We start from the raw sequence: 57,671 nt of genomic DNA on the forward strand, positions 1-57,671 counted from the left end.
GCTGGGCCGTAGGTTGTGCGAAAGCGGCACAGGAAGACATCCTCAAGGCGTACGAAGCATACGATTTCCACGAAGTGGTACAGCGTCTGATGCGCTTCTGCTCCGTTGAGATGGGTTCCTTCTACCTCGACATCATCAAAGACCGTCAGTATACCGCCAAAGCGGACAGCGTGGCGCGTCGTAGCTGCCAGACTGCGCTGTATCACATCGCTGAAGCGCTGGTGCGCTGGATGGCACCAATCCTCTCCTTCACCGCTGATGAAGTGTGGGGCTATCTGCCGGGCGAACGTGAAAAATACGTCTTTACCGGTGAGTGGTACGAAGGCCTGTTTGGTCTGGCAGACAGTGAAGCGATGAACGATGCGTTCTGGGACGAGCTGTTGAAAGTGCGTGGCGAAGTGAACAAAGTCATTGAGCAAGCGCGTGCCGATAAGAAAGTGGGTGGCTCGCTGGAAGCGGCAGTAACCTTGTATGCAGAACCGGAACTGGCGGCGAAACTGACCGCGCTGGGCGATGAATTACGATTTGTCCTGTTGACCTCCGGCGCTACCGTTGCAGACTATAACGATGCACCTGCTGATGCTCAGCAGAGCGAAGTACTCAAAGGGCTGAAAGTCGCGTTGAGTAAAGCCGAAGGTGAGAAGTGCCCACGCTGCTGGCACTACACCCAGGATGTCGGCAAGGTGGCGGAACACGCAGAAATCTGCGGCCGCTGTGTCAGCAACGTCGCCGGTGACGGTGAAAAACGTAAGTTTGCCTGATGAGTCAATCGATCTGTTCAACAGGGCTACGCTGGCTGTGGCTGGTGGTAGTCGTGCTGATTATCGATCTGGGCAGCAAATACCTGATCCTCCAGAACTTTGCTCTGGGGGATACGGTCCCGCTGTTCCCGTCGCTTAATCTGCATTATGCGCGTAACTATGGCGCGGCGTTTAGTTTCCTTGCCGATAGCGGCGGCTGGCAGCGTTGGTTCTTTGCCGGTATTGCGATTGGTATTAGCGTGATCCTGGCAGTGATGATGTATCGCTCGAAGGCCACGCAGAAGCTAAACAATATCGCTTACGCGCTGATTATTGGCGGCGCACTGGGCAACCTGTTCGACCGCCTGTGGCACGGCTTCGTTGTCGATATGATCGACTTCTACGTCGGCGACTGGCACTTCGCCACCTTCAACCTTGCCGATACTGCCATTTGTGTCGGTGCGGCACTGATTGTGCTGGAAGGTTTTTTACCTTCTAAAGCGAAAAAACAATAATAAACCCTGCCGGATGCAGCCTACTGATTGCTGCGAAATCGTAGGCCGCATCCGGCAAAAATCCTCAAAATATAAGAGCAAACCTGCATGTCTGAATCTGTACAGAGCAATAGCGCCGTCCTGGTGCATTTCACGCTAAAACTCGACGATGGCACCACCGCCGAGTCTACCCGCAACAACGGTAAACCGGCGCTGTTCCGCCTGGGTGATGCTTCTCTTTCTGAAGGGCTGGAGCAACACCTGCTGGGGCTGAAAGTGGGCGATAAAACCACCTTCTCGCTGGAGCCAGATGCGGCGTTTGGCGTGCCGTCACCGGACCTGATTCAGTACTTCTCCCGCCGTGAATTTATGGATGCAGGCGAGCCAGAAATTGGCGCAATCATGCTTTTTACCGCAATGGATGGCAGTGAGATGCCTGGCGTGATCCGCGAAATTAACGGCGACTCTATTACCGTTGATTTCAACCATCCGCTGGCCGGGCAGACCGTTCATTTTGATATTGAAGTGCTGGAAATCGATCCGGCACTGGAGGCGTAACATGCAGATCCTGTTGGCCAACCCGCGTGGTTTTTGTGCCGGGGTAGACCGCGCTATCAGCATTGTTGAAAACGCGCTGGCCATTTACGGCGCACCGATATATGTCCGTCATGAAGTGGTGCATAACCGCTATGTGGTCGATAGCCTGCGCGAGCGTGGGGCTATCTTTATTGAGCAGATTAGCGAAGTACCGGACGGCGCGATCCTGATTTTCTCCGCACACGGTGTTTCTCAGGCGGTACGTAACGAAGCGAAAAGCCGTGATTTGACGGTATTCGACGCCACCTGTCCGCTGGTGACCAAAGTGCATATGGAAGTCGCCCGCGCCAGTCGCCGTGGCGAAGAATCTATTCTCATCGGCCACGCCGGTCACCCGGAAGTGGAAGGGACAATGGGTCAGTACAGCAACCCGGAAGGGGGAATGTATCTGGTCGAATCGCCAGACGATGTGTGGAAACTGACGGTCAAAAACGAAGAGAAGCTCTCCTTTATGACCCAAACCACGCTGTCGGTGGATGACACGTCTGATGTGATCGACGCGCTGCGTAAACGCTTCCCGAAAATTGTCGGTCCGCGCAAAGATGACATCTGCTACGCCACTACTAACCGTCAGGAAGCGGTACGCGCTCTGGCAGAACAGGCGGAAGTGGTGCTGGTGGTCGGTTCGAAAAACTCCTCCAACTCCAACCGTCTGGCGGAACTGGCCCAGCGCATGGGCAAACGCGCGTTTTTGATTGACGATGCGAAAGATATCCAGGAAGAGTGGGTGAAAGAGGTTAAATGCGTCGGCGTGACTGCGGGCGCATCGGCTCCGGATATTCTGGTACAGAACGTAGTCGCACGTTTACAGCAGCTTGGCGGTGGCGAAGCCATTCCGCTGGAAGGTCGTGAAGAAAACATTGTTTTCGAAGTGCCGAAAGAGTTGCGTGTCGATATTCGTGAAGTCGATTAAGTCATTAGCAGCCTAAGTTATGCGAAAATGCCGGTCTTGTTACCGGCATTTTTTATGGAGAAAACATGCGTTTACCTATCTTCCTCGATACTGACCCCGGCATTGACGATGCCGTCGCCATTGCCGCCGCGATTTTTGCCCCCGAACTCGACCTGCAACTGATGACCACCGTCGCGGGTAATGTCTCGGTTGAGAAAACGACCCGCAACGCCCTGCAACTGCTGCATTTCTGGAATGCGGAGATTCCGCTTGCCCAGGGCGCAGCCGTACCGCTGGTACGCGCACCGCGTGATGCGGCATCTGTGCACGGTGAATCGGGAATGGCTGGCTACGACTTTGTTGAGCACAACCGAAAGCCACTCGAGATACCAGCGTTTCTGGCGATTCGTGATGCCCTGCTGCGTGCACCAGAGCCTGTTACGCTGGTAGCCATTGGCCCGTTAACCAATATTGCGCTGTTACTTTCACAATGCCCGGAATGTAAACAGTATATTCGTCGTCTGGTGATCATGGGCGGTTCTGCTGGTCGCGGCAACTGTACACCAAATGCCGAGTTTAATATCGCCGCCGATCCAGAAGCGGCTGCCTGTGTCTTCCGTAGCGGAATCGAAATTGTCATGTGCGGTCTGGATGTCACCAATCAGGCAATATTAACCCCTGACTATCTCGCTACTTTGCCGGAGTTGAATCGCACCGGAAAAATGCTCCACGCCCTGTTTAGTCACTACCGTAGCGGCAGTATGCAAAGTGGACTGCGAATGCACGATCTCTGCGCCATCGCCTGGCTGGTGCGCCCGGACTTATTCACCCTCAAGCCGTGTTTTGTGGCAGTGGAAACGCAGGGCGAATTTACCTCTGGCACGACGGTGGTTGATATCGACGGTTGCCTGGGCAAACCAGCCAATGTACAGGTGGCATTGGATCTGAATGTAAAAGGCTTCCAGCAGTGGGTAGCTGAGGTGCTGGCTCTGGTGCCGTAACCTGTCACATGTTATCGGCATGCAGTCATTCATCGACTCATGCCTTTCACTGATATCCCTCCCTGTTTATCATTAATTTCTAATTATCAGCGTTTTTGGCTGGCGGCGTAGCGATGCGCTGGTTACTCTGAAAACGGTCTATGCAAATTAACAAAAGAGAATAGCTATGCATGATGCAAACATCCGCGTTGCCATCGCGGGAGCCGAGGGGCGTATGGGCCGCCAGTTGATTCAGGCGGCGCTGGCATTAGAAGGCGTGCAGCTGGGCGCGGCGCTGGAGCGCGAAGGATCTTCTTTACTGGGCAGCGACGCCGGTGAGCTGGCGGGTGCAGGAAAAACAGGCGTTACTGTGCAAAGCAGCCTTGATGCGATAAAAGATGATTTTGATGTGTTTATCGATTTTACCCGTCCGGAAGGTACGCTGAACCATCTCGCTTTTTGTCGCCAGCATGGCAAAGGGATGGTGATCGGCACTACGGGGTTTGACGAAGCCGGTAAACAGGCGATTCGTGACGCCGCCGCCGATATTGCGATTGTCTTTGCCGCCAATTTTAGCGTTGGCGTTAACGTCATGCTTAAGCTGCTGGAGAAAGCAGCCAAAGTGATGGGTGACTACACCGATATCGAAATTATTGAAGCACATCATAGACATAAAGTTGATGCGCCGTCAGGCACCGCACTGGCAATGGGAGAGGCGATCGCCCACGCTCTGGATAAAGATCTGAAAGATTGCGCGGTCTACAGTCGTGAAGGCCATACCGGTGAACGTGTGCCTGGCACCATTGGTTTTGCCACCGTGCGTGCAGGTGACATCGTTGGTGAACATACCGCGATGTTTGCCGATATTGGCGAGCGTCTGGAGATCACCCATAAGGCGTCCAGCCGCATGACATTTGCTAACGGTGCGGTAAGATCGGCTTTGTGGTTGAGTGGTAAGGAAAGTGGTCTTTTTGATATGCGAGATGTGCTTGATCTCAATAATTTGTAACCACAAAATGTTTGTGATGATGCAAAAATAACACATTTAATTTTTTGATTATAAAGGGCTTTAATTTTTAGCCCTTTTATTTTTGGTGTTATGCTTTTAAATTTAATGCAAGTGCTGAAAATTACATGTTTTGTATTCTGTTTTTGTTGTTTTAATGTAAATTTTGACCATTTGGTCCACTTTTTTCTGCTCATTTTGATTTCATGCAATCTTCTTGCTGCGCAAGCGTTTTCCAGAACATGTTATATGATCTTTTTGCCGCTTAATGCCTGTAAAACATGCATGAGCCACAAAATAATATAAAAAATCCCGCCATTAAGTTGACTTTTAGCTCCCATATCTCCAGAATGCCGCCGTTTGCCAGAAATTCGTCGGTAAGCAGATTTGCATTGATTTACGTCATCATTGTGAATTAATATGCAAATAAAGTGAGTGAATATTCTCTGGAGGGTGTTTTGATTAAGTCAGCGCTATTGGTTCTGGAAGACGGAACCCAGTTTCACGGTCGGGCCATAGGGGCAACAGGTTCGGCGGTTGGGGAAGTCGTTTTCAATACTTCAATGACCGGTTATCAAGAAATCCTCACTGATCCTTCCTATTCTCGTCAAATCGTTACTCTTACTTATCCCCATATTGGCAATGTCGGCACTAATGACGCCGATGAAGAATCTTCTCAGGTACATGCCCAAGGTCTGGTGATTCGCGACCTGCCGCTGATTGCCAGCAACTTCCGTAATACCGAAGACCTCTCTTCTTACCTGAAGCGCCATAACATCGTGGCGATTGCCGATATCGATACCCGTAAGCTGACGCGTTTACTGCGCGAGAAAGGCGCACAGAATGGCTGCATTATTGCGGGTGACAACCCGGATGCGGCGCTGGCGTTAGAAAAAGCCCGCGCGTTCCCTGGCCTGAATGGCATGGATCTGGCAAAAGAAGTGACTACCGCAGAACCCTATAGCTGGACACAAGGGAGCTGGACGCTGACCGGCGGCCTGCCAGAAGCGAAAAAAGAAGACGAGCTGCCGTTCCACGTCGTGGCTTATGATTTTGGTGCCAAGCGCAACATCCTGCGGATGCTGGTGGATAGAGGTTGTCGCCTGACCATCGTTCCGGCACAAACTTCTGCGGAAGATGTGCTGAAAATGAATCCGGACGGCATCTTCCTCTCCAACGGTCCTGGCGACCCGGCCCCGTGCGATTACGCCATTACCGCCATCCAGAAATTCCTCGAAACCGATATTCCGGTATTCGGCATCTGCCTCGGTCATCAGCTGCTGGCGCTGGCGAGCGGTGCGAAGACTGTAAAAATGAAATTTGGTCACCACGGCGGCAACCATCCGGTTAAAGATGTTGAGAAAAATGTGGTGATGATTACCGCCCAGAACCACGGTTTTGCGGTGGATGAAGCAACATTACCTGCAAACCTGCGTGTCACACATAAATCCCTGTTCGACGGTACGTTACAGGGCATTCATCGTACCGATAAACCGGCGTTCAGCTTCCAGGGACACCCGGAAGCCAGCCCTGGTCCACACGACGCCGCGCCGTTGTTTGACCACTTTATCGAGTTAATTGAGCAGTACCGTAAAACCGCTAAGTAATCAGGAGTAAAAGAGCCATGCCAAAACGTACAGATATAAAAAGTATCCTGATTCTGGGTGCGGGCCCGATTGTTATCGGTCAGGCGTGTGAGTTTGACTACTCTGGCGCGCAAGCGTGTAAAGCCCTGCGTGAAGAGGGTTACCGCGTCATTCTGGTGAACTCCAACCCGGCGACCATCATGACCGACCCGGAAATGGCTGATGCGACCTACATCGAGCCGATTCACTGGGAAGTGGTACGCAAGATTATTGAAAAAGAGCGCCCGGACGCGGTGCTGCCAACCATGGGCGGTCAGACGGCGCTGAACTGCGCGCTGGAGCTGGAACGTCAGGGCGTGTTGGAAGAGTTCGGCGTCACCATGATTGGTGCCACTGCCGATGCGATTGATAAAGCAGAAGACCGCCGTCGTTTCGACGTAGCGATGAAGAAAATTGGTCTGGAAACCGCGCGTTCCGGTATCGCACACACGATGGAAGAAGCGCTGGCGGTTGCCGCTGACGTGGGCTTCCCGTGCATTATTCGCCCATCCTTTACCATGGGCGGTAGCGGCGGCGGTATCGCTTATAACCGCGAAGAGTTTGAAGAAATTTGCGCCCGCGGTCTGGATCTCTCTCCGACTAAAGAGCTGCTGATTGATGAGTCGCTGATCGGCTGGAAAGAGTACGAGATGGAAGTGGTGCGTGATAAAAACGACAACTGCATCATCGTCTGCTCTATCGAAAACTTTGATGCGATGGGCATCCACACCGGTGACTCCATCACTGTCGCGCCAGCCCAAACGCTGACCGACAAAGAATATCAAATCATGCGTAACGCCTCGATGGCGGTACTGCGTGAAATCGGCGTTGAAACCGGTGGTTCCAACGTCCAGTTTGCGGTGAACCCGAAAAACGGTCGCCTGATTGTTATCGAAATGAACCCACGCGTGTCTCGCTCCTCTGCGCTGGCGTCGAAAGCCACTGGTTTCCCGATTGCCAAAGTGGCGGCGAAACTGGCGGTGGGTTACACCCTCGACGAGCTGATGAACGACATCACCGGTGGGCGTACTCCGGCCTCCTTCGAGCCGTCCATCGACTATGTGGTTACTAAAATTCCTCGCTTCAACTTCGAGAAATTCGCCGGTGCTAACGACCGTCTGACCACTCAGATGAAATCGGTTGGCGAAGTGATGGCGATTGGTCGCACGCAGCAGGAATCCCTACAAAAAGCGCTGCGCGGCCTGGAAGTGGGCGCAACTGGCTTCGATCCGAAAGTGAGTCTCGACGACCCGGAAGCGCTGACTAAAATCCGCCGCGAACTGAAAGATGCTGGCGCAGAGCGTATCTGGTATATCGCTGATGCCTTCCGCGCGGGCCTGTCTGTAGACGGTGTATTTAATTTGACCAACATTGACCGCTGGTTCCTGGTACAGATTGAAGAGCTGGTGCGTCTGGAAGAGAAAGTCGCAGAAGTGGGCATCACTGGCCTGCACGCTGAATTCCTGCGCCAGCTGAAACGCAAAGGCTTTGCCGATGCGCGTCTGGCAAAACTCGCGGGCGTGCGTGAAGCAGAAATCCGCAAGCTGCGCGACCAGTATGACCTGCACCCGGTTTATAAGCGCGTGGATACCTGTGCGGCAGAGTTCGCCACCGACACCGCTTACATGTACTCCACTTATGAAGAAGAGTGCGAAGCGAATCCGTCTACCGACCGTGAAAAAATCATGGTGCTCGGCGGCGGCCCGAACCGTATCGGTCAGGGTATCGAATTCGACTACTGCTGTGTACACGCCTCGCTGGCGCTGCGCGAAGATGGTTATGAAACCATTATGGTTAACTGTAACCCGGAAACCGTCTCCACCGACTACGACACCTCCGACCGCCTCTACTTCGAGCCGGTAACTCTGGAAGACGTGCTGGAAATTGTGCGTATTGAGAAGCCGAAAGGCGTTATCGTCCAGTACGGCGGTCAGACCCCGCTGAAACTGGCGCGCGCGCTGGAAGCTGCTGGCGTACCGGTTATCGGTACCAGCCCGGATGCCATCGACCGTGCGGAAGACCGTGAACGCTTCCAGCATGCGGTTGAGCGTCTGAAACTGAAACAACCGGCGAACGCCACCGTTACCACCATCGAAATGGCGGTTGAGAAAGCGAAAGAGATTGGCTACCCGCTGGTGGTGCGTCCGTCTTACGTTCTCGGCGGTCGGGCGATGGAAATCGTCTATGACGAAGCTGACCTGCGTCGCTACTTCCAGACGGCGGTTAGCGTGTCTAACGATGCGCCAGTGTTGCTGGATCATTTCCTTGATGACGCAGTAGAAGTTGACGTGGATGCTATCTGCGACGGCGAAATGGTGCTGATTGGCGGCATCATGGAACACATTGAGCAGGCGGGCGTGCACTCCGGTGACTCCGCATGTTCGCTGCCAGCCTACACCTTAAGTCAGGAAATTCAGGATGTGATGCGCCAGCAGGTGCAGAAACTGGCCTTCGAATTGCAGGTGCGCGGCCTGATGAACGTGCAGTTTGCGGTGAAAAACAACGAAGTCTACCTGATTGAAGTTAACCCGCGTGCGGCGCGTACCGTTCCGTTCGTCTCCAAAGCCACCGGCGTACCGCTGGCAAAAGTGGCGGCGCGTGTGATGGCTGGCAAATCGCTGGCTGAGCAGGGCGTAACCAAAGAAGTTATCCCGCCGTACTACTCGGTGAAAGAAGTGGTGCTGCCGTTCAATAAATTCCCGGGCGTTGACCCGCTGTTAGGGCCAGAAATGCGCTCTACCGGGGAAGTAATGGGCGTGGGCCGCACCTTCGCTGAAGCGTTTGCCAAAGCGCAGCTGGGCAGCAACTCCACCATGAAGAAACACGGTCGTGCGCTGCTTTCCGTGCGCGAAGGCGATAAAGAACGCGTGGTGGACCTGGCGGCAAAACTGCTGAAACAGGGCTTCGAGCTGGATGCGACTCACGGCACGGCGATTGTGCTGGGCGAAGCGGGTATCAATCCGCGTCTGGTGAACAAGGTGCATGAAGGCCGTCCGCACATTCAGGACCGTATTAAGAATGGCGAATATACCTACATCATCAACACCACCTCAGGTCGTCGTGCGATTGAAGACTCCCGCGTGATCCGTCGCAGTGCGCTGCAATATAAAGTACATTACGACACCACCCTGAACGGCGGCTTTGCCACCGCGATGGCGCTGAATGCCGATGCGACCGAAAAAGTAATTTCGGTGCAGGAAATGCACGCGCAGATCAAATAATAGCGTGTCATGGCGGATATTTTTCATCCGCTAATTTGATCGAATAACTAATACGGTTCTCTGATGAGGACCGTTTTTTTTGCCCATTAAGTAAATCTTTTGGGGAATCGATATTTTTGATGACATAAGCAGGATTTAGCTCACACTTATCGACGGTGAAGTTGCATACTATCGATATATCCACAATTTTAATATGGCCTTGTTTAATTGCTGCAAAACGAGTCATAGCCAGTCTTTTAATTTGTGAAACTGGAGTTCGTATGTGTGAATGATGTGTTGAAAAACCACTCTATTTGTTAATCGCCGAATGGATGATGGCTGAAAACCGGTGGGTGATAGCAAGAGAGATCTCTATTCATTTCGATATTGAACACAGCAAGGCGGTTAATACCCTGACTTATATTCTGTCGGAAGTCACAGAAATAAGCTGCGAAGTTAAGATGATCCCTAATAAGCTGGAAGGGCGGGGATGCCAGTGCCAGCGACTGGTAAAAGTGGTTGATATCGATGAGCAAATTTACGCGCGTCTGCGCAATAACAGCCGGGATAAATTAGTCGGCGTAAGAAAGACGCCGCGTATTCCTGCCGTTCCGCTCACGGAACTTAACCGCGAGCAGAAGTGGCAGATGATGTTGTCAAAGAGTATGCGTCGTTAATGTCATTTCGTTGATACCACGCAGCCTGGTTGCCGGATGCAGTTCATGGCGCATCTTATCCGGCCTACGGTTGCTTTCCAGCCAGGTCGGATAAGGCGTTTACGCCGCATCCGGAAAGATCACCGTTTCGGCGTCACATCCGTCGTCCCCTGCAAACGGGGGCGATTTTCCTCCATTTGCCTCAGTGGCTGCGTTTCATGTAATGATGCATGACAGCGCCCGACAAGATCCTGATACTCTTTGGTATTCAACCGTTTCCAGTGTAACTCGTCGTCACTCACGCTGCGTACAGCGCGGGCTGGCGTACCCATCAACAACTGGCGTTTCTCGCCGCGAAAGCCCGCTTTGACAAAGCTCATAGCGGCAACAATGCTCTCTTCGCCAATGACCGCGCCATCCATAATCACGCTGTTCATCCCGACCAGTGCATCGCGACCAATCACACAACCATGCAGGATCGCTCCGTGCCCGATATGACCGTTTTCCCCAACGATGGTGTCAGTGTCGCAGTAGCCATGCATAATGCAGCCATCCTGAATATTGGCTCCCGCTTGCACGATCAACCGCCCGTAGTCACCACGCAGTGAGGCGAGTGGGCCGATGTAGACACCGGCTCCCACAATCACATCGCCAATCAAGACTGCGCTGGGATGGACAAACGCCGTCGGGTGAACCACCGGAATTAACCCCTCAAAGGCGTAATAGCTCACGGTTGTTAACGTCCTTTCCACACTGGATCGCGCTTCTCGGCAAACGCCAGCGGCCCTTCAATGGCATCCTCCGAATGCAGAACCGATGGATAGTGTTTCAACACGCCGCTGCGAATATAGCGATACGCTTCTTCTACCGGCATTTCACTGGTGGTGCGGTAGATCTCTTTCAGCGCCGCAATCGCCAGCGGAGCGCTGTTAACCAGCTGCTGCGCCAGTTCGCGGGCGTTATCCATCAGTTCCGCCTGGCTAACCACGCGGTTGACTACCCCCCAACGCAGCGCCTCTTCTGCGCCCATTCGTCTGCCGGTCATCACCATTTCATTGACGATGGCAGGCGGCAGGATCTTCGGCAGACGCAGCACGCCGCCGCTGTCAGGAACGATGCCCAGTTTGGCTTCCGGTAGGGCGAAGCTGGCGTTATCGGCACAAACAATAAAATCTGCCGCCAGCGCCAGTTCAAAGCCGCCGCCAAAGGCATAGCCGTTCACAGCGGCGATGACCGGTTTGTCGAGATTGAAAATTTCGGTTAATCCCGCAAAACCTCCCGGGCCAAAGTCAGCATCCGGTGCTTCGCCTTCTGCTGCCGCTTTTAAATCCCAGCCCGCGGAAAAGAATTTCTCTCCGGCACCGGTAATAATGGCGACACGTAATTGCGGATCGTCACGGAAATTTAGAAATACTTCGCCCATTTCAAAGCTGGTTTTTGCATCAATAGCATTCGCTTTTGGACGATCAAGGGTAATTTCCAGAATTGATCCATTGCGGGTCAGATGTAATGATTCACTCATTCCTTTTCTCCATTTTTGCTTTTTCAGGGACGACAACATCCCTGCAAAAAATGCATATTGTTTTAGAGCGTGATTATTAGCTGACAGGGTAGTTCCCTGCCGTTTCATTTATTTCAGATTCTTTCTAATTATTTTCCCCGAGCAATTACGTGGCAGATCTTTTCTGATCTCCAGATAAGAGGGCACTTTAAATTTCGCCATATTCTGTTCACAGAAGCAGAAGAATTCCTCTTCGCTCAATGTTTCACCTTCATTCAGTACCACAAATGCTTTGATGGCTTCATCGCGAATCGAATCTTTAATACCCACAACCACGATATCCTGAATTTTTGGATGGGTGGCGATGATATTTTCGAGCTCCACGCAGGAGACATTCTCGCCACCGCGTTTGATCATATTGCAGCGGCGATCGACGAAATAAAAAAAGCCCTCTTCGTCGCGGTATCCGGTATCGCCGGTATGTAGCCAGCCATCGGCTTCCAGCACTTTCGCAGTGGCTTTCGGGTTGAGAAAATACTCTTTGAAGATGGTTTTCCCTGGTACGCCTTTAATACAGATTTCACCGAGCTCACCAGCCGGGAGGGGACGATTGTGATCGTCGCGGATCTCCGCTTCGTAGCAAAAGCCCGCCCGACCAATCGACGGCCAGCGCCGTTTATCGCCAGGGCGATCGCCGATAATGCCCACAATGGTTTCCGTCATCCCATAAGACGTCAGCAAGCGAACGCTGAAGCGTTCACAAAACGCGTCTTTTTCCTGCTCCGACAGGTTGAGATAAAACATCACTTCCCGCAGGCAGTGTTGCCGATCGTTCGCTGAAAGCGGCTGCACCATCAACGTACGAATCATCATCGGAATACATTCGGTAATGGTGGCGCGGTAGTTCTGCACCTGTCCCCAGAAGGCGCGGGCGCTGTATTTCTCGACAAGCACAAAGGTGGCCCCGGCAGAAAACGCCGCCATCGCCGCAGTACACTGGCAGTCAATATGAAACGCAGGCATTACCGTCAGGTAGACGTCATCGTCACGCAGTGCACATTGCCAGGCGGAGTAATATCCAGCGAAGCGCAGGTTGTAATGGGTAATCACCACCCCTTTCGGTCGGGAGGTGGTGCCGGAGGTGAAGAGAATTTCCGCCGTATCGTCAGTCGATAGCGGCGGTGCATAGCACAAGGTGGCAGGTTGTTGATTTTTCAGTTGAGTAAACGAACTCACGCCATCATCAGCGGGAAGTGCCATATCTGTCAGGCAAATGTGCCGCAACTGAGAGGCATCTTCCTGCTGAATCTGTTGATACATAGGATAAAATTGCGCACTGGTCACCAGCAGGCACGCCTGGCTATTTTGCAGGATCCACGTGCTTTCTTCGCGCAACAGGCGGGCGTTAATCGGCACCATAATCGCACCAATTTTTGCCAACCCGAACCAGCAAAAGATAAATTCCGGGCAGTTGTCGAGATGTAGAGCAACCTTGTCGCCTTTGCGAATCCCCAGCGTATAAAACAGGTTTGCCGTGCGGTTAATCTCCTGATTTAACTCAAGATAACTATACCGGTTAACGACTCCGCTGCTGGATTCACAAATCAGCGCCGTTTTATGACCGTAAACGTCCGCCAGATCGTCCCACATTTGACGTAGATGTTGTCCGCCAATGATATCCATTGCACCTCTATCCATTTTGTTCGTTTGTTATTGAGCGGGCGCTAGTCAGGCAAGCTGACTGACGCCACGCGTTTAGTCCTCAACTTTGGCCAGACCTTTGCTGACCAACTCCTGAATGTCGTTTTCGCTGTAGCCGATATTTTTCAAAATGGCAGCCGTGTCCATGCCATGTGAGGGCATTCCGCGCCAGATTTGTCCGGGGTTATTTTTGAATTTAGGCATCACGTTCGGCCCTTTGCAGGTGCGACCATCCATCGTTTGCCACTGAGTGATTGATTCGCGAGCCACATACTGTGGATTGCTTTCCAGTTCCGGTACGGTCAGTACTTTGGCACAGGCGATATTCAGTTCGGCAAAGCGTTCTTTAACTTCTGCGATGGTATGTGCCGCCAGCCAGGCATCGAGTTTCTCTTCTACCAGTGGGCCGTAAGGGCATTCGATACGGTGGATAAGCTGAGTGCCTTCCGGGATTTCCGGCGTACCGAGCAGATGCGCGAGGCCAATATCTTTAAAGCACTCTTCAATTTGAGTAATGCCCACCAGTTCCATCACGATGTAGCCGTCGGCGCATTTGTACAGACCGCAACCGGCGTAGTAGGGATCTTTACCTTTGGTCATGCGCGGGCACATTTCTCCGCCGTTGAAGTAATCCATCATGAAGTACTGGCCCATACGCAGCATCACTTCATACATGGCGATGTCGATACTTTCGCCTTTACCGGTTTCACGCGCTTTATGCAGTGCTGCCAGCGCCGCCGTGGTGGCGGTCAGGCCAGAAAAGTAATCGGCGGTATACGGGAAGGCAGGCATTGGCTGGTCAACATCACCGTTCTGAATCAGGTAACCACTGAAGGCCTGGGCGATGGTGTTATAGGCCGGAAGATTGGTGTACTCCTCGGTGCCGTACTGACCAAAACCGGACAGGTGAGCGATAACCAGTTTCGGGTTGTGCTGCCACAGGACTTCATCGGTAATGCCACGACGGGCAAAGGCCGGACCTTTACTGGCTTCGATGAAGATATCGGTGGTTTCCATTAATTTCAGAAACGCTTCGCGGCCTTCATCTTTGAAAATATTTAACGACAGCGCGTGCAAATTGCGGCGGGAGAGCTGCGGGTAGTTCGGTTGAACGCGAATGGTGTCGGCCCAGGCGACGTTCTCGATCCAAATAACTTCCGCGCCCCATTCTGCGAACATTTGTCCGGCAAACGGTCCGGCGATTTCGATACCGGAGAAGACAACGCGCAATCCGGCCAGCGGTCCGAATTTCGGCATGGGTAGATGATCCATTATTAGCTCCTGAAAAATTTATGTAGCGCATGACTGCCGGATGCGGCGTAAACGCCTTATCCGGCCGACCGTCGGCCTGATAAGACGCGTCAGCGTCGCATCAGGCAGCGCACGGACTTAGCGGTATTGCTTCAGCACCGCGCGACCCAGCGTCAGGATCTGCATTTCGTCAGATCCTCCGGAGACGCGGTCTACACGCAGGTCACGCCAGAAGCGGCTGATGCGGTGGTTGCCCGCAATCCCGACACCGCCCAGCACCTGCATTGCGCTATCCACAACTTCAAATGCCGCATTGGCGCAGAAGTATTTGCACATCGCTGCATCGCCAGAGGTGATGGTGCCGTTGTCTGCTTTCCACGCTGCTTCATACAGCATGTTTTTCATGGAGTTTAATTTGATCGCCATGTGGGCGAATTTTTCCTGAATCAACTGGAAACGACCAATAGCCTCGCCAAACTGCACGCGCTGGTTGGCGTAGCGCGCCGCATCTTCAAAGGCGCACATCGCCGTACCGTAGTTGGTCAGGGCTACCAGGAAACGTTCATGGTCGAACTCTTCTTTGACGCGGTTAAATCCGTTACCTTCCCGACCGAACATGTCTTTCTCGTCCAGTTCCACGTCGTCAAAAGTGATTTCACAGCAGCTATCCATACGCAGACCGAGCTTCTCAAGTTTGGTCACTTTGATGCCCGGTTTGCTCATATCAACAAACCATTCGGTGTAGACAGGTTTGTCCGGAGAAGCCCCGTCGCGCGCCATCACCACGATGTACGGGGTGTAGGCGCTGCTGGTAATAAAACACTTACTACCATTAAGATAAATCTTACCATTTCTACGGGTATAAGTCGTTTTCAGGCTACCCACGTCGGAGCCCGCGCCCGGTTCGGTAATCGCTGAGTTCCACATCTGCTTACCGGTGCCGCGGAAAGCCATAATCTTGTCGATCTGCTCTTGTGTGCCTTCGCGCAGGAAGGTATTGAACCCGCCCGGCAACTGGTACAGCACATAGGTTGGTGCCCCCAGACGTCCCAGCTCCATCCACACGGCGGCGAGAGTAACAAAACCCGCGTCAAGACCACCGTGCTCTTCAGGAATCAGCAGACTGTCGATACCCATATCCGCCAGTGCTTTGACAAAACGTTCCGGGTAGACGCTGTCACGGTCGCACTCGGCAAAATAGGCCTCCCAGTTTTCGCTGGCCATCAGTTCGCGGATACCGGCGACAAACAGTTCCTGCTCATCATTTAAATTAAAATCCATCTTTCAACCTCTTGATATTTTGGGGGTTAATTAATCTTTCCAGTTCTGTTTCGCGTCTTTAATAAAGGAGAGCGTCACCATAATGTTGACGAAGAACAGCGGGCATCCTCCGGCGATAATGGCGGTTTGAATCGGTTTCAGGCCGCCGAGCGCCAGCAGAACAATACCGATAATGCCAACCAGAATTGACCAGCCGATACGCACCAGCAGCGGTGGTTCTTCACCATCGCGTACTTCGCGGCAAGTGGACATCGCCAGGGTATAAGAGCAGGCGTTAACCAGCGTAACGGTGGCAATAAAGCAGAGGATGAAGAAGCCCCACATGGTGGCGGTGCTGAGTGGCAGAGCGGCCCAGGTTTCGATGATGGCGCGCGCCACACCGTACTGTTCGATCAGATTTGGAATGTTGATGATGTTTTTATCTATCAACAGCAGAGTGTTACTACCGAGTACAGTCCACAGGATCCAGGTTGACGCTGTCAGCCCCAGCACCATGCCGAAGCACAGTTCACGCACGGTACGACCACGGGAGATGCGGGCGAGGAAGATGCTCATCTGGATAGCGTAAATCACCCACCATGCCCAGTAGAACACGGTCCAGCCCTGCGGGAAGCCGCCTTTAGCGATGGGATCGGTATAGAACAACATGCGCGGCAGATACATCAGCAACATCCCCACCGAATCGGTGAAGTAGTTCATGATGAAGCTGGCACCGCTGACGATGAACACCCAACCCAGCATCAGGAAGCTCAGGTAACTACGCACGTCACTGGCGATACGTACCCCTTTTTGCAGACCGCAAGCGACGCAAATGGCGTTGAGGATAATCCAGCAGGTAATGATGATAGCGTCCAGTTGCAGGGTATGCGGAATGCCAAACAACCATTGCATACACTCGGTCACCAGCGGCGTGGCAAGGCCCAGACTGGTACCCATCGCGAAGATCAAGGCGACGAGATAGAAGTTGTCGACGATAGTGCCGAACAACCCTTTGGCGTGTTTTTCACCTACCAGCGGCACCAGGGTGGAGCTGGGGCGAATCACTTCCATTTTGCGGACAAAGAAGAAGTAAGCGAAGGCGACTGAAAGGAAGCTGTAAGTGGCCCACGGCAGAGGTCCCCAGTGGAACAAGCTGTAAGCCAGCCCCAACTCTTTCGCGCCTGTTGAGTTCGGTTCTAAGCCAAACGGCGGGGTGGAGATGTAGTAGTAGATCTCAATCGATCCCCAGAACAGTACGGCAGCAGACGTACAGGAGGCGAACATCATAAAGATCCAACTGGCGGTACTAAATTCTGGTGGTTCGTTACCTAAACGCTTTTTGGCATACGGGCCAAACACCAGCCAGAACCAGCCGAAAAGCATCACCACCATATACCATTCAAATGCCCATCCCCATACATTGGTGACGTAACTGAATACAGCATTAATAACGACATTCGCCGCATCCAGATCTCTGACTGTAAGCCAACAAAGTATGCCGACGATTATTAACGGCGGAAAGAAAACCTTCGGTTCTATTCCCGTTTTTCTCTTTTCATTCTTCATGAGTTAATTCCACTGTGAAAACGAACATTTATTTTGCGTTCCCGTTTGTTTTATTTTTGTTAACATTTAATATAATTATTATTAACCTCGTGGACGCGTTAATGGCTAACTCATAATGGGTATTCAATAAGCTGCATTCTGTGATTGTTATCACATTTTTGTTTCGGGTGAATAGAGGGCATTTTTTCGTTAATTTTGATTATTAATCAGTTTGTTATGTTCTGTTGTGAGTAAAAAAATAGCATCTGACTTTCAATATTGGTGATCCATAAAACAATATTGAAAATTTCTTTTTTCTACGCCATGTTTTCAATATTGGTGAGGAGCTTAACAATATTGAAAGTTGGATTTATCTGCGTGTGACATTTTCAATATTGGTGATTAAAGTTTTATTTCCAAATTAAAGGGCGTGATATCTGTAATTAACACCACCGATATGAACGACGTTTCCTTCATGATTTCTGGAGATGCAATGAAGATTATTACTTGCTATAAGTGCGTGCCTGATGAACAGGATATTGCGGTCAATAATGCTGATGGTTCGTTAGACTTCAGCAAAGCCGATGCCAAAATAAGCCAATACGATCTCAACGCTATTGAAGCGGCTTGCCAGCTAAAGCAACAGGCAGCAGAGGCGCAGGTGACGGCCTTAAGTGTGGGCGGTAAAGCCCTGACCAACGCCAAAGGGCGTAAAGATGTGCTATCGCGCGGTCCGGATGAACTGATTGTGGTGATTGATGACCAGTTCGAGCAGGCACTGCCGCAACAAACGGCGAGCGTACTGGCTGCAGCCGCTCAGAAAGCAGGCTTTGATTTGATCCTCTGTGGCGATGGTTCTTCCGACCTTTATGCCCAGCAGGTTGGTTTGCTGGTAGGCGAAATCCTTAATATTCCGGCAGTTAACGGCGTCAGCAAAATTATCTCCCTGACTGCAGATACCCTCACCGTTGAGCGCGAACTGGAAGATGAAACAGAAACCTTAAGCATTCCGCTGCCTGCGGTTGTTGCTGTTTCCACTGATATCAACTCCCCACAAATTCCTTCGATGAAAGCCATTCTCGGCGCGGCGAAAAAGCCAGTCCAGGTATGGTCGGCGGCGGATATCGGTTTTAACGCAGAGGCAGCCTGGTCAGAACAACAGGTTGCCGCGCCGAAACAGCGCGAGCGTCAGCGCATCGTGATTGAAGGCGACGGCGAAGAACAGATCGCCGCATTTGCTGAAAATCTTCGCAAAGTCATTTAATTACAGGGGATGCTATGAACACGTTTTCTCAAGTCTGGGTATTCAGCGATACCCCTTCTCGTCTGCCGGAACTGATGAACGGTGCGCAGGCTTTAGCTAATCAAATCAACACGTTCGTCCTCAATGATGCCGACGGCGCACAGGCAATCCAGCTCGGTGCTAATCATGTCTGGAAATTAAGCGGCAAACCGGACGAGCGGATGATCGAAGATTACGCCGGTGTCATGGCTGACACTATTCGCCAGCACGGCGCAGACGGTCTGGTGCTGTTGCCAAACACCCGTCGCGGCAAATTACTGGCGGCGAAACTGGGTTACCGCCTTAACGCGGCGGTGTCTAACGATGCCAGCGCTGTTAGCGTGCAGGACGGTAAAGCGACAGTGAAACACATGGTTTACGGCGGTCTGGCGATTGGCGAAGAACGCATTGCCACGCCGTATGCGGTTCTGACCATCAGCAGCGGCACGTTCGATGTGGCTCAGCCAGACGCGTCACGCACTGGCGAAACGCACACCGTGGAGTGGCAGGCTCCGGCTGTGGCGATTACCCGCACGGCAACCCAGGCGCGTCAGAGCAACAGCGTCGATCTCGACAAAGCCCGCCTGGTGGTCAGCGTTGGTCGCGGTATTGGCAGCAAAGAGAACATTGCGCTGGCAGAACAGCTTTGCAAGGCGATAGGTGCGGAGTTGGCCTGTTCTCGTCCGGTGGCGGAAAACGAAAAATGGATGGAGCACGAACGCTATGTCGGTATCTCCAACCTGATGCTGAAACCTGAACTGTACCTGGCGGTGGGGATCTCCGGGCAGATCCAGCACATGGTTGGCGCTAATGCGTCGCAAACCATTTTCGCCATCAACAAAGATAAAAATGCGCCGATCTTCCAGTACGCGGATTACGGCATTGTTGGCGACGCCGTGAAGATCCTTCCGGCACTGACCGCAGCTTTAGCGCGTTGATCCACTCTGGCAGGGCTGCATTTTGGCCCTGCCGCTGACAGGGAGCTCTTATGTCCGAAGATATCTTTGACGCCATCATCGTCGGTGCAGGGCTTGCCGGTTCGGTTGCCGCACTAGTGCTCGCCCGCGAAGGTGCGCAAGTGTTAGTTATCGAGCGAGGCAATTCCGCAGGTGCCAAGAACGTCACCGGCGGGCGTCTCTATGCCCACAGTCTGGAACACATTATTCCTGGTTTCGCTGACTCCGCCCCCGTAGAACGCCTGATCACCCATGAAAAACTCGCGTTTATGACGGAAAAGTCAGCGATGACTATGGACTACTGCAATGGCGACGAAACCTCGCCATCCCAGCGTTCTTACTCCGTTTTGCGCAGTAAATTTGATGCCTGGCTGATGGAGCAGGCTGAAGAAGCGGGCGCGCAGTTAATTACCGGGATCCGCGTCGATAACCTCGTACAGCGCGATGGCAAAGTCGTCGGTGTAGAAGCCGATGGCGATGTGATTGAAGCGAAAACGGTGATCCTTGCTGATGGGGTGAATTCCATCCTTGCCGAAAAGCTGGGGATGGCAAAACGCGTTAAACCGACGGATGTGGCGGTTGGCGTAAAGGAACTGATCGAGTTACCGAAGTCGGTTATCGAAGACCGTTTTCAGTTGCAGGGTAATCAGGGCGCGGCTTGCCTGTTTGCGGGATCACCCACCGATGGCCTGATGGGCGGTGGCTTCCTTTATACCAATGAAAATACCCTGTCGCTGGGGCTGGTTTGTGGTTTGCATCATCTGCATGACGCAAAAAAATCGGTGCCGCAAATGCTGGAAGATTTCAAACAACATCCGGCCGTTGCACCGCTGATCGCGGGCGGCAAGCTGGTGGAATATTCCGCTCACGTAGTGCCGGAAGCAGGTATCAACATGCTGCCGGAGTTGGTTGGTGACGGCGTATTGATTGCCGGTGATGCTGCCGGAATGTGTATGAACCTCGGTTTTACCATTCGCGGTATGGATCTGGCGATTGCCGCCGGGGAAGCAGCAGCAAAAACTGTGCTTTCAGCGATGAAAAGCGACGATTTCAGTAAGCAAAAACTCGCGGAATATCGTCAGCATCTTGAGAGTGGCCCGCTGCGCGATATGCGCATGTACCAGAAACTACCGGCGTTCCTTGATAACCCACGCATGTTTAGCGGCTACCCGGAACTGGCGGTGGGCGTGGCGCGTGACCTGTTCACCATTGACGGCAGTGCGCCGGAACTGATGCGCAAGAAAATCCTCCGCCACGGCAAGAAAGTGGGCTTAATCAATCTGATCAAGGATGGCATGAAAGGAGTGACCGTTTTATGACTTCTCCCGTCAATGTGGACGTCAAACTGGGCGTCAATAAATTCAATGTCGATGAAGAGCATCCGCACATCGTTGTGAAGGCCGATGCAGATAAACAGGCCCTGGAGCTGCTGGTGAAAGCGTGCCCCGCAGGTCTGTACAAGAAGCAGGATGACGGCAGTGTGCGCTTCGATTACGCCGGATGTCTGGAGTGCGGCACCTGTCGCATTCTGGGGCTGGGGTCGGCGCTGGAACAGTGGGAATACCCGCGCGGCACCTTTGGTGTGGAGTTCCGTTACGGCTGATGTTGGTTTGATACGTAACGCCGTACTGACTCTCATTGCAAAAAAACAGGAATAACCCATGCAACCGTCCAGAAACTTTGACGATCTTAAATTCTCTTCTATTCACCGCCGCATTTTGCTGTGGGGAAGCGGTGGTCCGTTTCTGGATGGTTATGTACTGGTAATGATTGGCGTGGCGCTGGAGCAACTGACTCCGGCGCTGAAACTGGACGCTGACTGGATTGGCTTGCTGGGCGCGGGAACGCTCGCCGGGCTGTTCGTTGGCACATCGCTGTTTGGCTATATCTCCGATAAAGTCGGACGGCGCAAAATGTTCCTCATCGATATCATCGCCATCGGCGTGATATCGGTGGCGACGATGTTTGTCTCATCCCCCGTCGAACTGTTAGTGATGCGGGTACTCATCGGCATTGTCATCGGTGCAGATTATCCCATCGCCACTTCGATGATCACTGAGTTCTCCAGTACCCGTCAGCGGGCGTTTTCCATCAGCTTTATTGCCGCGATGTGGTATGTCGGCGCGACCTGCGCCGATCTGGTCGGTTACTGGCTTTATGATGTGGAAGGTGGTTGGCGCTGGATGCTGGGTAGCGCAGCGATCCCCTGTTTGTTGATTTTGATTGGTCGATTCGAACTGCCTGAATCTCCCCGCTGGTTGTTACGCAAAGGGCGAGTAAAAGAGTGCGAAGAGATGATGATCAAACTGTTTGGCGAACCGGTGGCTTTCGATGAAGAGCAGCCGCAGCAAACCCGTTTTCGCGATCTGTTTAATCGCCGCCATTTTCCTTTTGTTCTGTTTGTTGCCGCCATCTGGACCTGCCAGGTGATCCCGATGTTCGCCATCTACACCTTTGGCCCGCAAATCGTTGGTTTGTTGGGATTGGGTGTTGGCAAAAATGCGGCACTGGGGAACGTGGTGATTAGCCTGTTCTTTATGCTCGGCTGTATTCCACCGATGCTGTGGCTAAACACTGCCGGACGGCGTCCATTGTTGATTGGCAGCTTTGCCATGATGACGCTGGCGCTGGCGGTTTTGGGGCTGATCCCGGATATGGGGATCTGGCTGGTAGTGATGGCATTTGCGGTGTATGCCTTTTTCTCTGGCGGGCCGGGTAATTTGCAGTGGCTCTATCCTAATGAACTCTTCCCGACGGATATCCGCGCCTCTGCCGTGGGCGTGATTATGTCCTTAAGCCGTATTGGCACTATTGTTTCGACCTGGGCACTGCCGATCTTTATCAATAATTACGGTATCAGTAACACGATGCTAATGGGGGCGGGTATCTCGCTGTTTGGCTTGTTGATTTCCGTAGCGTTTGCCCCGGAGACTCGAGGGATGTCACTGGCGCAGACCAGCAATATGACGATCCGCGGGCAGAGAATGGGGTAATTTGTTCAGATTTCTCTCTTTTCTGAATCAATATTATTGACTATAAGCCGCGTGAATATATGACTACACTTTGTGGGAAAACAAAGGCGTAATCACGCGGGCTACCTATGATTCTTATAATTTATGCGCATCCGTATCCGCATCATTCCCATGCGAATAAACGGATGCTTGAACAGGCAAGGACGCTGGAAGGCGTCGAAATTCGCTCTCTTTATCAACTCTATCCTGACTTCAATATCGATATTGCCGCCGAGCAGGAGGCGCTGTCTCGCGCCGATCTGATCGTCTGGCAGCACCCGATGCAGTGGTACAGCATTCCTCCGCTTCTTAAACTTTGGATCGATAAAGTCTTCTCGCACGGCTGGGCTTACGGTCACGGCGGCACGGCGCTGCATGGCAAACATTTACTGTGGGCGGTGACGACCGGCGGTGGGGAAAGCCATTTTGAGATTGGTGCGCATCCGGGCTTTGATGTGCTGTCACAGCCGCTACAGGCGACGGCAATCTACTGCGGGCTGAACTGGCTGCCACCGTTTGCCATGCACTGCACCTTTATTTGTGACGACGAAACCCTCGAAGGGCAGGCGCGGCACTATAAGCAACGTCTGCTGGAATGGCAGGAGGCACATCATGGATAGCCATACGCTTATTCAGGCGCTGATTTATCTCGGTTCGGCGGCGCTGATTGTTCCCATTGCGGTACGTCTCGGTCTGGGATCGGTACTTGGCTACCTGATCGCCGGCTGCATTATTGGCCCGTGGGGGCTGCGACTGGTGACCGATGCCGAATCTATTCTGCACTTTGCCGAGATTGGCGTGGTGCTGATGCTGTTTATTATCGGCCTCGAACTCGATCCACAAAGGCTGTGGAAGCTGCGTGCGGCGGTGTTCGGCGGCGGCGCATTGCAGATGGTGATTTGCGGCGGCCTGCTGGGGCTGTTCTGTATGTTGCTTGGGCTGCGCTGGCAGGTCGCGGAATTGATCGGCATGACGCTGGCGCTCTCCTCTACGGCGATTGCCATGCAGGCGATGAATGAACGCAATCTGATGGTGACGCAAATGGGTCGCAGTGCCTTTGCGGTGCTGCTGTTCCAGGATATCGCGGCGATCCCGCTGGTGGCAATGATCCCGCTACTGGCGGCGAGCAGTGCCTCGACGACGATGGGCGCATTTGCTCTCTCGGCGTTAAAAGTGGCGGGTGCGCTGGTGCTGGTGGTATTGCTGGGGCGCTATGTCACGCGTCCGGCACTGCGTTTTGTTGCCCGCTCTGGCTTGCGGGAAGTGTTTAGTGCCGTGGCGTTATTCCTCGTGTTTGGCTTTGGTTTGCTGCTGGAAGAGGTCGGCTTGTCGATGGCGATGGGCGCGTTTCTGGCGGGCGTACTGCTGGCAAGCTCGGAATACCGTCATGCGCTGGAAAGCGATATCGAACCATTTAAAGGTTTGCTGCTGGGGCTGTTTTTCATCGGCGTTGGCATGTCGATAGACTTTGGCACGCTGCTTGAAAATCCGTTGCGCATTGTCATTTTGCTGCTCGGTTTCCTCATCATCAAAATCGCCATGCTGTGGCTGATTGCCCGGCCGTTGCAGGTGCCAAATAAACAGCGTCGCTGGTTTGCGGTGCTATTAGGGCAGGGTAGTGAGTTTGCCTTTGTAGTATTTGGTGCGGCGCAGATGGCGAATGTGCTGGAGCCGGAGTGGGCGAAATCGCTGACCCTGGCGGTGGCGCTGTCGATGGCGGCAACGCCGATTCTGCTGGTGATCCTCAATCGCCTTGAGCAATCTTCTAGTGAAGAGGCGCGTGAAGCCGATGAGATCGACGAAGAACAGCCGCGGGTAATCATCGCCGGATTCGGTCGTTTTGGGCAGATCACCGGACGTTTACTGCTCTCCAGCGGGGTGAAAATGGTGGTGCTCGATCACGATCCGGACCATATCGAAACCTTGCGTAAATTTGGTATGAAAGTGTTTTATGGCGATGCCACGCGGATGGATTTACTGGAATCTGCCGGAGCGGCGAAAGCGGAAGTGCTGATTAACGCTATCGACGATCCGCAAACCAACCTGCAACTGACGGAGATGGTGAAAGAACATTTCCCGCATTTGCAGATTATTGCCCGCGCCCGCGATGTCGACCACTACATTCGTTTGCGTCAGGCAGGCGTTGAAAAGCCGGAGCGTGAAACCTTTGAAGGTGCGCTGAAAACCGGGCGTCTGGCACTGGAAAGTTTAGGTCTGGGGCCGTATGAAGCGCGAGAACGCGCCGATGTGTTCCGCCGCTTTAATATTCAGATGGTGGAAGAGATGGCAATGGTTGAGAACGACACCAAAGCCCGCGCGGCGGTCTATAAACGCACCAGCGCGATGTTAAGTGAGATCATTACCGAGGACCGCGAACATCTGTCATTAATTCAACGACATGGCTGGCAGGGAACCGAAGAAGGTAAACATACCGGCAACATGGCGGATGAACCGGAAACGAAACCCTCATCCTAATAAAGAGTGACGTAAATCACACTTTACAGCTAACTAATTGTTTTTATTTCATTGTAATGCGGCGAGTCCAGTGGGAGAGCGTGGACTCGCCAGCAGAATATAAAATTTTCCTCAACATCATCCTCGCACCAGTCGACGACGGTTTACGCTTTACGTATAGTGGCGACAATTTTTTTTATCGGGAAATCTCAATGATCAGTCTGATTGCGGCGTTAGCGGTAGATCGTGTTATCGGCATGGAAAACGCCATGCCGTGGAACCTGCCTGCCGATCTCGCCTGGTTTAAACGCAACACTTTAAATAAACCCGTGATTATGGGCCGCCATACCTGGGAATCCATCGGTCGTCCGTTGCCAGGACGCAAAAATATTATCCTCAGCAGTCAACCGGGTACGGACGATCGCGTAACGTGGGTGAAGTCGGTGGATGAAGCCATTGCGGCGTGTGGTGACGTACCAGAAATCATGGTGATTGGCGGCGGTCGCGTTTATGAGCAGTTCCTGCCGAAAGCGCAAAAACTGTATCTGACGCATATCGACGCGGAAGTGGAAGGCGACACCCATTTCCCGGATTACGAGCCGGATGACTGGGAATCGGTATTCAGTGAATTCCACGATGCCGATGCGCAGAACTCTCACAGCTATTGCTTTGAGATTCTGGAGCGGCGGTAATTTTGTATATTAGAATTCCGGCATCACTGATACGTGCAGATATCCGTGTTTACTAGACGTATAAATTGTACAGGAGCACGATATCATGACTGCAAAACGTACCACACAAAGTGTGACCGTCACCGTCGACCGTGAGTTAGTCAATCGCGCTCGTGATGCAGGCTTAAATATGAGCGCCACCCTTACGGTTGCGCTCAATGCTGAACTTAAAAAACATGCAGCAATACGTTGGCGTGAAGAGAACGCAGAAGCTATCGCTGCGTTAAATCAATTGGCTGATGAAACCGGATGTTTCTCTGATGAGTACCGGAGCTTCTAGCGATGCAATTTACGGTATACCGCAGTCGCGGCAGGAACGCCGCGTTTCCCTTTGTTATCGATGTTACCAGCGACATTATTGGTGAGATTAATCGCCGTATTGTTATTCCATTAACACCTATTGAACGATTTATCCGTATTCGCCCTCCAGAACGGCTTAACACAATCCTTTTACTGGTAGACGGCTCATGACGCATGAGACTGCAACTGTTCCAGTTAACGCGCTGGGAACGAAATTTTGCGATGCCAGCGCGCACCGAACGTTGATTAAAGGAGCATTAGATTTTATGCTCGACGGGATTTAAGACGCGGCCGCCTCTCCCTCACCCATATCTGCCGGTTCGACGGCTGGACAAAATACTGTTTATCTTCCCAGCGCAGGCAGGTTAATGTACCACCCCAGCAGCAGCCAGTATCCAGCGCGTAAATACCTTCCGGCGTACCTTTGCCTTCCAGCGATGCCCAGTGACCAAAGGCGATGCTGTACTCTTCAGCGACAGGGCCAGGAATCGCAAACCACGGTTTCAGTGGGGCAGGGGCCTCTTCCGGCGATTCTTTGCTGTACATATCCAGTTGACCGTTCGGGAAGCAAAAACGCATACGGGTAAAGGCGTTGGTGATAAACCGCAGTCTTCCCAGCCCCCGCAATTCCGGTGACCAGTTATTTGGCATATCGCCGTACATGGCATCAAGGAAGAAGGGGTAGGAGTCGCTCGACAGCACCGCTTCTACATCGCGCGCGCACTCTTTGGCGGTCTGTAGATCCCACTGTGGCGTGATCCCGGCGTGGGCCATCACCAGCTTTTTCTCTTCGTCGATTTGCAGCAGAGGCTGGCGACGCAGCCAGTTAAGCAGCTCGTCGGCATCCGGCGCTTCCAGCAGCGGTGTCAGGCGATCTTTCGGTTTATTGCGGCTGATCCCGGCAAATACCGCCAGCAGATGCAGATCGTGATTGCCCAGCACCAGACGTACGCTGTCGCCTAAGGATTTCACATAGCGCAGAACATCCAGCGAACCCGGGCCGCGCGCGACCAGATCGCCCGTCAGCCAGAGGGTATCTTTCCCAGGGGTAAATTCTACTTTATGCAGCAATGCGATCAGTTCATCGTAACAACCATGAACGTCGCCAATAAGGTATGTCGCCATATTCTTTTAATGAATGAGTGTGGGAACGGCGAGTCGGAATACGGGAATGTCGATGCTGAAAGGGACGCCATTTTCATCGATCATTTCGTAGTGACCCTGCATGGTGCCCAGCGGGGTTTCAATGATTGCACCGCTGGTGTACTGGTACTCTTCGCCAGGTGCGATAAGTGGCTGGACGCCAACCACTCCTTCGCCCTGGACTTCGGTTTCACGGCCATTGCCATTGGTGATCAGCCAGTAACGCCCCAACAACTGCACTGGCGCTCGCCCCAGATTGCGTATGGTTACGGTATAAGCAAAAACGTAACGTTCATTATCAGGTGAAGATTGTGCCTCAATGTAGACGCTTTGAACCTGAATACACACTCGGGGCGAATTGATCATCGTTAACTCTCCTGCAAAGGCGCGTTCTCCGCCAGATAGTTCGCCATCTGGCAATATTGCGCGACAGAGATATTTTCCGCTCGCATCGCCGGGTCGATCCCCATTCCCGTTAACACCTCGACGCTAAACAGGTTGCCGAGGCTGTTACGAATGGTTTTACGACGCTGGTTAAAGGCTTCGGTGGTGATGCGGCTCAACACGCGAACATCTTTAACCGGGTGAGGCATCGTTGCATGAGGAACCAGGCGCACGACGGCGGAATCCACTTTGGGTGGTGGTGTAAAGGCTGACGGCGGTACTTCCAGCACCGGGATCACGTTGCAATAGTATTGCGCCATGACGCTTAATCGACCATACGCCTTGCTGTTCGGTCCTGCAACCAGACGATTCACCACCTCTTTTTGCAACATAAAGTGCATGTCGGCAATGGCATCAGTATAGCTAAACAGATGGAACATCAACGGCGTGGAGATGTTATAAGGCAGGTTGCCGAAAACACGCAGCGGCTGACCCATTTTCTCGGCCAGTTCACCAAAGTTAAAGGTCATCGCATCCTGCTGATAAATAGTCAGTTTCGGGCCTAAGAATGGATGCGTTTGCAGACGTGCCGCCAGATCGCGGTCAAGTTCGATGACCGTGAGCTTATCCAGACGTTCGCCGACCGGTTCGGTCAATGCCGCCAGACCGGGGCCGATTTCGACCATCGCCTGGCCCTTCTGCGGGTTAATGGCAGAAACAATGCTGTCGATCACGAACTGATCGTTGAGAAAGTTTTGCCCGAAGCGTTTACGGGCTAAGTGGCCCTGGTGGACTCGATTATTCATTGGGTGTTAACAATCATTTTGATGGCGAGATTAAGCGCCGTAATAAAACTGCCGACATCGGCTTTGCCACGTCCCGCCAGTTCAAGCGCGGTACCGTGGTCCACTGATGTGCGAATAAAGGGCAGGCCCAGCGTAATGTTCACACCGCGCCCGAAGCCCTGGTATTTTAGCACGGGAAGACCCTGATCGTGGTACATCGCCAGCACCGCGTCGGCGTTATCAAGATATTTCGGCTGAAACAGGGTATCGGCAGGCAGCGGCCCGTTGAGTTTCATCCCCTGCGCCCGCAGCTTGTCGAGCACCGGAATAATGGTGTCTATCTCTTCCGTACCCATATGACCGCCTTCGCCCGCGTGCGGATTCAGCCCGCAGACCAGAATGCGCGGTTCGGCAATACCAAATTTGGTCCGCAAATCGTGATGCAAAATAGCAATCACTTCGTGCAAAAGCGCAGGGGTGATAGCATCTGCGATATCGCGCAGCGGTAAATGCGTCGTTGCCAGCGCCACGCGAAGTTCTTCGGTCGCCAGCATCATCACCACTTTTTTCGCCTGCGAACGCTCTTCGAAAAACTCGGTATGACCGGTAAACGGAATGCCTGCGTCGTTAATGACGCCTTTATGCACGGGGCCTGTGATCAGCGCAGCAAATTCACCGTTCAGACAGCCATCACACGCTCGCGCCAGCGTCTCCACTACGTAATGCCCATTTTCAACCGCTAACTGCCCCGCAGTGACAGATTCACGTAGCGCGACAGGAAGTAGCGTTAATGTGCCCGCAGTTTGCGGTTGTGCAGGGGAGTTGGGGGAATAAGGACGGAGGGTGAGCGGCAAACCGAGCATCGCTGCCCGGTCGGTAAGGAGAGTGGCATCGGCACAAACAACCAGTTCGACTGGCCACTCACGCTGTGCAAGCTGGACAACTAAGTCCGGGCCAATCCCGGCGGGCTCGCCGGGAGTGATCACAACACGTTGGGTTTTAACCATTAGTTGCTCAGGATTTTAACGTAGGCGCTGGCACGTTGTTCCTGCATCCAGCTTGCTGCTTCTTCCGAGAACTTACGGTTCATCAGCATGCGGTACGCACGATCTTTCTGTGCCGCGTCGGTTTTATCGACATTACGGGTATCCAGCAGTTCGATTAAATGCCAGCCGAATGAAGAGTGAACCGGTGCACTCATTTGACCTTTGTTCAGGCGGGTCAGGGCGTCACGGAAGGCCGGATCGAAAATATCTGGTGTAGCCCAACCGAGATCACCGCCCTGGTTAGCAGAGCCTGGATCCTGAGAGAACTCTTTCGCTGCGGCAGCAAAAGTCGTTTTACCACTCTTGATATCGGCAGCGATCTGTTCCAGTTTCACGCGGGCCTGTTCGTCAGTCATGATCGGCGACGGTTTCAGCAGAATATGGCGAGCATGAACTTCGGTCACCGAGATATTTTTGCTTTCGCCGCGCAGGTCGTTAACTTTCAGAATATGGAAGCCAACGCCGGAACGAATCGGGCCAACAATGTCGCCTTTCTTCGCGGTGCTTAATGCCTGGGCGAAGATCCCCGGCAACTCCTGAATACGGCCCCAGCCCATCTGGCCGCCGTTCAGCGCCTGCTGGTCGGCAGAATGAGCAATCGCCAGCTTACCGAAATCAGCGCCGTTACGCGCCTGATCGACAATGGCGCGTGCCTGGCTTTCCGCTTCGTTCACCTGATCAGAGGTCGGGTTTTCCGGCAGCGGGATCAGGATGTGGCTCAGGTTCAGCTCAGTGCTGGCGTCGTTTTGGTTACCCACTTGCTGCGCCAGGGATTCGACTTCCTGCGGCAGGATGGTGATGCGACGACGCACCTCGTTGTTACGCACTTCAGAGATAATCATCTCTTTGCGGATCTGGTTACGATAGGTGTTGTAGTTCAGACCATCGTAAGCCAGACGGCTGCGCATCTGATCCAGCGTCATGTTGTTCTGTTTCGCGATGTTAGCAATCGCCTGATCCAGCTGCTCATCGGAGATTTTCACTCCCATTTTCTGCCCCATCTGCAGGATGATTTGATCCATGATCAAACGCTCCATGATTTGGTGGCGCAGCGTCGCGTCATCAGGAAGTTGTTGCCTTGCCTGAGCAGCGTTCAGTTTTACCGACTGCATTAATCCATCAACGTCGCTTTCCAGCACGACGCCGTTATTGACGACGGCTGCGACTTTATCGACTACCTGGGGGGCAGCGAAACTGGTATTCGCGATCATGGCGATACCGAGAAGCAGCGTTTTCCAGTTCTTCATACTTTTTCCATTTCAATTAACCGCACTGCGGATTACGTGGTAAATCAACAAATCACAAAGTGTTTTGATACGGCAGAATGTTCGAACGCAGCATCTCTTGCGTACCCAGACCGTAGTTGGAGCTCAGGCCGCGAAGTTCGATGTTAAAGCCGATTGCGTTGTCATATACCGCATGTTGTTTATCGTTATCCCAACCGTTCAGCTTCCGCTCGTAACCGACGCGAATCGCATAGCAGCAGGAGCTGTATTGCACACCTAACATAGAGTCGGCTTGCTTGTTCGCATTGGTGTCGTAGTAGTAGGCCCCAACAATGGACCAACGATCGGCAATTGGCCAGCTGGCGACGGCTCCTACCTGCGAAATACCATTCTTATATTGCTCAGCAGTGGAATAGTACTTAGGCAGCGTTGCCTGAATATATTCCGGGCTGGCGTAACGGTAATTCAGCTGTACCAGACGGTCTTCATCCCGACGGTATTCAATGCTGGAGTTACTGGTCGCTACGTTATCCAGACGTGTATCGTACTGAATCCCGCCACGCAATCCCCAACGATCAGAGATGCGCCAGTAAGTATCGCCTGCCCATACCAGTGAGCCCGTTTTGTCGTCATTCTCCCATGTTATGTTGTCATCGCCAGTGCGAGACTCCGTGAAATAGTAGATTTGACCAACGGAAATATTAAAACGTTCAACGGCAGCATCATCATATATGCGAGATGTGACACCGGTCGTCACCTGGTTAGCGGAGGCAATACGGTCAAGACCGCCGTAAGTCCGGTCCCGGAACAGGCCGGAGTAGTCAGATTGCAGCAGCGAAGAGTCGTAGTTATAGATTTTGCTCTGATCGCGATATGGCACATACAGATACTGCGCGCGTGGTTCCAGTGTCTGGGTATAGCCCGGCGCCAGCATTTCCATATCACGCTCGAAGACCATTCTACCGTCTACCTTGAACTGCGGCATTACACGGTTAGCGGACTCTGCCAGCCTGGTCGTGTTTCTGGAGTTATACCAGTCAAGATTGGTTTGCTGATAATGGGTTGCCAGCAACTTCGCTTCAGTATTGATGCTGCCCCAGTTATTAGAGAGCGGCAGATTGATGGTCGGTTCCAGGTGAACACGAGTCGCCTCTGGCATGTCATCTCTGGTGTTAACAAAGTGCACTGCCTGGCCGTAAATACGCGTATCAAACGGACCAACATCATTCTGGTAGTAGTTAACGTCTAACTGCGGCTCTGCCGAGTAGCTACTGGTGTTCTGCTCGCTGAAGACCTGGAACTGCTTGGTTGAAACGGTGGCATTGAAGTTCTGCACCGCATAGCCAATGCTGAATTTTTGCGTTGCGTAGCCGTCGGTACTGGAACCGTATTTGTTATCGAAATCATTGAAGTAGCTAGGATCGCTGACTTTGGTGTAGTCGACGTTGAAACGCCACACCTGATCCATGACCCCGGAGTGTTTCCAGTAGAACAACCAACGACGTGAACTGTCATCGTTCGGGTGTTCATCTTCATAGACTTTATCTGAAGGCAGATAGTCCAGTTCCATCAAGCCAGCGCCAGCCTGGGAGAGGTAGCGGAATTCGTTCTCCCACATGATATTGCCACGACGATGCATATAATGCGGCGTGATGGTGGCATCCATATTTGGCGCGATGTTCCAGTAATATGGCAGGTAGAACTCAAAGTAGTTGGTGGTGGTGTACTTGGCGTTCGGGATCAAGAAACCAGAGCGACGTTTGTCACCCACCGGCAACTGCAAATAGGGGCTATAAAAGATCGGTACCGGACCCACCTTAAAGCGGGCGTTCCAGATCTCCGCAACTTGTTCTTCGCGGTCATGAATAATTTCGCTACCTACCACGCTCCAGGTATCAGAACCCGGCAGACAGGAGGTAAAGCTACCGTTATCCAGAATGGTATAGCGGTTTTCGCCACGTTGTTTCATCAGGTCCGCTTTACCGCGGCCCTGGCGACCCACCATCTGGTAATCACCCTCCCAGACGTTGGTATCTTTGGTGTTCAGATTCGCCCAGCCTTTCGGCCCTTTGAGGATCACCTGGTTATCGTCGTAATGGACATTACCGAGCGCATCAACGGTACGCACCGGCTCCGGTTGTCCTGGTGCCTCTTTTTGATGGAGCTGCACTTCGTCGGCCTGCAGACGGCTGTTACCCTGCATGATATCCACGCTGCCAGTAAACACGGCGTCATCCGGGTAGTCCCCTTTCGCGTGGTCAGCATTGATAGTCACGGGTAAGTCATTGGTATCGCCCTGTACCAGAGGACGGTCATAGCTTGGCACGCCCAACATGCACTGTGAGGCGAGGTCGGCTGCCAGTCCCTGTTGACTATAAAGGGCGGTGGCAATCATGGTGGCCAGGAGAGTGGGGATACGTTTTTTCATACGTTGATTTTATTGTTCCATCATCGGTAACGTTGCGCGTGACAAACGGTCAGAGACTAACGTACTCGTCATCTCTACGCTAGTGTTAATCCTGTCCGAATAGCGTCTGTGGTGTTAGGCACGGCATTGAATGACAGGTATGATAATGCAAATTATAGGCGATGTCTCACAATAGACCGCAGCCAGAAATGGGTAAAAGCGCCTTTATATTGTGGGAGATAGCCCTGATATCCGTGTGTCGATTTGGGGAATATATGCAGTATTGGGGAAAAATCATTGGCGTGGCCGTGGCCTTAATAATGGGCGTCGGCTTTTGGGGCGTAGTATTGGGCCTGTTAATTGGCCATATGTTTGATAAAGCCCGTAGCCGTAAAATGGCGTGGTTCGCCAACCAGCGTGAGCGTCAGGCGCTGTTTTTTGCCACCACTTTTGAAGTGATGGGGCATTTAACCAAATCCAAAGGTCGCGTCACGGAAGCTGATATTCATATCGCCAGCCAGTTGATGGACCGAATGAACCTTCATGGCGCTTCCCGTACTGCGGCGCAAAATGCGTTCCGGGTGGGAAAATCAGACAATTACCCGCTGCGCGAAAAGATGCGCCAGTTTCGCAGTGTCTGCTTTGGTCGTTTTGACTTAATTCGTATGTTTCTGGAGATCCAGATTCAGGCGGCGTTTGCTGATGGTTCACTGCACCCGAATGAACGGGCGGTGCTGTATGTCATTGCTGAAGAATTAGGGATCTCCCGCGCTCAGTTTGACCAGTTTTTGCGCATGATGCAGGGCGGTGCACAGTTTGGTGGCGGTTATCAGCAGCAATCTGGCGGTGGTAACTGGCAGCAAGCGCAGCGTGGCCCGACGCTGGAAGATGCCTGTAATGTGCTGGGCGTGAAGCCGACGGATGATGCGACCACCATCAAACGTGCCTACCGTAAGCTGATGAGTGAACACCATCCCGATAAGTTGGTGGCGAAAGGTTTGCCGCCAGAGATGATGGAGATGGCGAAGCAGAAAGCGCAGGAAATTCAGCAGGCCTATGAGCTGATAAAGCAGCAGAAAGGGTTTAAATAAGTTTCAACGTGTAGGCCTGATAAGACGCGGCCCGCGTCGCATCAGGCAATCGGCGCAAAATTGCCGGATGCGGCGTGAACGCCTTCTCCGGCCTACCGAACTTCGCCAGCGTGACTATTAAAAATCCGCTGGTGCTTTAAACGTCATACTATTGCCATACGCCGGATGGGTAATCGTCAGCATCTCTGCATGTAGCAACAAACGTGGTGCCATTGCTCTCGCTTCTGGTGATGCATAAAAACGATCGCCGAGAATCGGATGACCCAGCGCCAGCATATGCACACGCAGCTGATGCGAACGCCCGGTAATCGGTTTTAACACCACTCTTGCCGTGTTATCCGCCGCATATTCCACCACTTCATACTCCGTCTGCGCAGGTTTACCTGTTTCGTAACAGACTTTCTGTTTCGGGCGGTTTGGCCAGTCGCAAATCAGCGGCAGATCCACCAGACCTTCCGCAGGGGATGGATGCCCCCAGACGCGGGCCACATACTGTTTTTTAGGCTCGCGCTCGCGGAACTGGCGTTTTAACTCCCGCTCCGCGGCTTTGGTCAGCGCCACTACAATCACGCCGCTGGTAGCCATATCCAGACGATGCACCGATTCTGCCTGCGGATAATCACGCTGAATGCGCGTCATCACGCTGTCTTTGTGCTCTTCCAGACGACCCGGCACAGACAACAAACCGCTCGGCTTGTTGACCACCATAATATGGTCATCCTGATACAGGACAACCAGCCAGGGTTCCTGCGGCGGATTGTAGTTTTCCATCCCCATCTTCGGCTCCGTTACTGATGCGTCACAACGATCAAACGCAGGGCATCCAGACGCCAGCCTGCCTGATCCAGGCTTTCCATTACCTGCTGACGGTTGCTCTCAATGGCGGTCAGTTCGTCGTCACGAATGTTCGGGTTAACTGCACGCAGCGCTTCCAGACGAGACAGCTCGGCAGACAGTTTTTCGTCGGCTTCGTTACGTGCGGCATCAATCAATGCACGGGCAGATTTCTCGATCTGCGCTTCCCCCAGCTGAAGGATAGCGTGAACATCCTGCTGCACCGCGTTAACCAGCTTGCTGCCGGTGTGACGGTTAACCGCGTTAAGCTGGCGGTTAAAGGTTTCAAACTCTACCTGCGCCGCCAGGTTGTTGCCGTTTTTATCCAGCAGCATACGTACCGGCGTCGGTGGCAGGAAGCGGTTGAGCTGCAACTGCTTCGGAGCCTGGGCTTCAACCACATAAATCAGTTCCACCAACAGCGTACCTACCGGCAACGCTTTGTTTTTCAACAGTGAAATCGTGCTGCTACCGGTATCGCCAGAAAGGATCAGATCCAGACCGTTGCGGATCAGCGGATGCTCCCAGGTAATAAACTGTGCATCTTCACGCGTCAGCGCCACTTCACGGTCGAAGGTGATGGTGATGCCATCTTCCGACAGGCCAGGGAAGTCCGGCACCAGCATATGATCGGACGGCGTCAGCACGATCATGTTGTCGCCGCGATCGTCCTGATTGATACCGATAATATCGAACAGGTTCATGGCGAAGGCGATCAGGTTGGTATCGTCATCCTGCTCTTCAATGCTTTCTGCCAGTGCCTGGGCTTTTTCGCCACCGTTGGAATGGATTTCCAGCAGGCGGTCACGACCTTGTTCCAGCTGTGCTTTCAGCGCTTCATGTTGCTCGCGGCAGTTTTTGATCAGATCGTCAAAGCCTTCGGTCTCATCCGGCGAGGCCAGATAGTTAATCAAATCGTTGTACACGCTATCGTAGATAGTGCGTCCGGTCGGGCAGGTGTGCTCGAATGCATCCAGACCTTCGTGATACCAGCGCACCAGCACCGACTGAGCCGTTTTTTCCAGATAAGGCACATGGATCTGAATATCGTGCGCCTGACCGATACGATCCAGACGACCAATACGCTGCTCCAGCAGATCCGGGTTGAATGGCAGGTCAAACATCACCATGTGGCTGGCGAACTGGAAGTTACGTCCTTCAGAACCGATTTCCGAGCACAGCAGTACCTGTGCGCCGGTGTCTTCTTCGGCAAACCAGGCGGCAGCGCGGTCACGTTCGATAATCGACATGCCTTCGTGGAACACTGCGGCGCGAATACCTTCACGTTCGCGCAGTACCTGCTCCAGTTGCAGCGCAGTGGCCGCTTTGGCGCAGATCACCAGCACTTTCTGAGAGCGATGGCTGGTCAGGTAGCCCATCAGCCATTCAACGCGCGGATCGAAGTTCCACCAGGTGGCGTTATCGCCTTCAAATTCCTGATAAATACGCTCCGGGTAGAGCATATCGCGAGCGCGATCTTCCGCACTTTTACGTGCGCCCATAATGCCGGAGACTTTAATAGCGGTCTGATACTGCGTCGGCAGTGGCAGCTTAATAGTATGCAGCTCGCGTTTCGGGAAGCCTTTCACACCGTTACGGGTGTTACGGAACAGCACGCGGCTGGTGCCGTGGCGATCCATCAGCATCGAAACCAGTTCCTGACGGGCGCTCTGGGCATCTTCGCTGTCGCTGTTTGCTGCTTGCAACAGCGGCTCGATATCCTGCTCGCCGATCATCTCACCGAGCATGTTCAGTTCGTCATTGCTGAGTTTGTTACCTGCCAGCAGCATGGCAACGGCGTCCGCAACCGGACGATAATTTTTCTGCTCTTCAACGAATTGCGCAAAGTCGTGGAAACGGTTCGGGTCCAGCAGACGCAGACGGGCGAAGTGGCTTTCCATCCCCAGCTGTTCCGGGGTTGCGGTCAGCAGCAGAACGCCCGGCACGTGCTCTGCCAGTTGTTCAATGGCCTGATATTCACGGCTCGGCGCATCTTCGCTCCACACCAGGTGATGCGCTTCATCGACCACCAGTAGATCCCACTCGGCTTCACAGAGATGTTCCAGACGCTGTTTGCTACGACGGGCAAAATCCAGCGAGCAAATCACCAGCTGCTCGGTATCGAACGGGTTGTAAGCATCGTGCTGAGCTTCGGCATAACGCTCATCATCAAACAGAGCAAAGCGCAGGTTGAAACGGCGCAGCATTTCTACCAGCCACTGATGCTGTAAGGTTTCCGGGACGATAATCAGCACACGTTCAGCAGCGCCAGAGAGCAGTTGCTGATGCAGGATCATCCCGGCTTCAATGGTTTTCCCTAAACCCACTTCGTCAGCCAACAGGACGCGCGGCGCGTGGCGGCGACCAACATCATGAGCGATGTTGAGCTGGTGCGGGATCAGGCTGGTACGCTGACCGCGCAGGCCGCTGTACGGCATACGGAACTGTTCGCTGGAATACTTACGCGCGCGATAACGCAGCGCAAAGCGGTCCATACGGTCAATCTGCCCGGCAAACAGACGGTCCTGCGGTTTGCTGAACACCAGTTTGCTATCAAGGAAAACTTCACGCAGGGCCACGCCGGACTCTTCAGTATCAAGGCGAGTACCGATATAGGTCAGCAAGCCATTTTCTTCTTTTACTTCTTCGACTTGCATCTGCCAGCCGTCATGGCTGGTAATGGTATCACCAGGGTTGAACATCACGCGGGTCACGGGGGAATCACTGCGTGCGTACAGACGGTTTTCACCAGTAGATGGGAAAAGTAAAGTGACAGTTCGCGCATCCACCGCGACAACGGTTCCAAGTCCCAATTCGCTTTCTGTATCGCTGATCCAGCGTTGACCAAGTGTAAAAGGCATATGTGTTCGGCTCTATATCTTTAATTGCAGGCAATAACCACCCGCTACCGTGCTTATGAGGTAGTGGTGTTATTCAGGTCCAGGAATGGAAAGGGCGCTATGGTACTGGATGGCAAAGCATTCGTCACGCATCAAAATGGTATCTGGCGAACTCTTTTTTTGCTCAAAATAGCCCAAGTTGCCCGGTCATAAGTGTAGCAAAATTATCCTCAATAAAAGGGAGTATTCCCTCCGCCACGGGTTGTAGCTGGCGGGTCAGATAGTGTTCGTAATCCAGCGGTGAACGTTGGTAGTCCAGCGGCTCCGGGCCGTTGGTGGTCCATACGTACTTAATGGAGCCGCGGTTCTGATATTGCAAGGGGCGACCGCGCTTTTGGTTTTCTTCATCGGCAAGGCGAGCGGCGCGTACATGAGGCGGAACATTACGCTGATATTCGCTCAGCGGACGGCGAAGGCGTTTACGGTAAACCAGCCGCGCATCCAGTTCACCCGCCATCAGTTTGTCGATGGTTTCGCGGACGTACTCCTGATATGGCTCGTTGCGGAAGATACGCAGGTACAGCTCCTGCTGAAACTGCTGGGCCAGCGGCGTCCAGTCGGTGCGCACGGTTTCCAGCCCTTTAAACACCATCCGCTGCTTGTCGCCCTCCTGAATCAGCCCGGCATAACGTTTTTTACTGCCGGTATCGGCTCCGCGAATGGTTGGCATCAGAAAACGGCAGAAATGGGTTTCATACTCCAGTTCCAGTGCGCTGGTTAGCCGTTGTTTTTGCAGCGTTTCTGCCCACCAGGCGTTAACGTGCTGCACCAGTGCACGACCAATTTTCGCCGCTTCTTCTTCCGAATGTGCGCCTTTCAACCAGACAAACGTTGAGTCGGTATCGCCGTAGATCACGTCGTAGCCCTGCGCTTCAATCAACGCTTTGGTTTGCCGCATGATCTGATGACCACGCATAGTGATCGACGACGCCAGGCGCGGATCGAAGAAGCGGCAGGCGGTGGTGCCAAGCACGCCATAAAAGGCATTCATAATGATCTTCAGCGCCTGCGAAAGCGGCTTATTACCCTGACGTTTGGCTTCATCGCGCCCGTGCCAGATGTTAGTCACAATCGCCGGCAGGCAATGTTTTTCTCGCGAGAACCAGGCATCGAGAAAGCCTTCGGTGCTGTGCTCTGGATCAGGCTGCGCCATGCCTTCCACCAGCCCGACGGGATCAATCAGAAAGGTGCGGATGATCGACGGGTACAGGCTTTTGTAGTCCAGCACCAGCACCGAATCATAAAGCCCAGGTCGCGAATCCATCACGTAGCCGCCAGGGCTGGCGTGCGGCGGCACTTCGCCGAGATTAGGCGCGACATAACCAGCGCGATGCATACGGGGAAAATAGAGATGACCAAACGCTGCCACCGAACCGCCGTGTCGATCTACCGGCAGGCCGTTCACCGTCGCCCGTTCGAGCAAAAACGGCATGATTTCAGTTTTGTGGAAGATCTGCGTCACCAGCTCGCAATCTTTCAGGTTATAAGTTGCCAGCGCAGGCTTATCTTCGGCGAAACGGCGGTCAATTTCGTCCATTCGATCCCACGGGTTATCGATAGATTTTCCTTCGCCTAATAACTCCTGAGCGACGGTTTCCAGCGAGAATGAAGAGAAATTCCAGAACGCGGATTTCAGCGCCTCGATACCGTCGATAATCAGTCGCCCTTTGGCCTGAGCAAAAAAGACGCCGTTTTTAAAGCCGTGCTCGCGCCACTCCAGCTCGCTGTTATCACGCCCCAGACGCAGCGGAATACGGTAACGCTCGGCATGTTTTTGCAGCATTCGCAGATCGAACTGCACCACGTTCCAACCGATGATCACATCAGGATCGTAGTTGGCAAACCAGGCGTTAAGTTTTTCCAGTAGCTGCGGGCGGCTGGCGACGTATTCCAGTTCGAAATCGAGCGCGGAGGCGTCGCCATTCTCCGGCCCCAGCATATAAACGATGCGTTGACCGCAGCCTTCCAGGCCGATGCAGTACAGCTCACCGTGGCGGGTGGTTTCAATATCAATAGAAACCCACTTGAGCGGCGGACGATAGTCGGGATGCGGTTTCAGACGGGCATTAACGATAGCGCCATTGTGCATATCACCCTCGACCCACACTGGCGAGGTGATAAACCGCTCCATCAGATAGCGTTCCGGCGGGCGGACATCGGCCTCGTAGACGGTAACGCCACCTTCACGCAGGCGCTTTTCGTAATTCATTAGCTGGCGATGGGCGCGACAGTAAAGGCCATACACCGGCTGGCGGTGAAAATCCTTTAACGCCAGCGGCGTCAGGCGAAAGCCTTGTTCACCCTGCAAAATATGCTGAGCGCGGGGAACCTGATCGGCAGGAATAAACGCCACGGACTCTTGCGGTGCAAGCGTGACCTGCAACGGCCCGTTATCCGTTGCCATCCAGAAGGAGACTTCTGTCCCTTGCGGGGTGTCCCGCCAGTGTCGGGTTAAGATAAAACCTGCCTGCGCCACGCTGAAAATCCAATAAAAAACCAGGCTTGATTATAGCCTGGTTTCGTTTGATTGGCTGTGGTTTTATACAGTCATTACTGCCCGTAGTATGCCTTCGCACCATGCTTACGCAGATAGTGTTTATCCAGCAGCGTTTGCTGCATATCCGGTAACTGCGGCGCTAACTGACGGCAGAATATCCCCATATAAGCGACCTCTTCCAGCACGATGGCGTTATGCACCGCATCTTCGGCATTTTTGCCCCATGCAAATGGGCCGTGAGAATGGACCAGGACGCCGGGCATTTGTGCTGCGTCGATTCCCTGTTTTTCGAAGGTTTCTACGATGACGTTACCGGTTTCCCACTCATATTCACCGTTGATTTCTGCGTCGGTCATTTTGCGGGTGCAGGGAATGGTGCCGTAGAAATAGTCGGCGTGGGTGGTACCGGTTGCCGGAATTGACTGGCCCGCCTGCGCCCAGATGGTGGCGTGGCGCGAGTGTGTGTGCACAATGCCGCCAATGGACGGGAATGCCTGATAGAGCAGCCGGTGAGTTGGCGTGTCGGAGGAGGGCTTTTTCGTTCCTTCAACCACTTCACCGGTTTCGATGCTGACCACGACCATATCGTCAGCGGTCATGATGCTGTAGTCGACGCCGGAAGGTTTGATCACCAGGACGCCGCGCCCGCGATCAACGGCGCTGACATTGCCCCAGGTGAGCGTGACCAGGTTGTGTTTTGGCAGCGCCAGGTTGGCTTCTAATACCTGGCGTTTGAGATCTTCTAACATGTTGACTCCTTCGTGCCGGATGCGCTTTGCTTATCCGGCCTACAAAATCGCAGCGTGTAGGCCTGATAAGACGCGTCGGCGTCGCATCAGGCGGTGAATGCCGGATGCGCTTTGCTTATCCGGCCTACAAATCCGGAACGCGTAGGCCTGATAAGACGCGCCAGCGCCGCATCAGGCGGTGAATGCCGGATGCGCTTTGCTTATCCGGCCTACAAAATCACAGCGTGTAGGCCTGATAAGACGCGTCAGCGTCGCATCAGGCGTTACACACCTGATGCGGCTACTTAGCGACGAAACCCGTAATACACTTCGTTCCAGCGCAGCGCGTCTTTAAACGCTGGCAGGCGGGTGTCGTTATCAATCACCGTGATTTCAATGTCGTGCATCTCGGCGAACTGGCGCATATCGTTGAGGTTCAGCGCATGGCTGAAAACGGTATGGTGCGCGCCACCAGCAAGGATCCACGCTTCGGAAGCAGTTGGCAGATCCGGTTGCGCTTTCCACAGCGCATTCGCCACCGGCAGTTTCGGCAGGGAGTGCGGTGTTTTCACCGTGTCGATGCAGTTAACCAGCAGACGGTAACGATCGCCGAGATCAATCAGGCTGGCGACAATCGCTGGACCGGTTTGGGTATTGAAGATCAGGCGGGCAGGATCGTCTTTACCGCCAATACCGAGGTGCTGAACGTCGAGGATCGGTTTCTCTTCCACAGCGATCGACGGACAGACTTCCAGCATGTGGGAGCCGAGCACCAGGTCATTGCCTTTCTCGAAGTGATAGGTGTAGTCCTCCATAAAGGAGGTGCCGCCCTGCAGACCGGTTGACATCACCTTCATGATGCGAAGCAGGGCGGCAGTTTTCCAGTCGCCTTCGCCCGCAAAGCCGTAACCCTGCTGCATCAGACGCTGTACGGCCAGACCAGGAAGCTGTTTCAGACCGTGCAAATCTTCAAAGGTGGTGGTGAACGCGTGGAAGCCACCTTGTTCCAGGAAACGCTTCATCCCCAGCTCAATACGCGCCGCTTCCAGCACGTTCTGGCGTTTTTCGCCGTGGATTTGTGTGGCAGGCGTCATGGTGTAGCAGCTTTCGTACTCATCGACCAGCGCGTTAACATCGCCATCGCTGATGGAGTTCACTACCTGCACCAGATCGCCAACCGCCCAGGTATTGACGGAGAAACCGAACTTGATCTGTGCGGCAACTTTATCACCATCGGTGACCGCCACTTCACGCATGTTATCGCCAAAACGGCAGACTTTCAGATGACGGGTATCCTGTTTAGAGACCGCCTGACGCATCCAGGAGCCGATACGCTCATGGGCTTGTTTATCCTGCCAGTGACCGGTAACGACGGCATGTTGCTGACGCATACGCGCGCCAATGAAGCCGAACTCGCGACCGCCATGTGCAGTCTGGTTCAGGTTCATAAAGTCCATATCGATGCTATCCCACGGCAGCGCCGCGTTAAACTGGGTGTGGAATTGCAGCAACGGTTTGTTGAGCATAGTCAGGCCGTTGATCCACATTTTGGCCGGGGAGAAAGTGTGCAGCCACACTACCAGGCCAGCGCAACGATCGTCGTAATTCGCGTCACGGCAAATAGCGGTGATTTCATCCGGCGTGGTGCCCAGCGGTTTCAGCACCAGTTTGCAGGGCAGTTTCGCTTCCGTATTCAGCGCATTAACGACGTGCTCGGCATGTTGGGTGACCTGACGCAGGGTTTCCGGGCCATACAGATGCTGGCTGCCAATTACAAACCACACTTCATAATTATCAAAAATCGTCATTGTCGTGTCCTTATAGAGTCGGAACGGCCTGGGCAGCCTGTGCCGGGGCGGAAGTTGGAAGATAGTGTTGTTCGGCGCTCATCGCCCATTGCTGATAGCGGCGATAAAGCTGTTCAAAGCGTTGTGCCTGTTCGCTGCGCGGTTGCAGGGTTTTCTCTACCGCACTGGCCATTTTTTGCTGGGCTGAGGGGATGTCTGCGTGCACTTTCGCGGCGACGGCAGCGAAAATCGCCGCACCGAGCGCACAGCACTGGTCAGAGGCAACAATTTGCAGCGGGCGATTCAGCACGTCGCAGCAGGCCTGCATAATGACCTGGTTTTTCCGCGCGATGCCGCCCAGCGCCATCACGTTATTGACGGCGATCCCCTGATCGGTAAAGCACTCCATGATTGCGCGTGCGCCAAAGGCGGTGGCAGCAATCAATCCGCCGAACAGCAGCGGAGCGTCGGTAGCGAGGTTCAGATCGGTAATCACCCCTTTCAGGCGTTGGTTAGCGTTTGGCGTGCGGCGGCCGTTAAACCAGTCGAGCACCACCGGCAGGTGATCCAGAGACGGATTTTTGGCCCATGCTTCGGTCAGCGCCGGAAGCAGTTGTTTCTGGCTGGCGTTGATTTGCTCTTTCAGTTCCGGATGCTGGGCAGCAAGCTGTTCCAGCGGCCAGCCGAGTACGCGACCGAACCAGGCGTAGATATCACCAAACGCCGATTGGCCTGCTTCCAGACCGATAAATCCAGGCACCACGCTGCCATCAACCTGACCGCAAATACCTTTCACTGCCCGCTCGCCAACGCTCTGTTTGTTGGCAATCAGAATGTCGCAGGTGGAAGTACCGATAACTTTTACCAGAGCGTTAGGCTGTGCGCCTGCGCCAACTGCGCCCATATGGCAGTCAAACGCGCCGCCGGAAATCACCACGCTTTCAGGTAGGCCGAGACGCTGCGCCCATTCCGGGCATAAGGTGCCCACCGGAATATCGGCAGTCCAGGTGTCAGTGAATAGCGGGGAAGGCAAATGGCGATTGAGGATCGGGTCCAGTTCGTCAAAGAAACTGGCTGGCGGCAGGCCGCCCCAGCTTTCGTGCCAAAGAGATTTATGCCCGGCGCTGCAACGTCCGCGACGAATTTCCTGCGGGCGCGTGGTACCGGAAAGCAGAGCTGGCACCCAGTCGCACAGCTCAATCCACGATGCGGCAGATTGCGCCACGGCGCTGTCCTGGCGAGTCACATGCAGGATTTTTGCCCAGAACCATTCGCTGGAATAAATACCGCCAATATAGCGGGAGTAGTCAACGTTGCCCGGCGTGTGACATAAGCGGGTTATCTCTTCCGCTTCTTCAACCGCGGTGTGGTCTTTCCACAATACGAACATCGCGTTCGGGTTTTCGGCAAACTCCGGGCGCAGCGCCAGGACGTTACCGTCCGCGTCAATCGGTGCGGGCGTCGAGCCGGTTGTGTCAACGCCAATCCCGACCACAGCTGCGCGCTGCTCGGCGCTAAGCTCTGCAAGCACGGTTTTCAGCGCCGCTTCCATTGACTCAATGTAGTCACGCGGATGATGACGGAACTGGTTATTTGGGGCATCACAAAATTGCCCTTTCTGCCAACGGGGATACCACTCTACGCTGGTGGCGATCTCTTCACCGGTGGCGCAGTCCACCGCCAAAGCTCGCACAGAATCACTGCCAAAATCGAGGCCAATTGCAATCGCCATCGTTTCACTCCATCCAAAAAAACGGGTATGGAGAAACAGTAGAGAGTTGCGAAAAAAAGCGTCAGGTAGGATCCGCTAATCTTATGGATAAAAATGCTATGGCATAGCAAAGTGTGACGCCGTGCAAATAATCAATGTGGACTTTTCTGCCGTGATTATAGACACTTTTGTTACGCGTTTTTGTCATGGCTTTGGTCCCGCTTTGTTACAGAATGCTTTTAATAAGCGGGGTTACCGGTTGGATTAGCGAGAAGAGCCAGTAAAAGACGCAGTGACGGCAATGTCTGATGCAATATGGACAATTGGTTTCTTCTCTGAATGGCGGGAGTATGAAAAGTATGGCTGAAGCGCAAAATGATCCCCTGCTGCCGGGATACTCGTTTAACGCCCATCTGGTGGCGGGTTTAACGCCGATTGAGGCCAACGGTTATCTCGATTTTTTTATCGACCGACCACTGGGAATGAAGGGTTATATTCTCAATCTCACCATACGCGGCCAGGGGGTGGTGAAAAATCAGGGACGAGAATTTGTCTGCCGACCGGGTGATATTTTGCTGTTCCCGCCAGGAGAGATTCATCACTACGGTCGCCATCCGGAGGCTCGCGAATGGTATCACCAGTGGGTTTACTTTCGTCCGCGCGCCTACTGGCATGAATGGCTTAACTGGCCGTCAATATTTGCCAATACGGGTTTCTTTCGCCCGGATGAAGCGCACCAGCCGCATTTCAGCGACCTGTTTGGGCAAATCATTAACGCCGGGCAAGGGGAAGGGCGCTATTCGGAATTGCTGGCGATAAATCTGCTTGAGCAATTGTTACTGCGGCGCATGGAAGCGATTAACGAGTCGCTTCATCCGCCGATGGATAATCGGGTACGCGAGGCTTGTCAGTACATCAGCGATCACCTGGCAGACAGCAATTTTGATATCGCCAGCGTCGCACAGCATGTTTGCCTGTCGCCGTCGCGTCTGTCGCATCTGTTCCGCCAGCAGTTAGGAATTAGCGTCTTAAGCTGGCGCGAGGACCAACGCATTAGTCAGGCGAAGCTGCTTTTGAGCACCACCCGGATGCCTATCGCCACCGTCGGTCGCAATGTTGGTTTTGACGATCAACTCTATTTCTCGCGAGTATTTAAAAAATGCACCGGGGCCAGCCCGAGTGAATTCCGTGCCGGTTGTGAAGAAAAAGTGAATGATGTAGCCGTCAAGTTGTCATAATTGGTAACGAATCAGACAATTGACGGCTTGACGGAGTAGCATAGGGTTTGCAGAATCCCTGCTTCGTCCATTTGACAGGCACATTATGCAAGCATTGCTGGAACACTTTATTACCCAATCCACCGTGTATTCATTGATGGCGGTGGTGTTGGTGGCCTTTCTGGAGTCGCTGGCGCTGGTCGGTTTGATTCTACCCGGTACGGTGCTGATGGCGGGACTGGGGGCGCTGATTGGCAGTGGCGAGTTAAGTTTCTGGCACGCCTGGCTGGCAGGGATCGTCGGTTGCCTGCTGGGCGACTGGATCTCCTTCTGGCTGGGCTGGCGTTTTAAAAAGCCATTGCATCGCTGGTCATTTCTGAAGAAAAACAAAGCATTACTCGATAAAACTGAACATGCGTTGCATCAACACAGCATGTTCACCATTCTGGTCGGTCGCTTTGTTGGCCCGACGCGTCCGCTGGTGCCAATGGTGGCGGGAATGCTGGATCTGCCGGTGGCAAAATTTATCACGCCGAATATTATCGGCTGCCTGCTGTGGCCGCCGTTTTACTTCCTGCCAGGGATTCTGGCGGGCGCGGCGATCGATATTCCTGCCGGGATGCAGAGCGGTGAGTTTAAATGGTTGCTGCTGGCGACGGCGGTATTTTTGTGGGTTGGTGGCTGGCTGTGCTGGCGGTTATGGCGCAGCGGTAAAGCGACTGACCGTTTGAGTCATTATTTGTCCCGCGGTCGTTTGTTGTGGCTGACGCCGTTGATTTCTGCCATCGGCGTGGTGGCGCTGGTGGTGTTAATTCGCCACCCGTTGATGCCGGTGTATATCGATATTTTGCGTAAAGTGGTTGGGGTTTAGGGGATAGCCTTGTGCGGGTTGCCTGATGCGACGCTTGCCGCGTCTTATCAGGCCTGCAAAACGCACTACCCGTAGGTCGGATAAGGCGTTCACGCCGCATCCGACAGTGCATATTAACCTTTAATTCCCAACAGCGCCGAAGCACTCGCCTTACCGCTCAACAACTCATCGGTCTTACCCTGCCAGGCGATACGCCCGTCGGCGACCACCACCGAGCGCGTGGCGATCCGCGCCGCATCTTCCACACTGTGCGACACCATCAATAGCGTTATTTTTTGCTGTTGGCAGCTCGTGCTCACCAGCGTCAGCATCTCCTGACGTAGCGCCGGATCGAGCGCGGAAAACGGTTCATCGAGCAATAAAATCGGCTGTTCGCGCACCAGACAACGCGCTAACGCCACGCGCTGTCGTTGACCGCCAGAAAGCTCGCCCGGTAATCGCGCCATTAAATTATCAATCCCCATCTGACGGGCAATCGCGTGCATTTTCTCCTGCTGTGCCGCGTTCAGCTTCAATCCTGGATTAAGCCCCAGCCCGATGTTCTGCGCGACCGTCAGGTGACTGAACAGGTTGTTTTCCTGAAACAGCATCGACACCGGACGGCGTGACGGCGGCGTCGTGGTGTGATCAACGCCGTCGATAGTCAGCGAACCGCTGGCTGGCGTCAGAAAACCGGCGATCAAATTCAGCAGGGTACTTTTACCCGCGCCGCTTGGCCCGAGGATCGCCACCTGCTCGCTGCGTTCCACCGTTAAGCTAAAACGCATCGGCAAATGGTGGTAAAGCCAGGTGATATCAGTCAGTTTTAACATTTCGCCCCGGTAGTTTTTCAATCACGGTAAACAGCAGAAAACAGAGTAGCAGCAGAATTAACGCGGTGACCGCGCCGTCCTGGCTGCGATAGGAGCCAATTTGCTGGTAGAGATAAAACGGCAGGGTGCGGAAATCATCGTTACCGAACAACGCCACCACGCCAAAATCACCAATCGATAGCACACAAGCAAAGGCCAGTGCCTGCGCCAGTGGGCGTTTAAGGGCGCGCAGCTCCACCACTTTTAAGCGTGACCAGCCTTCAATGCCCAGCGACTGACACAACATACTGTAACGCGCGGTGATATCGCGCATCGGGTTTTCCAGCACTTTCAGCGCATAAGGGATCGCCATTAACGCATTGGTGAAAATCACAATGCCGTCAGCAGATTGTGGCAGGCCGATAGTGTTGTTGAGCAGTAAAAAGAAGCCGGTAGCCAGCACAATCCCCGGCATCGCGAGGATCAACATGCCGCTCATCTCCAGCGCCTGACCCGCCAGCATTTTCTGCCGCGCCCGCAGTTCGCGACTGCTCCATAGCAGCATCATGGTCAGCACTACGCATAATACGCCTGCCGCCAGCGCAATACGCAACGAGGTCCACAGCGCCTGCCACAGCACCGGCTGCGCCAGCACTTCCGGCAACTGGCGATTTATCCCATCGACGAGCACCGCCAGTAACGGTGGCAGCAACAGCAACAGCGCCAGCACAATTAACACCGTGTCGCAAATGCGGCTATGCAGACGATCGTCCGGGTCGCGCCAGCCTTGCAGCAGCGTAGTGCCGGGCGCAATGGCCTTACTCAATCGCTGACTCAACAGCACCAGCCCAAGGCAACACACCATCTGGATCAGCGCCAGCATCGCCGCGCGGGTGGGATCGTAGTCGTAACTCAGCGCCTGATAAATAGCCAGTTCGATAGTGGTCGCCTGCGGACCGCCGCCCAGCGATAGCACGGTGGCGAAGCTGGCGAAACAGAGCATAAAGATAAGCGCAGCAACTGGCGGGATTTGTCGCCGTAACCACGGCCATTCGACGAAACGAAAGAAGTGCCAGCCACGCATCCCAAGCTGGGCGGCAAGTTGACGTTGTTCGCCGGGAATGTTTTCCAGTGCCTGAAGTAATAAACGGCTCGCCATCGGCAGATTAAAAAACACATGGGCCAGCAAAATGCCTTGCAGGCCGTAGGGCGAAAAGGTCCACTCCAGACCGAGCGATTGGCAGAGCGATGCCAGCCAGCCCTGGCGACCATAGACGCTAAGAATGCCGAAAACAGCAACCAGCACCGGGAGGATCAAGGTCATGGCACACAGACGCAACAGCGCCAGCCGTCCTGGAAAGCGCCTGCGGTAGAGGGCGCGGGCAAGGAATATCGCGGGCACGACAGAGAGCAGCGCCGAGAGAAACGCCTGCCAGAAGGAGAAGCGCACCACATGCCACAGGTAGCTGTCCTGCCAGATTGCCACCCAGTCACCCTGCGGCGCGTTCCACCACAGGGCGAGAAACGCAGCCAGTGCAACCGCCACCACCAGCGTGGCGGCGCTTATTCCTGGAATTAACCAGCCGGGAATTAACGGCTGACGGCGCGTTGCCATTCGCTAATCCATGCCTGACGTTGTGCCGCCACTTCGGCTGGCGTGAACTCCAGCGTGGTTGCCGGTTTGGTCAATTGTTCAAAACCGGCAGGCAGCGTGACGTTTGCCACCGGATACATCCAGTTGCCGGTTGGGATCGCATTCTGAAAAGCCGGAGAAACCATAAACTGGAGAAATTTTTGCGCCAGCTCCGGCTGCTTGCTGGCAGCGGTGCGGGCGGCGACTTCCACCTGCAGATAGTGACCTTCGCTGAAGTTTGCGGCGGCGTAGTTATCTTTCTTCTCTTCGAGAATGTGATAAGCCGGAGAGGTGGTGTAACTCAGTACCAGATCGCTTTCACCTTTTAAAAACAGGCCGTAGGCTTCGCTCCAGCCTTTGGTGACCGTGACCGTTTTCTTCGCCAGTTTCTGCCAGGCTTGTGGGGCGTCATCGCCATAGACTTTTTGCATCCACAACAGCAGGCCCAGCCCCGGCGTACTGGTGCGCGGATCCTGATAAATCACCCGCCAGTTTTGATCGCTCTCAACAAGCTCTTTCAGGCTTTGCGGCGGATTTTTCAGTTTGTTCTTGTCATAGACGAAGGCGAAATAGCCGTAATCAAACGGTACGAAAGTGTCATTTTTCCAGCCGCCGGGAACGTTAACGGCATCCGCTGCCACGCCGCTTTTGGCAAATAGTCCGGTTTTACTGGCGGCGTCTAACAGGTTGTTATCCAGCCCCAGCACCACATCGGCTTTACTGTTTTTGCCTTCCATCCGCAGACGGTTGAGCAGCGAAACGCCATCTTCCAGCGCCACCAGTTTCAGTTCGCAGTTACAGTCGGCTTCAAAAGCTTTTTTGATCTTTGGACCAGGCCCCCAGTCGGCGGCGAAGGAATCGTAGGTATAAACAGTCAGAACGGGTTTAGCGAAAACGGGCGCTGTGCACAGCAACAGCAAGGGGAGACATTTTTTTAACACTTTGCACCTCAAAAAAGAGTGGCAAAGGACTTGAGAAGGAGCCTCAAATCCCTTCGCCGGCGTTATCCGGATCAGGTTCGACGGGTATTTTCTCAGCGCACGCGTCTGCGTGGCACCCCGTTGAGAACGGCGTTAGTGTAGTGATTTTGTTATCAACCAGCAATCATGGATCCGGCGGCGCAAACCACGCTGATTTAAAATCGAACCAGCCGAGGGTATTCATACGCAGGCCGCGCATACTGCGTTGCCCCTGAATGATCAGCCAGTGGTGGATAAGCGGCACCATTGCTTTGCTGGCGACCAGTTGCTGGCACCAGTTCGCCAGGTTTATTTCGCCATTGCGCCAGCGGGCGGCGTCGGCTTGCCAGTCGATCGGAATACAGTGTTGTAGCAGCGGCACCTCGCACAGGTGCGCGAATAGCGAAAAATCCAGCGGCAGCGTAAAGTTGGCGCTGTTAAGCCAGATATCGCTCTCGATCTCTCCTTCATGCCACTGATCGTAGCTGATCTCTTTGATTTCCAGCGTGACCTGGTGACTTGCCAGAATCTGCTGCATGATCCCGGCAATCACCCTATGCTCACTGTGATCCTGATAAAAGGTCAGGGTGAGGCTTTCCAGACCAGCCGGTTTTTCGCTCTTTATGGTGCGGGTATGGTGCCAACGGGGAAGCAGCCCATAGGCCGGAAACCACAACTGCTGGTACTGTTCCTCGGCGAAATAAACCAGATTGGTCGGCGAAAGCACATAGCTTATCCAGTCTCTGACTTGCTGATTCGCCCCGCGATGGGTACGGCTGTCGAACAGTAAATAGTAACAACCTTCTTCAAGGCGGCTTTCAATCTCTTTTTCCTCGTCTTGCGGTCCTTTCAGCATCAGGCCTCCCGCGGGGTCATCAGCAATTTCCGGCAAGACCCAGACGTTAACTTCGTCGATTAATGCCCGATAACCAAAGAAGTCGTCGAATGCCTGAATTTTCAGTTGATTGCTGCTGTTGCGGATCACCGCATAAGGACCCGTTCCGATGGGATGGCTGGCAAAGTTGCTGAGGGTTTCCCATTCGCGCGGCAGGATCATCGCCGGAACTTGCCCCAGCAGTAACGGTAACCAGCGGTCCGGTTGCGTGAGATGGATATCCAGCGTCCAGGGCGTCGGCGACACAATGTCAGCAATATGCGAATAGAGCGGCAGCGTATTGATTCGTTTTAAAGAGGCGATCACGTCGTCCATTTCCAGTTCACGACCATGATGAAAATGGACTCCTGGACGCAAAAAGAAACGCCAGTGAAGCGGTAAAATTTGCTGCCAGTGGTGGGCGATGTCCGCTTCCAGTTCCCCATTTTCCTCATTTATGCGCGTTAGCGAACTGAAGATTTGCCGGGCGATATGGGTTTCGGAACGACGCAATGCACTGCCGGGCAGCAGATTACGCAACGGACGATAGTAGAGAACGCGCAGGATGTGCCGCCCCTGGCGGAAGCTGCGTCCCAGATGAGAAACCAACATTTGCCGCACAGCCGCTTTGTCGCCAACCAGTTGCACCAGTTGATCGATACGATCCTGCTCCAGCAGGTCCTCTGCTCGCTGTTGCTGAAGCGCCAGCCCGGTATAGAGGAATGTCAGACGCGAGCGTTTGCCGCGCCCGACTTCCGCTTCCCACGTCAGCCAGCCGCGATCCTGCATGGTGTTGAGCAGGGTGCGCATATGACGACGCGAGCAGCTCAATAACGCTGCCAGTTCGTTGAGCGTCGTGTCCTGCGATTTACCCTCGCAGCATTGCCACAGGCGGATGAACTGTTGTTGCAGACGAGCAGATGGCATAAAAGGGGAACTCCTGCGCAAAAGACAGCAATTTTATTTTCCCTATATTAAGTCAATAATTCCTAACGATGAAGCAAGGAGGTGCCTCATGCGTCAGTTTTATCAGCACTATTTTACCGCGACAGCGAAGTTGTGCTGGTTGCGTTGGTTAAGCGTCCCACAACGATTAACCATGCTTGAAGAACTGATGCAATGGGAGGGGAGTCATTCTGACTACTGATTTGCGGACATCATGTGTGACTGAGTATTGGTGTTAATCGCCACGCCAGCAGTGATTATCTGCTGGCTTTTTTCTTTTTGGCGATTGAGTGCCGGACGGTGTACAAACTAACGCATAAACGCCGGTTGCTTCTCTTCATAAGACGCAATTGCGTCGTCGTGCTGCAGAGTCAGGCCGATGCTGTCCAGACCGTTCATCATGCAGTGGCGGCGGAAGGCATCGATGGTAAAGCGATAAGTTTTCTCTCCCGCTTTCACCTCTTGCGCTTCCAGGTCTACATCAAAATGAATCCCCGGATTGGCCTGCACCAGCGCAAACAGTTCGTCCACTTCTGCGTCGCTTAATTTCACCGGCAGCAGCTGGTTGTTAAAGCTGTTGCCGTAGAAAATGTCAGCAAAACTCGGTGCAATCACCACTTTAAAACCGTAATCGGTCAATGCCCACGGCGCGTGCTCACGTGAGGAACCGCAGCCGAAGTTTTCTCGTGCCAGCAAAATGGAAGCGCCCTGATACTGCGGGAAGTTCAGCACGAAGTCCGGGTTTGGCTGTTGGCCTTTTTCATCCAGAAAACGCCAGTCGTTAAACAGATGCGCGCCAAAACCCGTACGGGTCACTTTCTGCAAAAACTGTTTCGGGATGATTGCATCGGTATCGACATTGGCGGCATCCAGCGGAACCACCAGGCCTGTGTGTTTGATAAATTTCTCTGCCATGGTGTGCTCCTTATTTAATGTTGCGAATGTCGGCGAAATGTCCGGTCACAGCAGCAGCGGCAGCCATTGCCGGGCTGACCAGATGGGTGCGCCCTCCACGCCCCTGGCGGCCTTCAAAGTTACGGTTGCTGGTGGAGGCACAACGCTCACCCGGATTCAGGCGATCGTTGTTCATCGCCAGACACATTGAGCAACCTGGCAAGCGCCATTCAAAACCGGCTTCAATAAAGATTTTGTCCAGACCTTCCGCTTCCGCCTGGGCTTTTACCGGGCCAGAGCCGGGAACCACCAGTGCCTGCACGCCTGGCGCGACTTTCCGTCCTTTGGCGATTTCAGCTGCCGCGCGTAAATCTTCAATACGCGAGTTAGTGCAGGAACCGATAAACACTTTGTCGATAGCCACTTCTGTCAGCGGAATACCCGGTTTCAGCCCCATATAGGCCAGCGCTTTTTCTGCCGACGCGCGTTCAACCGGATCGGCAAACGAAGCCGGATCGGGAATGTTGTCGTTCACGGAAATCACCTGACCTGGATTGGTGCCCCAGGTGACCTGCGGTGAAATTTCTTCTGCCTGCAAAGTCACAACGGTATCGAAAGTTGCGCCTTCGTCGGTTTGCAGAGTTTTCCAGTAGGCAACGGCGTCGTCGAAATCTTTGCCTTTCGGCGCATGCAGACGGCCTTTGACATAGTTAAAGGTAGTTTCGTCCGGTGCAACCAGACCGGCTTTCGCGCCCATTTCGATTGCCATATTGCACAGGGTCATACGACCTTCCATGCTTAAATCACGGATTGCTTCGCCGCAAAACTCCACCACATGCCCGGTGCCGCCTGCGCTACCAGTTTTACCGATAATCGCCAGCACGATATCTTTCGCTGTAATGCCCGGCGCGGCTTTGCCCTGGACTTCAATTTTCATGGTCTTCGCACGACCCTGTTTCAGGGTTTGCGTTGCCAGTACGTGTTCAACTTCGGAAGTGCCGATACCAAAGGCTAGTGCGCCAAACGCGCCGTGGGTGGCGGTATGCGAGTCGCCGCAGACAATGGTCATCCCCGGCAATGTGACGCCCTGTTCCGGCCCCATTACGTGGACGATCCCCTGATACGGGTGATTCAGGTCATACAGCTCGACGCCAAATTCTTTGCAGTTTTTGATCAGCTCCTGCATCTGGATGCGCGCCATTTCACCGCAGGCATTAATGTCTTTGGTCTGAGTAGAGACGTTGTGATCCATAGTGGCGAAGGTTTTGCCTGGCTGACGTACCGGGCGACCGTGGGCGCGCAGACCATCGAACGCCTGCGGTGAGGTCACTTCATGCACCAGGTGGCGGTCGATATATAACAGCGGGGTTTCGTTTTCGGCTTCGTACACTACGTGAGCGTCGAACAATTTTTCGTATAACGTTTTAGCCATGATTACACCCCTTCTACCACATAGCGGGCAATGATATCGCCCATTTCATTGGTACTAACGGCGGCAGCGCCACGGGCTAAATCTCCGGTGCGAATGCCTTCTTCTAATGCGCGGTTAATGGCGCGTTCAATGGCGCAAGCCGCATCATCGGCATCCAGGCTGTAACGCAGCAGCAGTGCCAGCGACAGGATTTGTGCAATCGGGTTGGCGATGTTTTTGCCTGCGATATCTGGTGCTGAGCCGCCTGCCGGTTCATACAAACCAAAACCTTGCTCGTTCAGGCTGGCGGAAGGCAACATCCCCATCGAGCCAGTGATCATTGCGCACTCGTCAGACAGAATGTCGCCAAACAGGTTGGAACACAGCAGGACGTCAAACTGTGATGGATCTTTAATCAGCTGCATGGTGGCGTTGTCGATGTACATATGCGCCAGTTCGACATCCGGGTATTCCGTGGCGATCTCGTTAACGATCTCCCGCCATAAAATAGAGGATTGCAGCACGTTGGCTTTGTCGATAGACGTCACTTTATGGCGACGTTTACGAGCAGATTCAAACGCGATGCGGGCGATACGTTCAATCTCAAAACGGTGATACACCTCGGTATCAAACGCTTTTTCATATTGTCCGCTACCTTCGCGGCCTTTTGGCTGACCGAAATAGATGCCGCCGGTCAGTTCGCGCACACACAGGATGTCGAAGCCGTTAGCGGCAATGTCAGCACGCAGCGGACAGAATGCTTCCAGCCCCTGATACAGTTTTGCCGGACGCAGATTGCTGAATAATTTGAAGTGTTTACGCAAAGGCAACAGTGCGCCGCGTTCTGGTTGCTGGTCTGGCGACAAATGTTCCCACTTCGGACCACCTACCGAGCCAAACAGCACGGCATCGGCTTGCTCACAACCTTCAACCGTCGCAGGCGGCAGCGGCTGCCCGTGGTTATCAATGGCTGCGCCGCCTACATCGTAATGGCTGGTGGTGATACGCATCGCAAAGCGGTTGCGCACGGCATCCAGCACTTTCAGCGCCTGGGTCATCACTTCCGGACCAATACCGTCCCCCGGCAATACGGCAATATGGTAATTCTTCGACATCACACGGTTTCCTTGTTGTTTTCGTTGTGTTGAGCTTTGCGTTGCAACTCTTTTTCGACTTCTGCGGCACGCCAGATATTGTTCAGTACGTGCACCATGGCTTTGGCGGAGGACTCGACAATATCGGTGGCTAGGCCGACGCCGTGGAAGCGGCGACCGTTGTAATTTGCGACGATATCCACCTGACCCAGCGCATCTTTACCGTGGCCTTTGGCGGTCAGGCTGTATTTCACCAGTTCGACGTTATAGTCAGTGATGCGGTTAATTGCCTGATAGACGGCATCGACCGGACCGTTACCGTTGGCGGCTTCTGCTTTGACTTCTTCGCCGCAGGCCAGTTTGACGGCGGCAGTGGCAATATCGTTAGAGCCAGACTGCACGCTGAAGTAATCCAGACGGAAATGCTCTGGCTCTTCTTGCTGCTTACCGATGAAGGCCAGCGCCTCCAGATCGTAATCAAACACCTGACCTTTTTTGTCCGCCAGCTTCAGGAAAGCATCGTACAAATTGTCTAAATTATATTCACTTTCTTTATACCCCATCTCATCCATGCGATGTTTCACCGCCGCACGCCCCGAACGAGAGGTCAGATTCAGCTGGATTTGGTTCAGACCAATAGATTCTGGTGTCATGATTTCGTAGTTTTCGCGGTTTTTCAGCACGCCATCCTGGTGGATACCGGAGGAGTGTGCGAATGCGCCGCTGCCAACAATGGCTTTGTTTGCCGGGATCGGCATATTACAAATCTGGCTAACTAACTGGCTGGTGCGCCATATTTCCTGGTGATTAATGGCGGTGTGGACGTTGAGAATATCCTTACGAACTTTAATCGCCATGATGACTTCTTCCAGGGAACAGTTACCGGCACGCTCGCCGATCCCGTTCATTGCACCTTCCACCTGACGTGCACCGGCATGTACCGCCGCCAGTGAGTTGCCGACCGCCAGGCCCAGATCGTCGTGGGTATGTACGGAAATAATGGCTTTGTCGATGTTGGGTACGCGTTCATACAGCCCGCTGATGATTCCGGCGAACTCAAATGGCATGGTGTAGCCCACGGTGTCCGGAATGTTGATGGTGGTGGCACCGGCATTAATCGCCGCTTCGACCACTCGCGCCAGATCGGCAATTGGGGTGCGTCCGGCATCTTCGCAAGAAAATTCAACATCATCGGTGTAATTACGGGCGCGTTTCACCATATAGATAGCGCGTTCGATCACCTCGTCCAGCGTGCTGCGCAGTTTGGTGGCAATGTGCATTGGCGAAGTGGCAATAAAGGTATGAATCCGGAAGGCTTCGGCGACTTTCAGAGATTCGGCCGCCACGTCAATATCTTTCTCCACGCAGCGAGCTAACGCACATACGCGGCTGTTTTTGACCTGGCGAGCGATGGTTTGCACCGATTCAAAATCGCCCGGCGAAGAGACGGGGAAACCGACTTCCATCACGTCAACACCCATACGCTCAAGGGCCAGCGCAATTTGCAGTTTTTCTTTCACACTCAAGCTTGCCTGTAACGCCTGTTCACCGTCGCGCAATGTGGTATCGAAAATAATGACTTGCTGGCTCATGGTTTGGGTCCTTGTCTCTTTTTGAGCGCCTCGCTTCGGGCATAAAAAAACCCGCGCAATGGCGCGGGTTTTTTGTTTGACTGCGTGCTGGCTTAATGCTGGATGCCGCTCACTCGTCTACCGCGCAAAGAAGATGCGTTTAGTAGTAGTAGACCGATAAAGCGAACGATGTGAGTCATTAAATCAGCTCCAGATGAATGCGATATGCTTTTAGAGTTACTGGATACAAAAACGGATGTCAACCCTGACGCAATAAAAACGTCCCGCCAGCATGAGTTCTGCATCCGTAAAATTAGCTAATTGTGCTGCGGTGGTTAAAGTAAGCGATATTAATTTCTGCTTAACTACCGACGCTTTTCATCGGTTGACATATTTCAGAATAAAATTTTGCATCTAATCAACGAGGGAAAGGGGGATAAAATGCACGCGTTACAAAACCTATCCTGATGATTTGTATTGAATTATATGTTTTGCGAATTTTTTGATATTCATTTGGTGAATATTATTGATCAATTAATGTTAAGAATTAATGCATTAAACATATAAATTAATTATTAAAAAAGCACATTTAATCCATTTTGTGGATGATTGAGTATTCGTGGTAGTTATGATTAGATTGTTTTCGCAACAAAAACATTATGGATTATTATGCTGTGGTAAATGACGCTT

Annotated in this window: 47 protein-coding genes, 3 pseudogenes and 1 riboswitch (1 of these 51 cut by a window edge); of the genes and pseudogenes, 23 read left to right on the forward strand and 27 right to left on the reverse strand. The window is 53.4% G+C overall.

What is annotated here, in order from left to right; translation table 11 throughout:
- The 9 genes and pseudogenes from ileS to caiF form a co-directional block, all read left to right on the forward strand.
- Window positions 1-761, forward strand: partial view of an isoleucine--tRNA ligase gene (gene ileS, locus ACJHWT_RS08370; protein WP_065203301.1) — the 3' end only. 2,056 nt of this gene lie to the left of the window's left edge; only the last 761 of its 2,817 coding nucleotides appear in the window; the start codon falls outside the window, past its left edge; the stop codon is at window positions 759-761.
- Entirely contained in the window at window positions 761-1,255 is a 495-nt protein-coding gene (gene lspA, locus ACJHWT_RS08375) for a signal peptidase II (protein ID WP_000083369.1), read from the forward strand. The genes ileS and lspA overlap by 1 nt, the downstream gene beginning before the upstream one ends.
- Before the next feature lie 87 nt (window positions 1,256-1,342).
- Window positions 1,343-1,792 (forward strand): FKBP-type peptidyl-prolyl cis-trans isomerase, encoded by a 450-nt coding sequence (gene fkpB / locus ACJHWT_RS08380; RefSeq protein WP_000004655.1) that lies wholly within the window; start codon window positions 1,343-1,345, stop codon window positions 1,790-1,792.
- A gap of 1 nt (window position 1,793) precedes the next feature.
- Complete coding sequence (gene ispH, locus ACJHWT_RS08385; protein WP_001166395.1) at window positions 1,794-2,744, forward strand: 4-hydroxy-3-methylbut-2-enyl diphosphate reductase; 951 nt, start codon at window positions 1,794-1,796, stop codon at window positions 2,742-2,744.
- 65 nt (window positions 2,745-2,809) lie between these two features.
- Window positions 2,810-3,724 carry a ribonucleoside hydrolase RihC gene (rihC, locus tag ACJHWT_RS08390; RefSeq protein ID WP_001239121.1) on the forward strand — a complete coding sequence of 305 codons (915 nt, stop codon included), beginning with the start codon at window positions 2,810-2,812 and terminating at the stop codon, window positions 3,722-3,724.
- 166 nt (window positions 3,725-3,890) lie between these two features.
- Window positions 3,891-4,712 (forward strand): 4-hydroxy-tetrahydrodipicolinate reductase, encoded by an 822-nt coding sequence (gene dapB / locus ACJHWT_RS08395; RefSeq protein WP_065203300.1) that lies wholly within the window; start codon window positions 3,891-3,893, stop codon window positions 4,710-4,712.
- 455 nt (window positions 4,713-5,167) lie between these two features.
- Entirely contained in the window at window positions 5,168-6,316 is a 1,149-nt protein-coding gene (carA, locus tag ACJHWT_RS08400; protein WP_001317611.1) for a glutamine-hydrolyzing carbamoyl-phosphate synthase small subunit, read from the forward strand.
- Between the two features lie 17 nt (window positions 6,317-6,333).
- Window positions 6,334-9,555: a carbamoyl-phosphate synthase large subunit gene (carB, locus tag ACJHWT_RS08405; RefSeq protein WP_001126353.1), complete on the forward strand. Its 3,222-nt coding sequence runs from the start codon at window positions 6,334-6,336 to the stop codon at window positions 9,553-9,555.
- A gap of 275 nt (window positions 9,556-9,830) precedes the next feature.
- Window positions 9,831-10,211, forward strand: a pseudogene (caiF, locus tag ACJHWT_RS08410) (carnitine metabolism transcriptional regulator CaiF); the annotation flags it as partial.
- Between the two features lie 119 nt (window positions 10,212-10,330).
- On the opposite strand, the gene caiE reads toward caiF, so the two are convergent.
- The 6 genes from caiE to caiT form a co-directional block, all read right to left on the reverse strand.
- Entirely contained in the window at window positions 10,331-10,921 is a 591-nt protein-coding gene (caiE, locus tag ACJHWT_RS08415; protein WP_000122882.1) for a carnitine operon protein CaiE, read from the reverse strand.
- 5 nt (window positions 10,922-10,926) lie between these two features.
- A complete protein-coding gene (gene caiD, locus ACJHWT_RS08420) occupies window positions 10,927-11,712 on the reverse strand; it encodes a crotonobetainyl-CoA hydratase (RefSeq protein WP_000004399.1) in 786 nt (261 codons plus the stop codon).
- Window positions 11,713-11,820: 108 nt separating this feature from the next.
- Complete coding sequence (caiC, locus tag ACJHWT_RS08425; RefSeq protein ID WP_001317612.1) at window positions 11,821-13,374, reverse strand: crotonobetaine/carnitine-CoA ligase; 1,554 nt, start codon at window positions 13,372-13,374, stop codon at window positions 11,821-11,823.
- Window positions 13,375-13,446: 72 nt separating this feature from the next.
- Window positions 13,447-14,664 (reverse strand): L-carnitine CoA-transferase, encoded by a 1,218-nt coding sequence (gene caiB / locus ACJHWT_RS08430; protein WP_000349928.1) that lies wholly within the window; start codon window positions 14,662-14,664, stop codon window positions 13,447-13,449.
- Between the two features lie 117 nt (window positions 14,665-14,781).
- The gene (gene caiA / locus ACJHWT_RS08435; protein WP_000347117.1) at window positions 14,782-15,924 is read right to left on the reverse strand and encodes a crotonobetainyl-CoA dehydrogenase; all 1,143 of its coding nucleotides are present in this window, start codon (window positions 15,922-15,924) and stop codon (window positions 14,782-14,784) included.
- A gap of 30 nt (window positions 15,925-15,954) precedes the next feature.
- Window positions 15,955-17,469 (reverse strand): L-carnitine/gamma-butyrobetaine antiporter, encoded by a 1,515-nt coding sequence (caiT, locus tag ACJHWT_RS08440; RefSeq protein ID WP_000787103.1) that lies wholly within the window; start codon window positions 17,467-17,469, stop codon window positions 15,955-15,957.
- 472 nt (window positions 17,470-17,941) lie between these two features.
- On the opposite strand from caiT, the gene ACJHWT_RS08445 reads away from it, so the two are divergent.
- From ACJHWT_RS08445 to ACJHWT_RS08490, 10 genes and pseudogenes are all read left to right on the forward strand, one after another.
- On the forward strand, window positions 17,942-18,712 hold the full coding sequence (locus ACJHWT_RS08445; protein ID WP_000692217.1) for an electron transfer flavoprotein FixA: 771 nt from the start codon (window positions 17,942-17,944) through the stop codon (window positions 18,710-18,712).
- 14 nt (window positions 18,713-18,726) lie between these two features.
- Window positions 18,727-19,668, forward strand: a complete 942-nt coding sequence (locus ACJHWT_RS08450) for an electron transfer flavoprotein subunit alpha/FixB family protein (protein ID WP_001091515.1) — start codon at window positions 18,727-18,729, stop codon at window positions 19,666-19,668.
- Between the two features lie 50 nt (window positions 19,669-19,718).
- A complete protein-coding gene (locus ACJHWT_RS08455; protein ID WP_001695416.1) occupies window positions 19,719-21,005 on the forward strand; it encodes an FAD-dependent oxidoreductase in 1,287 nt (428 codons plus the stop codon).
- On the forward strand, window positions 21,002-21,289 hold the full coding sequence (gene fixX, locus ACJHWT_RS08460; protein ID WP_000203741.1) for a ferredoxin-like protein FixX: 288 nt from the start codon (window positions 21,002-21,004) through the stop codon (window positions 21,287-21,289). Before ACJHWT_RS08455 ends, fixX begins: the two co-directional genes overlap by 4 nt.
- A gap of 58 nt (window positions 21,290-21,347) precedes the next feature.
- The gene (locus ACJHWT_RS08465; RefSeq protein ID WP_001183198.1) at window positions 21,348-22,679 is read left to right on the forward strand and encodes an MFS transporter; all 1,332 of its coding nucleotides are present in this window, start codon (window positions 21,348-21,350) and stop codon (window positions 22,677-22,679) included.
- A gap of 107 nt (window positions 22,680-22,786) precedes the next feature.
- The gene (kefF, locus tag ACJHWT_RS08470) at window positions 22,787-23,317 is read left to right on the forward strand and encodes a glutathione-regulated potassium-efflux system oxidoreductase KefF (RefSeq protein ID WP_000600725.1); all 531 of its coding nucleotides are present in this window, start codon (window positions 22,787-22,789) and stop codon (window positions 23,315-23,317) included.
- Entirely contained in the window at window positions 23,310-25,172 is a 1,863-nt protein-coding gene (gene kefC, locus ACJHWT_RS08475; protein WP_000377115.1) for a glutathione-regulated potassium-efflux system protein KefC, read from the forward strand. The genes kefF and kefC overlap by 8 nt, the downstream gene beginning before the upstream one ends.
- Window positions 25,173-25,363: 191 nt before the next feature.
- On the forward strand, window positions 25,364-25,843 hold the full coding sequence (gene folA, locus ACJHWT_RS08480) for a type 3 dihydrofolate reductase (protein WP_000624375.1): 480 nt from the start codon (window positions 25,364-25,366) through the stop codon (window positions 25,841-25,843).
- 85 nt (window positions 25,844-25,928) lie between these two features.
- Window positions 25,929-26,162: a type II toxin-antitoxin system CcdA family antitoxin gene (locus tag ACJHWT_RS08485; RefSeq protein ID WP_000125563.1), complete on the forward strand. Its 234-nt coding sequence runs from the start codon at window positions 25,929-25,931 to the stop codon at window positions 26,160-26,162.
- Between the two features lie 2 nt (window positions 26,163-26,164).
- Window positions 26,165-26,466: pseudogene (locus ACJHWT_RS08490) on the forward strand (CcdB family protein).
- Here the strand turns inward: ACJHWT_RS08490 and apaH are convergent.
- The 6 genes and pseudogenes from apaH to lptD all read right to left on the reverse strand — a co-directional run bounded on the left by apaH (window position 26,463) and on the right by lptD (window position 33,194).
- Window positions 26,463-27,307, reverse strand: a pseudogene (gene apaH, locus ACJHWT_RS08495) (bis(5'-nucleosyl)-tetraphosphatase (symmetrical) ApaH). The pseudogenes ACJHWT_RS08490 and apaH sit on opposite strands and share 4 nt — an antisense overlap.
- A gap of 6 nt (window positions 27,308-27,313) precedes the next feature.
- Window positions 27,314-27,691 (reverse strand): Co2+/Mg2+ efflux protein ApaG, encoded by a 378-nt coding sequence (gene apaG / locus ACJHWT_RS08500; protein ID WP_000610901.1) that lies wholly within the window; start codon window positions 27,689-27,691, stop codon window positions 27,314-27,316.
- A gap of 2 nt (window positions 27,692-27,693) precedes the next feature.
- Window positions 27,694-28,515 (reverse strand): 16S rRNA (adenine(1518)-N(6)/adenine(1519)-N(6))-dimethyltransferase RsmA, encoded by an 822-nt coding sequence (rsmA, locus tag ACJHWT_RS08505; protein ID WP_001065361.1) that lies wholly within the window; start codon window positions 28,513-28,515, stop codon window positions 27,694-27,696.
- Window positions 28,512-29,501 (reverse strand): 4-hydroxythreonine-4-phosphate dehydrogenase PdxA, encoded by a 990-nt coding sequence (pdxA, locus tag ACJHWT_RS08510; protein WP_000241249.1) that lies wholly within the window; start codon window positions 29,499-29,501, stop codon window positions 28,512-28,514. Before pdxA ends, rsmA begins: the two co-directional genes overlap by 4 nt.
- On the reverse strand, window positions 29,501-30,787 hold the full coding sequence (surA, locus tag ACJHWT_RS08515) for a peptidylprolyl isomerase SurA (RefSeq protein WP_000800457.1): 1,287 nt from the start codon (window positions 30,785-30,787) through the stop codon (window positions 29,501-29,503). Before surA ends, pdxA begins: the two co-directional genes overlap by 1 nt.
- A gap of 52 nt (window positions 30,788-30,839) precedes the next feature.
- Window positions 30,840-33,194, reverse strand: a complete 2,355-nt coding sequence (gene lptD, locus ACJHWT_RS08520) for an LPS assembly protein LptD (RefSeq protein ID WP_000746142.1) — start codon at window positions 33,192-33,194, stop codon at window positions 30,840-30,842.
- 254 nt (window positions 33,195-33,448) lie between these two features.
- On the opposite strand from lptD, the gene djlA reads away from it, so the two are divergent.
- Window positions 33,449-34,264, forward strand: coding sequence for a co-chaperone DjlA (gene djlA / locus ACJHWT_RS08525; RefSeq protein WP_001200562.1), 816 nt, complete (start codon window positions 33,449-33,451; stop codon window positions 34,262-34,264).
- Between the two features lie 117 nt (window positions 34,265-34,381).
- Here djlA and rluA read toward each other — a convergent pair whose 3' ends face one another.
- The 6 genes from rluA to araB all read right to left on the reverse strand — a co-directional run bounded on the left by rluA (window position 34,382) and on the right by araB (window position 44,742).
- Window positions 34,382-35,041, reverse strand: coding sequence for a bifunctional tRNA pseudouridine(32) synthase/23S rRNA pseudouridine(746) synthase RluA (gene rluA, locus ACJHWT_RS08530; RefSeq protein WP_000525208.1), 660 nt, complete (start codon window positions 35,039-35,041; stop codon window positions 34,382-34,384).
- A gap of 11 nt (window positions 35,042-35,052) precedes the next feature.
- A complete protein-coding gene (gene rapA / locus ACJHWT_RS08535) occupies window positions 35,053-37,959 on the reverse strand; it encodes an RNA polymerase-associated protein RapA (RefSeq protein ID WP_410232323.1) in 2,907 nt (968 codons plus the stop codon).
- 163 nt (window positions 37,960-38,122) lie between these two features.
- Complete coding sequence (gene polB, locus ACJHWT_RS08540; protein WP_410232324.1) at window positions 38,123-40,474, reverse strand: DNA polymerase II; 2,352 nt, start codon at window positions 40,472-40,474, stop codon at window positions 38,123-38,125.
- 74 nt (window positions 40,475-40,548) lie between these two features.
- Window positions 40,549-41,244: an L-ribulose-5-phosphate 4-epimerase gene (gene araD, locus ACJHWT_RS08545; protein WP_000888698.1), complete on the reverse strand. Its 696-nt coding sequence runs from the start codon at window positions 41,242-41,244 to the stop codon at window positions 40,549-40,551.
- Between the two features lie 284 nt (window positions 41,245-41,528).
- On the reverse strand, window positions 41,529-43,031 hold the full coding sequence (araA, locus tag ACJHWT_RS08550; RefSeq protein WP_000151734.1) for an L-arabinose isomerase: 1,503 nt from the start codon (window positions 43,029-43,031) through the stop codon (window positions 41,529-41,531).
- Window positions 43,032-43,041: 10 nt separating this feature from the next.
- Complete coding sequence (araB, locus tag ACJHWT_RS08555) at window positions 43,042-44,742, reverse strand: ribulokinase (protein WP_000951848.1); 1,701 nt, start codon at window positions 44,740-44,742, stop codon at window positions 43,042-43,044.
- Window positions 44,743-45,080: 338 nt separating this feature from the next.
- Between araB and araC the strand changes: the two genes are divergently transcribed.
- Both araC and ACJHWT_RS08565 read left to right on the forward strand, forming a co-directional pair.
- Window positions 45,081-45,959 carry an arabinose operon transcriptional regulator AraC gene (gene araC / locus ACJHWT_RS08560; protein WP_001300811.1) on the forward strand — a complete coding sequence of 293 codons (879 nt, stop codon included), beginning with the start codon at window positions 45,081-45,083 and terminating at the stop codon, window positions 45,957-45,959.
- An 85-nt stretch (window positions 45,960-46,044) separates the two neighbouring features.
- A complete protein-coding gene (locus ACJHWT_RS08565; protein ID WP_001148403.1) occupies window positions 46,045-46,809 on the forward strand; it encodes a DedA family protein in 765 nt (254 codons plus the stop codon).
- Window positions 46,810-46,922: 113 nt separating this feature from the next.
- Here the strand turns inward: ACJHWT_RS08565 and thiQ are convergent, their stop codons facing one another.
- From thiQ to sgrR, 4 genes are all read right to left on the reverse strand, one after another.
- A complete protein-coding gene (gene thiQ / locus ACJHWT_RS08570; protein WP_000916317.1) occupies window positions 46,923-47,621 on the reverse strand; it encodes a thiamine ABC transporter ATP-binding protein ThiQ in 699 nt (232 codons plus the stop codon).
- A complete protein-coding gene (thiP, locus tag ACJHWT_RS08575) occupies window positions 47,605-49,215 on the reverse strand; it encodes a thiamine/thiamine pyrophosphate ABC transporter permease ThiP (protein ID WP_000235621.1) in 1,611 nt (536 codons plus the stop codon). The genes thiQ and thiP overlap by 17 nt, the downstream gene beginning before the upstream one ends.
- Window positions 49,191-50,174, reverse strand: coding sequence for a thiamine ABC transporter substrate binding subunit (gene thiB / locus ACJHWT_RS08580; RefSeq protein WP_001317613.1), 984 nt, complete (start codon window positions 50,172-50,174; stop codon window positions 49,191-49,193). Before thiB ends, thiP begins: the two co-directional genes overlap by 25 nt.
- Window positions 50,175-50,204: 30 nt before the next feature.
- A riboswitch (TPP riboswitch) is annotated at window positions 50,205-50,304 on the reverse strand.
- A gap of 33 nt (window positions 50,305-50,337) precedes the next feature.
- Window positions 50,338-51,993, reverse strand: a complete 1,656-nt coding sequence (gene sgrR / locus ACJHWT_RS08585; protein WP_001317614.1) for a DNA-binding transcriptional regulator SgrR — start codon at window positions 51,991-51,993, stop codon at window positions 50,338-50,340.
- An 88-nt stretch (window positions 51,994-52,081) separates the two neighbouring features.
- Between sgrR and sgrT the strand changes: the two genes are divergently transcribed.
- A complete protein-coding gene (sgrT, locus tag ACJHWT_RS08590; protein ID WP_001248768.1) occupies window positions 52,082-52,213 on the forward strand; it encodes a glucose uptake inhibitor SgrT in 132 nt (43 codons plus the stop codon).
- A 107-nt stretch (window positions 52,214-52,320) separates the two neighbouring features.
- Here sgrT and leuD read toward each other — a convergent pair whose 3' ends face one another.
- The 5 genes from leuD to leuL all read right to left on the reverse strand — a co-directional run bounded on the left by leuD (window position 52,321) and on the right by leuL (window position 57,181).
- Window positions 52,321-52,926 (reverse strand): 3-isopropylmalate dehydratase small subunit, encoded by a 606-nt coding sequence (gene leuD / locus ACJHWT_RS08595; RefSeq protein WP_000818236.1) that lies wholly within the window; start codon window positions 52,924-52,926, stop codon window positions 52,321-52,323.
- Window positions 52,927-52,936: 10 nt separating this feature from the next.
- Window positions 52,937-54,337 (reverse strand): 3-isopropylmalate dehydratase large subunit, encoded by a 1,401-nt coding sequence (gene leuC / locus ACJHWT_RS08600; protein WP_001140652.1) that lies wholly within the window; start codon window positions 54,335-54,337, stop codon window positions 52,937-52,939.
- Between the two features lie 2 nt (window positions 54,338-54,339).
- The gene (leuB, locus tag ACJHWT_RS08605) at window positions 54,340-55,431 is read right to left on the reverse strand and encodes a 3-isopropylmalate dehydrogenase (protein WP_000042372.1); all 1,092 of its coding nucleotides are present in this window, start codon (window positions 55,429-55,431) and stop codon (window positions 54,340-54,342) included.
- Window positions 55,431-57,002, reverse strand: a complete 1,572-nt coding sequence (leuA, locus tag ACJHWT_RS08610) for a 2-isopropylmalate synthase (protein WP_000082846.1) — start codon at window positions 57,000-57,002, stop codon at window positions 55,431-55,433. The genes leuB and leuA overlap by 1 nt, the downstream gene beginning before the upstream one ends.
- Before the next feature lie 92 nt (window positions 57,003-57,094).
- Window positions 57,095-57,181, reverse strand: a complete 87-nt coding sequence (leuL, locus tag ACJHWT_RS08615; RefSeq protein WP_001300467.1) for a leu operon leader peptide — start codon at window positions 57,179-57,181, stop codon at window positions 57,095-57,097.
- Window positions 57,182-57,671 lie beyond the last annotated feature (490 nt).

Source organism: Escherichia sp. WS338 (assembly GCF_046486405.1).
GTDB lineage: Bacteria > Pseudomonadota > Gammaproteobacteria > Enterobacterales > Enterobacteriaceae > Escherichia > Escherichia coli.

Coding starts and splice junctions, on each gene's coding strand:
- lspA (WP_000083369.1), top strand. CDS start 761: ATGAGTCAATCGATCTGTTCAACAGGGCTACGCTGGCTGTGGCTGGTG.
- fkpB (WP_000004655.1), top strand. CDS start 1,343: ATGTCTGAATCTGTACAGAGCAATAGCGCCGTCCTGGTGCATTTCACG.
- ispH (WP_001166395.1), top strand. CDS start 1,794: ATGCAGATCCTGTTGGCCAACCCGCGTGGTTTTTGTGCCGGGGTAGAC.
- rihC (WP_001239121.1), top strand. CDS start 2,810: ATGCGTTTACCTATCTTCCTCGATACTGACCCCGGCATTGACGATGCC.
- dapB (WP_065203300.1), top strand. CDS start 3,891: ATGCATGATGCAAACATCCGCGTTGCCATCGCGGGAGCCGAGGGGCGT.
- carB (WP_001126353.1), top strand. CDS start 6,334: ATGCCAAAACGTACAGATATAAAAAGTATCCTGATTCTGGGTGCGGGC.
- caiD (WP_000004399.1), bottom strand. CDS start 11,712: ATGAGTGAATCATTACATCTGACCCGCAATGGATCAATTCTGGAAATT.
- caiC (WP_001317612.1), bottom strand. CDS start 13,374: ATGGATATCATTGGCGGACAACATCTACGTCAAATGTGGGACGATCTG.
- caiB (WP_000349928.1), bottom strand. CDS start 14,664: ATGGATCATCTACCCATGCCGAAATTCGGACCGCTGGCCGGATTGCGC.
- caiA (WP_000347117.1), bottom strand. CDS start 15,924: ATGGATTTTAATTTAAATGATGAGCAGGAACTGTTTGTCGCCGGTATC.
- caiT (WP_000787103.1), bottom strand. CDS start 17,469: ATGAAGAATGAAAAGAGAAAAACGGGAATAGAACCGAAGGTTTTCTTT.
- ACJHWT_RS08445 (WP_000692217.1), top strand. CDS start 17,942: ATGAAGATTATTACTTGCTATAAGTGCGTGCCTGATGAACAGGATATT.
- ACJHWT_RS08450 (WP_001091515.1), top strand. CDS start 18,727: ATGAACACGTTTTCTCAAGTCTGGGTATTCAGCGATACCCCTTCTCGT.
- ACJHWT_RS08455 (WP_001695416.1), top strand. CDS start 19,719: ATGTCCGAAGATATCTTTGACGCCATCATCGTCGGTGCAGGGCTTGCC.
- fixX (WP_000203741.1), top strand. CDS start 21,002: ATGACTTCTCCCGTCAATGTGGACGTCAAACTGGGCGTCAATAAATTC.
- ACJHWT_RS08465 (WP_001183198.1), top strand. CDS start 21,348: ATGCAACCGTCCAGAAACTTTGACGATCTTAAATTCTCTTCTATTCAC.
- kefF (WP_000600725.1), top strand. CDS start 22,787: ATGATTCTTATAATTTATGCGCATCCGTATCCGCATCATTCCCATGCG.
- kefC (WP_000377115.1), top strand. CDS start 23,310: ATGGATAGCCATACGCTTATTCAGGCGCTGATTTATCTCGGTTCGGCG.
- folA (WP_000624375.1), top strand. CDS start 25,364: ATGATCAGTCTGATTGCGGCGTTAGCGGTAGATCGTGTTATCGGCATG.
- ACJHWT_RS08485 (WP_000125563.1), top strand. CDS start 25,929: ATGACTGCAAAACGTACCACACAAAGTGTGACCGTCACCGTCGACCGT.
- apaG (WP_000610901.1), bottom strand. CDS start 27,691: ATGATCAATTCGCCCCGAGTGTGTATTCAGGTTCAAAGCGTCTACATT.
- rsmA (WP_001065361.1), bottom strand. CDS start 28,515: ATGAATAATCGAGTCCACCAGGGCCACTTAGCCCGTAAACGCTTCGGG.
- pdxA (WP_000241249.1), bottom strand. CDS start 29,501: ATGGTTAAAACCCAACGTGTTGTGATCACTCCCGGCGAGCCCGCCGGG.
- surA (WP_000800457.1), bottom strand. CDS start 30,787: ATGAAGAACTGGAAAACGCTGCTTCTCGGTATCGCCATGATCGCGAAT.
- lptD (WP_000746142.1), bottom strand. CDS start 33,194: ATGAAAAAACGTATCCCCACTCTCCTGGCCACCATGATTGCCACCGCC.
- djlA (WP_001200562.1), top strand. CDS start 33,449: ATGCAGTATTGGGGAAAAATCATTGGCGTGGCCGTGGCCTTAATAATG.
- rluA (WP_000525208.1), bottom strand. CDS start 35,041: ATGGGGATGGAAAACTACAATCCGCCGCAGGAACCCTGGCTGGTTGTC.
- rapA (WP_410232323.1), bottom strand. CDS start 37,959: ATGCCTTTTACACTTGGTCAACGCTGGATCAGCGATACAGAAAGCGAA.
- araD (WP_000888698.1), bottom strand. CDS start 41,244: ATGTTAGAAGATCTCAAACGCCAGGTATTAGAAGCCAACCTGGCGCTG.
- araA (WP_000151734.1), bottom strand. CDS start 43,031: ATGACGATTTTTGATAATTATGAAGTGTGGTTTGTAATTGGCAGCCAG.
- araB (WP_000951848.1), bottom strand. CDS start 44,742: ATGGCGATTGCAATTGGCCTCGATTTTGGCAGTGATTCTGTGCGAGCT.
- araC (WP_001300811.1), top strand. CDS start 45,081: ATGGCTGAAGCGCAAAATGATCCCCTGCTGCCGGGATACTCGTTTAAC.
- ACJHWT_RS08565 (WP_001148403.1), top strand. CDS start 46,045: ATGCAAGCATTGCTGGAACACTTTATTACCCAATCCACCGTGTATTCA.
- thiQ (WP_000916317.1), bottom strand. CDS start 47,621: ATGTTAAAACTGACTGATATCACCTGGCTTTACCACCATTTGCCGATG.
- thiP (WP_000235621.1), bottom strand. CDS start 49,215: ATGGCAACGCGCCGTCAGCCGTTAATTCCCGGCTGGTTAATTCCAGGA.
- sgrR (WP_001317614.1), bottom strand. CDS start 51,993: ATGCCATCTGCTCGTCTGCAACAACAGTTCATCCGCCTGTGGCAATGC.
- sgrT (WP_001248768.1), top strand. CDS start 52,082: ATGCGTCAGTTTTATCAGCACTATTTTACCGCGACAGCGAAGTTGTGC.
- leuD (WP_000818236.1), bottom strand. CDS start 52,926: ATGGCAGAGAAATTTATCAAACACACAGGCCTGGTGGTTCCGCTGGAT.
- leuC (WP_001140652.1), bottom strand. CDS start 54,337: ATGGCTAAAACGTTATACGAAAAATTGTTCGACGCTCACGTAGTGTAC.
- leuB (WP_000042372.1), bottom strand. CDS start 55,431: ATGTCGAAGAATTACCATATTGCCGTATTGCCGGGGGACGGTATTGGT.
- leuA (WP_000082846.1), bottom strand. CDS start 57,002: ATGAGCCAGCAAGTCATTATTTTCGATACCACATTGCGCGACGGTGAA.
- leuL (WP_001300467.1), bottom strand. CDS start 57,181: ATGACTCACATCGTTCGCTTTATCGGTCTACTACTACTAAACGCATCT.